A 53,869-nucleotide genomic window follows, 5' to 3' on the forward strand; every position below is an offset into this window, starting at 1 on the left:
CGCGAACGCGGCGCGCAGCCCCGCCAGCGCGCGCGCCTCGACCGGCGCATGGCGCTGCCCCACCCCGGCTTCGGACAGTCCCGCCTGCAGCAGCCGCTCGGCGGTGCCGCGCAGGGCGTCGGCCTGCGGCCAGACCACCTGGCGGCCGTCCCAGAAGCCGATGTTCCAGACCGAACCCTCGCTGATCCGGCCGCGCGCATCGACGAACAGCGCGTCGTCCGCGCCTTCCCGGCGCGCCTGGCGCCGGTGCTGGAACAGCGGGAAGGTGCCGACGTGCTTGATGTGCGGCAGCGGCCGCTGGAAGGCGTAGGTCTTCACCCACACCGGACTGGGATCGGCCTGGCGCGGCGGATTGACCGATACCAGCAGGTCCACGGGCAGGATGCGGTCGGGCTGCGCGTAGTCGAACTCGCGGGCGAACACGGTCACCCGCACGCTGGCGTCGTCCACGCCGGCGCCGTCGAGCGCCGCCAGGATCGCGCCGCGGATGCGCGCATCGTCAATCTTCGTGTCGAACAGCTCGCGCGTCGCGGACCTGAGCCGGTGCAGGTGCAGTTCCAGCCCCTGCACGGCGCGTCCGCGCACCTGCATCGAGCTGAAGTGGCCGTAGTTGACCAGCGCAAGCGCGCGCAGGTCGTCGGCGCTGGCCGGCCGGCCGTCGAGGAAGGCGAGCGTCATCGATCAGCGGAAGGGCATCCGCCCCATCCCGCCCATCATGCCCTGCAGGCCCCGCATCATGCCCTTCATGCCGCCGCGGGCCATCTTGCCCATCATCTTTTCCATCTGCTGGTACTGCTTCATCAGCTTGTTGACGTCCGACGGATGCGTGCCCGAACCGGCGGCGATCCGCGCGCGTCGCGAGCCGTTGAGCAGGGCCGGGTTGCGGCGCTCTTTCTTCGTCATCGAGTTGATGATGGCGATCATGCGCGGCACTTCCCGGCTCTGCTGCACCTGCTGCTTGAGATGCTCCGGGATCTGGCCCATGCCCGGCAGCTTCTCCATCAGGCTGCCGATGCCGCCCATGTTCTGCATCTGCTCGAGCTGGTCGCGCATGTCGTTGAGGTCGAACTTCTTGCCCTTGGCGACCTTCTCGGCCAGCTTCGCCGCCTTGTCCTTGTCGACCTGCTGCTCGACCTGCTCGACCAGCGACAGCACGTCGCCCATGTCGAGGATGCGGCTGGCGACGCGCTCGGGATGGAACACGTCCAGGCCGTCGGTCTTCTCGCTGGTGCCGATGAACTTGACCGGCTTGCCGGTGATGTAGCGCACGGAGAGCGCCGCACCGCCGCGGGCATCGCCGTCGGTCTTGGTCAGCACCACGCCGGTGAGCGGCAGCGCCTCGCCGAAGGCCTTCGCGGTATTGGCCGCGTCCTGGCCGGTCATCGCGTCGACCACGAACAGCGTCTCGACCGGATTGACCGCCGCGTGCAGCGCCTTGATCTCGGCCATCATCGCCTCGTCGATGGCGAGGCGGCCGGCGGTGTCGACCAGCAGCACGTCGACGAAGGACTTCTTCGCGTCGGCGATCGCCGCGCGCACGATGTCCTCGGGCTTCTGCCCGGCGTCGGACGGGAAGAACAGCACACCGGTCTGCTCGGCCAGCGTCTTGAGCTGCTCGATGGCGGCCGGGCGGTACACGTCCGCGCTGACCACCATCACCTTCTTCCTGCGCTTGTCCTTGAGCAGGCGCGCCAGCTTGCCGACCGTGGTGGTCTTGCCCGCGCCCTGCAGGCCGGCCATCAGCACGACCGCCGGGGCCGGCACGTTCAGGTTGAGCTCGCTGGCCTGGGCGCCCATGACCGCGGTGAGTTCGTCGCGCACCACCTTGATCAGGGCCTGGCCGGGGGTCAGCGACTTGAGCACCTCCTGGCCGACCGCGCGCACCTTGATGCGCTCGATCAGCGCCTGCACCACCGGCAGGGCGACGTCGGCTTCCAGCAGTGCGATGCGCACCTCGCGGGTGGCCTCGCGGATGTTCTCCTCGGTCAGCCGGCCGCGGCCGCGCAGGCGGTCGATGGTGCCGGACAGGCGCTGGGTGAGCGATTCGAACATGGCGGAAACGTCGCGGAAAAACGGGGCCGCCGATTATAGCGGGCGGGCGCGCACTGCCCGTTCCCGACCGCGTCCCGGCTGCCCCGCGCCACGGGTTCGTGCGACACTTTCCCGATGCCAATCATTCTCATTGCCGCCGCGTTCTACCTGCTGGCCGCCTGGCTGGTCGCACGCCGGCTGCAGGTGGACCGCGGGGCCGGTGCCGGCTTCTGGCAGCTGACCGCGGTGAGCGCGGTGGTGCTGCACGGCCTGTTCCATGTCCTGGCCTGGCGCGCCACGGCGGCGGTGGACCTGCATTTCTTCTCGGCGCTGTCGCTGGTCGGGCTGGGAATGGCGGCGCTGACCACGCTGTACGCAGCCACGGGCCGGATGGGGGCGCTGGGCGTGGTGGTATTCCCGGTCGCCGCGGCCTGCCTGGTCGGCTATGGCGTGTCGGGGGGTTCGGCGCCCCGCGACCTCGGCTGGCGACTGGAGCTGCACGCCTGGCTGGCGCTGCTGGCCTACGCCGCCCTGGCGATCGCGGCGGTGCTGGCGATCATGCTCCGGCTGCAGGAACGCGCCCTGCGGCAGCGCCAGTTCAGCGGCTGGCTGCGGGTGCTGCCGCCGCTGACCGAACTTGAGTCGCTGCTGTTCCGCACGATCTGGGTCGGCTTCGTGCTGCTCACGGCCACCCTGCTCACCGGCATCCTGTTCGTGCACGATTTCTTCGCCCAGCACCTGATCCACAAGTCGGTGCTGAGCATCCTGTCGTGGCTGGTGTTCGGCGCGCTGCTGCTGGGTCGGTGGCGCCACGGCTGGCGCGGTGCCAAGGCCGTGCGCCTGACCCTGGTGGCGATGGCGCTGCTGGTGCTCGCCTTCTTCGGCAGCAAGTTCGTGCTGGAACTGGTGCTGCAGCGCGCGTGAATCGCGCTCACGGCGAGGGCAGCGCGATGCGCGGCATCTCCAGCTGCGCCAGTTCCAGGATCCAGGCCGGCCGCCGCGGCTTCACCTCGTTGATGAGAAACCTGCGCGCGCCCTCCTCGCCATAGCCGCGACGGCTGTTTCCGAGCATCACCGCGCCGCCCGGCAGCGCCTCGTAGCGGTAGGCGTTCCATTCGACGATGGCCTGGGCGCCGGCGGTATGCCCGGAGACCAGGAAGTCGAGCACGTAGCTCGACCCGTCCTCCTGCACCATCCATTCGTAGTTGGCACGGGATCGGTGGCCTTGCGCGCCTCCAGCTCCGCCAGCTTGATCTGCAGCAGTTCGCGCGGACCGGCGTCGCCGAGCAGCACGTCGAGCATCAGCATCTGGTCGTAGCCGGCCAGCGTCTGGCCGTCGGGCAGGTATTCCTGCTTGTAGAAGTGCGGAAAAGGATGGCTGCCCCAGACCAGGTGGAAGGCCTGGCCATCGAGCAGCAGCGGGCCCGGCACCCCGAGTCGCTCGACCGGAGCTTCGGCGCAAACGGGTGCCGCGCCGAGCAACAGGACCAGGGTGAACAGCCAGGCGCGCGCCAGGCGGATTCCATTCGACATGCGTGCATCTCCGTATGCGGTCGCAGCCAGTCTGGGGGCGTCGCGGACGCGGCGCAAACCGCGCCCTGCGGGTCGCCGTCGGCCGGATCGGCGAGAATGACGGCCCCGACCGGCTTCCCTGCACGACATGCCCCTCCTCGACGATTCGAGCCACCTCGCCTGCCGCGGCCACCATGCATGGACCAGCGCGGCGATCCGCAGGATCGAGGCCGATTTCAACCGCTCGGCCGATACCCACCTGATTCCGCTGGCCCTGCCCGGCTTCCCCGGCATCGACGTCTACTTCAAGGACGAGTCCAGCCACCCCACCGGCAGCCTCAAGCACCGGCTGGCGCGCTCGCTGTTCCTGTACGCCCTGGCCAACGGCTGGCTGCACGCGGGCAGCACGGTGATCGAGGCGTCCAGCGGCTCGACCGCGGTGTCCGAGGCGTACTTCGCGCGGCTGCTGGGCCTGCCCTTCGTCGCGGTGATCCCGGCTTCGACCTCGCCGGAGAAGATCGCCGCGATCGAATTCCACGGTGGCCGCTGCCATCTCGTCGCCAGGGCGTCGGACATCGGCACCGAATCGGTCCGCCTGGCGCGCGAGAGCGGGGGGCATTTCATGGACCAGTTCACCTATGCCGAACGCGCCACGGACTGGCGCGCCAACAACAACATCGCCGAATCGATCTTCCGGCAGATGGAGCAGGAACCGCATCCGGTGCCGGCATGGGTGGTGTGCAGCGCGGGCACCGGCGGCACCAGCGCGACCATCGGGCGCTACGCCAGCTATCGCGGCTTCCCGACCCAGGTCCTGTGCGCCGATCCGGAGCACTCGGCCTTCCACGCCCATTACGCCCGCGTCGCCTGCGGCGGCACGGCCGAGGCGCCGCCCGCACCGGCCTCGCGCATCGAAGGCATCGGCCGGCCGACCGCGGAACCGAGCTTCATCGCCGGCTGCGTCGATGCCATGGTGAAGGTGCCCGATTCGCTGAGCCTGGCGGCGATGCGCTACGTCAACCGGCGCCTGGGCCGGCGCGTGGGCGGATCGACCGGCACCAACTTCGTCGGCGTGCTGCGGGTGGCGCAGGCGATGCGCGCGCGCGGCGAGGCCGGGTCGATCGTGACCATCCTCTGCGATGGCGGCGAGCGCTACGCCCACAGCTACTACAACCCGGACTGGTACGCCGCCGAAGGCATCGGGATCGAAGCCGCCGACGCAGTCATCGCCGCGGCTGCCGATGGCGAAGATGCCCTGCCCGACCTGCAGCCGCTGTCGCGCCACGCCCTCCGCGGCCGCTAGGCCGGCAGTCCCGGCAAGGCGCCACAGGCCAGGCCCAGCGCCGTTCCCGCCAGCACTTCGGCCGGAGTATGACGGCCCATCCTCAACCGCGACCAGCCCAGCAGCGGCAGCAGGAGCAGCACCACCAGCGCGCGCGGGCCGAGCAGCGCGGACAGCGCGACCGCGGCGAACGCCAGGCTCGCCATGTGCAGCGAAAGCTTGATCCAGCGGTTGGCGATCGCCGCCACGCACAGCATCGCCACCGCCGCCAGAACGCCGCGCGAGGACGCCGATGCGCCGCCCCCCATCCACCACCAGTAGCCGCCGGCGACAAGCAGCACGAGCAGGTAGAGCAGTGGCCGCTCCTGCCGGCGCGAAGCGTCCACGGTCTGCCAATGGCCGGCGCGGCGACGCTGCAGCACGAACACCCAGACAATCGCCACGGCCACGCCGATGCCGGCCGCGGTCCGCCCGAGGCTTGCTGGATCCAGCCGCCAGGCCGCGACCAGCGCGAGCGCCCCGAACACCGCGAACGGGTGCAGCACCACCGACACCCATCGCGCCACGCGCGGCGCGGTGTCCGCCCGGACCGTGCTCACGCCTGCTCGAGTGCGTCGGCCAGCCGGTCCACCGCGATCACCTGCATGCCCTTGTAGCTGCCGGCCTTGGGCGCATTCGCCCTGGGCACGATGGCGCGCAGGAAGCCGTGCGTCGCCGCCTCCTTCAGCCGCTCCTCGCCATTGGGCACCGGGCGGATCTCGCCCGACAGGCCGACCTCGCCGAAGGCGATGGTCTTGTCCGGCAGGGGCGCATCGCGCAGCGAGGACAGCACCGACAGCAGCACCGGCAGGTCGGCCGCGGTTTCCTGCACGCGGATGCCGCCGACCACGTTGACGAACACGTCCTGGTCGCCCGTGGCCACGCCGCCGTGGCGATGCAGCACCGCCAGCAGCATCGCCATGCGGTTGCCTTCCAGGCCCACGGCGACGCGCCGCGGGTTGGACAGCGGCGAGGAGTCCACCAGCGCCTGCACCTCCACCAGCAGCGGCCGCGTGCCCTCGCGGGTGACCATCACGCAGCTGCCCGGCTGCCGCGCACTGCCCGAGAGGAAGATCGCCGAGGGGTTGGGCACTTCCTTGAGCCCCCTGTCCCCCATCGCGAACACGCCCAGCTCGTTGACCGCGCCGAAGCGGTTCTTGAACGCGCGCAGCACGCGGAAGCGGCTGCCCGAGTCGCCCTCGAAGTACAGCACCGCATCGACCATGTGCTCGAGCACGCGCGGGCCGGCGATGCCGCCTTCCTTGGTCACGTGGCCCACCAGGAACACTGCGGTTCCGGTCTCCTTGGCATAGCGCACCAGCCGCGCGGCGCTCTCGCGCACCTGGCTCACCGAGCCGGGGGCGGCGGTGAGCGACTCGGTCCACAGCGTCTGCACCGAGTCCGCAACGATGATCCGCGGCCGCAGCTGCGCGGCCTGTTCGAGGATGCGTTCGATGCCGGTCTCGGCCAGCGCATTGAGGCCCTCCAGCGGCAGCCCCAGCCGCGAGGCGCGACCCGCGACCTGGGCCAGCGATTCCTCGCCGGTCACGTACAGGCCCGGCAGCGAGGCCGCCATCGAGGCCACCGCCTGCAGCAGCAGGGTGGACTTGCCGATGCCCGGATCACCGCCGACCAGCACCACCGCCCCGGCGACCAGGCCACCGCCGAGCACGCGGTCGAATTCGCCGATGCCGGTGGATACGCGCGCCTCGGCGCCCTGCTCGACGTCCTTGAGCGCGGTAACCCTGGGCGGATCGACCTTGCCGGCCCAGCCGCTGCGGCGCGCGGCCGGCGATTTCACGGAGGCCGCGGACTCGACCACGATCTCCGACAGCGTGTCCCAGGCGCCGCATGCGCCGCACTGCCCCTGCCACTTGCTGAAATCGGCGCCGCATTCATTGCATACGTAAGCTGTCCGCGCCTTGGCCATATCCGCGTTCGCACAATAGATCCGGCCGCCAGCGTACCGGAGCATGGTCCCGGGAGCTGAGACGCTCCCCCGTTTGCGGAAGCGTACGGGCAAGCATGGAATGATCTCGGATTTCCGCTCCACCGCCTGCCCCGAGGCCATCGACGCGGACCTGTGCATCATCGGGGCCGGACCCGCCGGCCTGACCCTCGTCCGCGAGCTGGCCGGGAGCCCCTGGCGGATCTGCCTGCTCGAGGGCGGGGGCTGCGCGAGCGAGCCGGAAAGCCAGGAGCTCAATGCCGGACTCTCGGTCGGCCCACACGAGCTCGATCCGCGCACCAGTCGCCTGCGCGCGCTCGGCGGCGCCACGCGCATCTGGGGCGGCGGCTGCATCCCGATGAGTTCCCTGGAGCTGGCCCGCCGCGAATGGGTGCCCGACAGCGGCTGGCCCATCGGCTGGAGCGAACTGGAACCCTACTACGCCCGCGCCAATGCGACCTGGGGCGTGGAACCGGGCGATTTCCATGACGGCAGCTACCATCCGCCGCGCAGCAGCGGCGAGCAGCCTTCGCCCTGCCTGGAAAGCCGCGTGTGCCGCATGCGTCCGGTTGACTTCGGCCAGGCCAGCCTGCCGTTCCTGCAGGCCGTGCCCAACCTGCACCTGGTGCTGCACGCCAACCTGTTGAAGCTCGAGGCCACGTCCGACGCCCGGCGCGTGCGCCGGGCGCTGATCGGCACCGTGGACGGACGCCGCGGACACGTGAACGCCCGCTGCTTCGTGCTGGCCGCGGGCGGCATCGAGAACGCCCGCATCCTGCTGCTGTCCGACGACGTGGCGGCGCCGGGCCTGGGCAATGCCCACGATATGGTGGGGCGCTGCTTCATGGACCATCCGCGCTGCAGCGTCGGCAGCCTGCACGGCAAGCGGGTCGACCGGCTGGCGGCCTGGTGCCGCGGTCCGATCGACCGCGCGCCGGCGCCGGCCACCCACCAGCTCAGCCTGGCCGGCGAGGCGCAGCGCGAACACCGGCTGCTGCATGCGCGCTTCTGGCCATTCGCGATCGAGCGATCCGCACCGGGCCTGCAGGCGCTGCGCCAGCTGCGCGCCTCGCTGCGCGGCGCCAGCAGCGATCCGGCCGTCGCCGTCGAGGAAGATCTGCTGGTCGCGCTGGCCAGGGACCTGCCAGGACGCACCGGGCAGCCCCCGGCGCCGCCGAGGACGCGGCTCGCGCTCGATACGGCGCTGCACGCCCATGACGTGGTCCGTGCCGGGCTTCGCAAGCTGGCCCGGCGTCCCACGGTCGCGACCGAGCGCGTGGAGATGGTGGGCTATTTCGAACAGACCCCGCATCGCGACAGTCGCGTCGGCCTGTCCGACCAGCGCGACGCGCTGGGCCTGCGCAAGGTGCAGGTGGACTGGCGGCTGGGCCAAGGAGACCTGGACAACATCCGCACCACCGCCGGCCTGGTGGGCAAGGACCTGGCGCGACAGTACGAATGCCGGTTCGAGCCCGCGCCCTGGCTGCGCGATCCAGGGCGCCCGCCGCCCGTGCTGGGGACTGCCCACCACATGGGCACCACCCGCATGTCCGATTCGCCGCGCACCGGAGTGGTCGACCGCAGCTGCAGGTTGCACGAGGTGGAGAACGTCTACGTCGCCGGGAGTTCGGTGTTCCCGACCGGGGGCTGGTCGTTCCCCACCCTCACCATCGCCGCCCTGGCCATCCGGCTGGCCGACGAGCTGCGGCTGCGGATGGCCGAGCTGTCGATGCTGGCGATGCTGTAGCTGCGCCTCGCGCGGGCGCCGCGCCCTTTGACCGCGGCGCCCCCAAGCGCCTAGAATCTGCGGCCCTCGCCGGAATAGCTCAGTTGGTAGAGCGGCGCATTCGTAATGCGTAGGTCGTAGGTTCGATTCCTATTTCCGGCACCAGCTGCATCGAAAAGCCCCGCTTCGCGGGGCTTTTTCGTTGGCGGGACCGGCCCTAGTCGATCAGCTGCAGGCGCAGCTCCTTGGGCAGGGCGAAGACCATGTCCTCGGGCTCGCCGTGCAGTTCGCGCACGCCGCTGGCGCCGAGTTCGCGCAGCCGCGCCAGCACGCCCTGCACCAGCACATCCGGCGCGGAGGCACCGGCGGTCACGCCGACATGGCGCCGGCCCAGCAGCCACTCGGGATCGATCTCGGCGGCGCCGTCGATCAGGTAGGACTCCACGCCGTCGCGCTCGGCCAGTTCGCGCAGCCGGTTGGAATTGGAGCTGTTGGGCGAACCCACCACCAGCACCAAGTCGCACTGCTGCGCGAGTTCGCGGACCGCGTCCTGGCGGTTCTGGGTGGCATAGCAGATGTCGTCGTTCTTCGGCCCCTGGATCAGGGGGAAGCGCGCGCGCAGCGCGGCGATGATGTCGCGGGTGTCGTCGACCGACAGCGTGGTCTGGGTGGTGTAGGCGATGTTGTCCGGCTGCGAGGGATCCAGCCAGGCCACGTCCTCCAGATCCTCGACCAGGTAGATGCGGCCGCTGCCGGCTTCGGCCTTCCACTGCCCCATGGTGCCCTCGACCTCCGGATGCCCTGCGTGGCCGATCAGCACCACGTCGCGCCCGGCGCGACACTGGCGCGCCACTTCCAGGTGCACCTTGGTCACCAGCGGGCAGGTCGCGTCGAACACCTTGAGGCCGCGCCGCGCCGCTTCCTCGCGCACCGCCTGCGAGACGCCGTGGGCGCTGAAGATCACCGTGTTGCAGTCCGGCACCTCGTCGAGTTCCTCGACGAAGATCGCCCCGCGCCGGCGCAGGTCCTCGACCACGAAGCGGTTGTGGACCACCTCGTGGCGCACGTAGATCGGCGCGCCCAGCGTCTCGATGGCGCGCTTGACGATCTCGATCGCGCGATCGACGCCGGCGCAGAAGCCGCGGGGGTTGGCGAGTACGACATCCATGGCGTGCAAGTGTAGCGCTCCGGCGGGCAACCGCGCCGGAACAGGGCGTGCCATGGAGGGCCTGTCGGGGCTAGCGCGACGCGCGGCCGTGGCGCGACCTTGCCGTCTCCGGGGCCATGATCGCCCGCAGCAGGGCCACCGCCAGCGCGCCGAGCATCAGCGCGGCGGCCCAGAACACGGGTCCCTGCTCGACGCCGATCGTGGCGACGAAGCCGGCCAGGCTGAGCAGCAGCGCACCCGCGGCGGCAGCGCGCAGACGGCGCGCGCGCGCGGTGGCGCAGGGCGGCATGGCCATGGCCAGCAGCCACCAGGCTGCGAGGATGAGGATCGAACCTAGCGCGACCATTCAGGCTCCTCCCCGGCTGGCCGCTGCCTGCGGAGCCGATACAACGGCGGGCGCCTCGCCCAGGCAGGCGCGGCTGCGATGGGCCTGGCGCGCCAGCGCGCCGAAGGCGAGGGCGAAGGCCAGCGCCACCAGGTCGACCGCAGCCAGCGCCCATTCGCCGCGCGCCAGCGCCGCAGGCAGGTCGCTGTAGGGGGTGGTGAGCAGGTTGGCGACGGGGATCGCGACCATGGCCACGGCCGTTGCGGCGAACAGGTCGCGCCAGCCGCGTCCCTGGCGGTCGCGCAGCACGCCCCAGAGCGCGGCCGCGATCCAGGCCGCGCAGAACACCGCCACCTCGGCCCCGGCCCGGTCCGGCAGCCCCGCCGGCAGCAGTCGGTTGGCCACCAGCATCGCCGCGCAGGCCAGCGGCATCCCCGCCACCACGCCCACGTTCAGCGCGCGCACCAGGCCATGGCCCGAGAACAGGCCGGCCGCGGCCGCGCGCTGCTCGCGCTTCCGGATCCAGACCTGCATGCCGGTGGCCAGCATCACGCAGCCGGCCAGGCCGAGCAGGAAGTACAGCCAGCGCAGCGGCGCACCACCGAACTGGGCCATGTGCAGGCCGCCGAGGAAGGCGTAGGTGTCGTAGCCGGCGGTGGCGGGGGTGGACTGGTGGACGAAGGCGCCGGTGGCGGCGTCGTAGTGCACCTGCTGCATGTCCCAGGCCACGCGCCGGGAATGGTCCGTGCCGAACGAGATCATGGCGCTGGCGTCGGCGGGATGATGGATCGAAGCCCATTCCACCGGGACATCCATGCGCTGGCGCGCGTCGGAAACCAGCGCGTCGACCGAGTGCAGCGCGGCCAGCGGCCGCCCGACCTCGGGACGCTCGTAGAAGCCGCCCGCCTCCTCGTAGAACTTCTCCACGTCGCCGCCGTACGCGGCCTGGGTGCCGCCGAAGATGTAGCTGGCCGCGAAGATGGCCACGCCGGTGTAGGCGATCATCAGGTGGAACGGCAGGCCCAGCACCCCGGCCAGGTTGTGGCCGTCGAGCCAGGCGCGCTGCCCGCCGCCGCGCCAGCGCAGCATGAAGAAGTCGCGGAAGATCTTCTTGTGCGTGATCACGCCGGCGACCAGCGCCACGCACATCATCATGCCGATGAAGCCGACCAGGTACATGCCGGGGAAGCCCGCATGCAGGTCGTAGTGCAGCTGGAAGAAGAACTGGCCTCCGGCGGTGGCAGGCACTTCATCGCCGGTGCGCGGATCGAGCAGCACCTGGCCTTGGCTGCCGTCGTCGTTGAACCAGAACGCCTCCACGCCGCGCTTGCGCTCGCCCGACACGTGCGCCCACCAGACGTGGGCATCGGGCGCGCGCTCGCGCACGCGGGCGAAGGCGGCGTCGAACTGCGTGGGCTGCGGGCCGGACACGGCATGCAGCGAAGGCCGCATCCAGTCGTCGAGCTCGCTGTCGAAGCAGGCGATCGTGCCGCCGACGAAGATCACGAACAGCAGCCAGCCGGCGAGCAGGCCGGACCAGGTGTGCAGCCATGCCATCGACTGGCGCAGGGAATTCTTCATCTCGCGCTCCTCGAAGGGGTCAGGGTCGCAGCGCCTGCGGCGCCAGCAGGGCCGCCAGGCCCAGCATCGCCAGCGCCAGCAGCAGCGGCAGCCCGACCGCGCGCTTCCAGTCGCGCGCGGCGAAGGCGTACACCGCCGCGGCGCACCACACCGGAAAGGCCAGCAGCGCGCCGGCCACCACCCGGTCGGGGCGCGCGAACGGCAGCACCGAGGCCGACAGCGCCGAGAACGCATGCGCCAGCAGGTAGCCGCCGGCCACCGCCGACAGCGTCCGCAGCGTCACCTCGACCCCATGGCGCCAGCCGCCGCGCGGCGTGGACGCGCGCGGCATCGCGCGGCTCATCGCCCGCCTCCCCGCCCGGTGGGCGTCGGCGGGTGGGCGTCAGCCCGGCTTGCACGCCGGGCCGGGCGCGCCGATGCGACGGAACAGGATGGTTGCGCCATGCGGTCTGGAGTCCGGGGAGGTGCCCGGGTGCGGGCCCCGGCTGTCGCACAGCGTAATGAGAGTCATTAGCAGATGCAAATGGGACTCGCGTCCCAGGTTCGGCCCCCTGGGCCCACCGCCCGGCAAGCGGTCAGCCTTTGGCCGGCTTGCCGCCCAGCATGCCGAACAGCACGATGCCGATCGCCCCGCCCACCACCGCGCAGTCGGCGATGTTGAACGCCGGCCAGTAGTAGCCCCTCCAGTACCACTGGATGAAATCCACCACGTGCCCGTGGACCTGGCGGTCGATGATGTTGCCGATCGCGCCGCCGATGACCAGGGCGTACGGCAGCGCGGTGCGCCAGTCGCCGCGCGGCGTGCGCGAGAGCCAGAACGCCAGCAGCCCGCTGATGCCCACGCCGAGCACGGTGAAGAACCATTTCTGCCAGCCGCCGGCGTTGGCCAGGAAGCTGAAGGCCGCCCCGGTGTTGTAGGTGCGGTACCAGTTCCAGAAGCCCTCGATCACCGGGATCGCGGTGTATTCCGGCAGGCTGGCCAGCACCCAGGCCTTGCTCCACTGGTCGAGCACGATGACCACCACCGACAGCAGCAGCCAGGCCAGCGCGTTGGGCTTTGGACGGGCCATCAGAACCACTTCCTGTCTTCGCCGGCGCCGTCGACGTTGCTCACGCAGCGGCCGCACAGCTGGGGATGGTCCGGCGCGGCGCCCACGTCGGCGCGGTGGTGCCAGCAGCGCACGCACTTTGGCTTGGCCGTGCGGGTGGCGACGAGGCGCGATTCCTCGCCGTCGAACGGCACCACCTTCACGTCGCCGCTGATCAGGAAGAAGCGCAGCTCGTCGACCAGGGGCGTGAGCCGGATCTGGTCGGCGGTGCCCGCGTGCAGTTCGATCTCCGCCTCCAGCGCCGCGCCGATCTCGCCGCTGGCGCGCATCGGTTCGAGCACCTTGGCCACGCGCTCGCGCAGCTCGAGCAGGCGGTCGAAATCATGCGCCGACAGCGCGGCATCGGCCGGCAGCGGCGCCAGGCCGCCGTACCAGGTGGTCAACAGCACGTTGCCCTCGCGCTGGCCGGGGAGGTAGCCCCACAGCTCGTCGGCGGTGAAGCTCAGCACGGGCGCGATCCAGCGCACGAAGGCCTCGCTGATGCGGTACATCGCGCTCTGCGCGCTGCGGCGGCCGCGCGAATCCTCCTGCATCGTGTACAGGCGGTCCTTGGTCACGTCGAGGTAGAGCGACCCGAGATCGACCGAACAGAAGTTGAGCAGCGCCTGCACGATGGCGGCGAAGTCGTAGCGCTCGTAGGCGGCCTTGACCTGCTCCTGCACCTCGAAGGCGCGATGCACGATCCAGCGGTCGAGCGCGACCATGTCCTCGAGCGGTCGCAGGTCGCGCGCCGGGTCGAAGCCATGGAGGTTGCCCAGCAGGAAGCGCGCGGTGTTGCGGATGCGGCGGTAGGCGTCGGCGTTGCGCTTGAGGATCTCCTGCGACAGCGACATCTCGTTGCTGTAGTCGGCGCTGGCGATCCACAGGCGCAGGATGTCCGCGCCCAGCGTCTTCATGATGTCCTGCGGCTCGATGCCGTTGCCCAGCGACTTGGACATCTTTCGGCCGTGCTCGTCCACGGTGAAACCGTGGGTGAGGCACTGGCGGTAGGGCGCGGCCCTGTCGATCGCGACGCCGGTGAGCAGGGACGACTGGAACCAGCCGCGGTGCTGGTCGGAGCCTTCCAGGTACAGGTCGGCGGGCTTGCCGAAGCCCCGCTCGAGCAGTACGCCCTCGTGGGTGACGCCCGAGTCGAACCAGACATCGAGGATGTCGGTGATCTTCTCGTACTGCGTGGCCTCGTCGCCCAGCAGTTCGGCGGCATCCAGCGAGTACCACACGTCCACGCCCTCGCGCTCGACGCGGTCAGCGACCGCGCGCATCAGTTCGCTGCTGCGCGGATGCGGCTCGCCGCTCTCGCGGTGCACGAACAGTGCGATCGGCACGCCCCAGGTGCGCTGGCGCGAGATCGTCCAGTCCGGACGGCCCTCGACCATGCCGGCGATGCGCGCCTCGCCCCAGGCCGGGAACCAGCCCACGCCCTTGATCGCCTCCAGCGCGTCGCGGCGCAGGCCGGCCTGCTCCATCGAGATGAACCACTGCGGCGTGGCGCGGAACGCGATCGGGGTCTTGTGCCGCCAGCAGTGCGGATAGCTGTGCTCGAGCTTGCGGAAGGCCAGCAGCGCCCCGCTCGCGCGCAGCACCTCGACGATCGCGTCGTTGGCCTTCCAGATGTGCTGGCCAGCAAGCTCGACCCCATGCGCGGCGGGCGTCGACGGCAGGTACACGCCGCGGCCGTCGACCGGGTTGAGCTCGGCCGCGCCGTACTTCTCCACCAGGCCGTACTGCTTGCTGACCGCGTAGTCCTCCTGGCCGTGGCCGGGCGCGGTATGCACCGCGCCGGTACCGTCTTCCGCCGAGACGTGGTCGCCCAGCAGCACCGGGATGTCGCGCTGGTCGTAGAAGGGATGCGCGAACAGCAGGCCTTCGAGCTTCTCGCCCGTCGCGCGACCGAGCACCGTCGTCTCTTCGACGCCGTAGCGCCTGAGGGCGCTCTCGGCCAGCGCGTCGGCCAACACCAGCCAGCGACGCTTTCCGTCATGTGCCGGGCCTTCGACCAGCGCGTACTCCAGCCCCGCGCCCATCGAGATCGCCAGCGAGGCCGGCAGCGTCCATGGCGTGGTGGTCCAGATCACCGCGGCGACCTCGACGTCCTCCGGCACCTCGACGCCGAACGCTCGCGACACCGCCTGCGGGCTGCGCGCGGCATAGGCCACGTCGACGGCCGGCGAGACCTTGTCGGCGTACTCGATCTCGGCCTCGGCCAGCGCCGAGCCGCAATCGAAGCACCAGTGCACCGGCTTCACGCCGCGGGTGAGGTGGCCGTTGTCGACGATCCTGGCCAGCGCGCGGATCTCGTTGGCCTCGAAGCGGAAATCGAGCGTCCTGTAGGGGTTGTCCCAGTCGCCGATCACGCCCAGGCGCTTGAAGTCGCGGCGCTGCAGTTCGATCTGCGACTCGGCGTACTCGCGGCACTTCTGCCGGAACTCGACCGCGTCGAGCTTCACCCCGACCTTGCCATGCTTCTTCTCGATCGCGATCTCGATCGGCAGGCCGTGGCAATCCCAGCCCGGCACGTAGGGCGCGTCGAAGCCGGCCAGGTACTTCGACTTGACGATGATGTCCTTGAGGATCTTGTTGACCGCGTGGCCGAGGTGGATCTGGCCGTTCGCGTAAGGCGGGCCGTCGTGCAGCACGAACAGCGGGCGGCCCCTGGCGTTCTCGCGCAGGCGCGCGTACAGGCCCTCGCGCTCCCAGCGCTCGAGCGTCGCCGGCTCGCGCTTGGGCAGGTCGCCGCGCATCGGGAACTCCGTCGCGGGCAACAGGATGGTGGACTTGTAGCGCTGGCTGTCGTTGTCGTCGGTCACGCGGTGGCCCGCCATGGGGAATGCTGCTGGAGGATGCGACGGGCGTCGTCGGCATCGCGATTCATCTGCGCGACGAGCGCCGGCAGGTCGGGGAACTTCTCTTCGTCGCGCAGGCGCGCGACGAACTCGACCTCGATGCGGCGCCCGTACAGGTCGCCATCGAAGTCGAACAGGTGCGCCTCGAGCAGCGGCTCGACGCCGCCCACGGTCGGGCGCGTGCCGAAGCTCGAGACCGAAGGCCATGGCTGGTCGGCAACGCCGTGCACGCGCGTGGCGTAGATGCCGCGCAGCGCCGGCACCTTGCCGCCGAAGCGCAGGTTGGCGGTGGGATAGCCCAGCGTGCGGCCGAGCCGCTGGCCGCGCACCACGCGGCCGGACACCGCATAGGGCCTGCCGAGCAGATGCGTGGCGCGGGCGAAATCGCCCTCCACCAGCGCCTGGCGGATGCGCGTGCTCGATACGCGCTCGCCGTCGAGCAGCAGCGGCGCGATCTCGTCGGCGGTGAAGCCGTGGTGCAGCCCTTCCCGGCGCAGCAGCTCCAGGTCGCCGCCGCGGCGGTGGCCGAAACGGAAGCCCGGGCCGACCCAGACTTCCCGGGCCGACAACCGCCCCGCCAGCACGCGCTCGACGAAAGCCTCGGCCGGCATTGCCGACAGCCCGGCATCGAACCGCAGCAGGCCGACGCGGTCCACGTCCAGGGCCAGCAGGCCCGCCAGCTTGGCGCGCGGCGGCGACAGCCGCGGCGGCGGCGCATACGGCGCGAAGAACTCGCGCGGCAGCGGCTCGAAGCTCAGCGCGACCGCGGCGGCGTCCAGCGCGCGCGCGCGTTCCACCGCGTGGCGCACCAGCGCGCGATGGCCGAGGTGGAGGCCGTCGAACGCGCCGATGCAGACCACACTGCCGTTGGGGCACAGCGGCCCGCCGTCGACGTCGCGAAACAGCCTGCTCATGGGAACCGCGGAGTATAGCGGGCGCGCCGGCCGCCCGGCCCGGCGACGCTCAATGGCGCAGGTGACGCGGGCGGATGCCCTGCAGCCACAGTGCCGCCGTGTACACCAGCCCGCCGCTGCCCACCACGACCGCCAGCTTCCAGGCCCGCTCGCTCCAGTGCCAGGCGGTCCAGCCATCCCAGGCCAGCAGCAGCGCGCCCACCACCGCGGCCATGGCCAGGCTGGCCACGCCCAGCTGGCGCGCGAACCGGGCCCACCCCGGCTGCGCGCGGAACACGCGCGCCCGGCGCAGGTACCACCACAGCTGCAGGGCATTGGTCCAGCCGGCCACTGCGGTGGCCAGCGCCAGGCAGGCATGCGCGCCCGGCAGGGCCTTCAGCGCGGCGCGCAGGTCGCCGCCCCCCGCGGCCCAGGCCTCGCGCCCGATGCCCGTCAGCCACAGCAGCGCCGCGATGAACAGCACGGTCGCCGCCACGTTGGCCGCCACCGCCACCAGCCCGGCCTTCACCGGCGTGCGCGTGTCCTGGCGCGAATAGAAGGCCGGCGCCAGCACCTTCACCAGCAGGAAGGCGGGCAGCGCGGTCGCCAGCGCCAGCACCGTCAGACGCGCCATCCGGGTGTCGTGGGCGGTGAAGCGGCCGTGCTGGAACAGCGTGGCCACCACCGCCTCCGCGCACAGCATCAGGCCGACGCAGGCCGGCACCGCGATCATCAGGCAGAGCCGGAAACCCCAGTCCAGCGCCTTCGAATAGCCGTCCGGGTCGGCGACCGCATGGCGGCTGGACAGGTGCGGCAGGATCACCGCGCCGATCGCAACGCCGAACATGCCCAGCGGGAACTCCAGCAGGCGGTCGCCCAGGTACAGCCAAGTCACGCTGCCGCCGACCAGCATCGACGCGACGATGGTGTTGAGCAGCAGGTTGAGCTGGGCCACCGAGGAGCCGAACAGGGTCGGCACCATCAGTTTCATGACCCGCCGCACGCCCTCGTGGGCCGCGCCCCAGCGCGGCCGCGGCAGCAGCCCCAGCCGCGCCAGCGACGGCAGGTGGAAGGCCAGCTGCAGCACGCCTGCCGCGAGCACGCCCCAGGCCAGCGCCATCACCGGCTGGTCCATGCGCGGCGCCAGGGCCAGCGCGGCGGTGATCATGGCGATGTTGAGCAGCACCGGCGAGAGCGCCGGAACGGCGAAGCGCTGGTAACTGTTGAGCACCCCGCCGGCCAGCGAGGCCAGCGAGATGAACAGCAGGTAGGGGAAGGTGATGCGCAGCATCCGGCTGGCCAGCTCGCCCTGCCCGCCGCCCGCCTCGAAGCCGGGAGCGAAGACCCGGATCACCCAGGGCGCGGCGAGCACCGCCAGCGCGGTCACCACCAGCAGCACCGCCAGCAGGGTGCCGGCGACCCGGTCCACCAGTTCCTTCACCGCCGCATGGTCGCGGCGCTCGCGGTACTCGCTCAACACCGGCACGAAGGCCATCGAAAACGAGCCCTCGGCCGAGAGGCGGCGCAGGAAGTTGGGGATGCGGAACGCGACCAGGAACGCGTCCATGGCCGGGTTGGCGCCGAATACGCCGGCATAGACCTGGTCACGGACGAGGCCGGAGATGCGCGAAATGAAGGTCATCGCGCTGAACACGGCGGTCGAGCGCAGCAGCCCGGCGCGGCGCGGGGCCGGCGCGGACCCGCCGGGCGGGAGGGCGGGATCGGGCTGGCTCACGCCCTGCTCCCCGGGCATCCACCCCTGTTGACCCAAGTCACTGAATCCCCCATAATTTCCGGCTCCGTCTTTCCGAAACCCGGCCACTGCCGGTTTTCGCCGTTCAATTCCATACCCGTTTCCAGGATCCCATCGTGGCCAACATCAAGTCCGCCAAGAAGCGCGCCAAGCAGACCGTCGTGCGCAACGCGCGCAACACGGCCCAGCGTTCGCAGCTGCGCACCGCCGTCAAGAAGGTCGTCAAGGCCCTCGACGCCAACGACGCCGCCGGCGCCGAAGCCGCTTTCGCCGTGGCCCAGCCGCTGCTCGACCGCTTCAGCTCGCGCGGCCTGATCCACAAGAACAAGGCCGCCCGCCACAAGAGCCGCCTGACCGCCCGCATCAAGGCGCTCAAGGCCGCCTGATTCCTGGCGCGCCGCGGTTCGCAGAAGCCCGGCTCCGGCCGGGCTTTTCGTTTGGGCGCATGCCTTGCCCATCGCCGAGGCTTCCCCAGCCCGGGCACGACCATGCGGCGCCGCACCGGGCACGCGATCGAACCGGCCCAGGCGCAGCCGCGCCGGCCCATTCCCGGAACAGTCGCCCGATGCGCGCACGCGGGCCTCAGCCGTCGCTGCCCGCCGCCGCCTCGCGCTCGTCGCGCGCATGCTCGTCGAGGTAGGCCTGCACCTTCAGCATCACCTCGCGCGTGCCCTCGCGGGCCAGTCCCGAGACGATGAACCAGGGTGCGGTCCAGCCCAGCTCCGAGACGATCCGGTCGGCCAGTTCGCGCGCATCCTCGGCCGGGATCAGGTCGGCCTTGTTGAGCAACAGCCACCGCGGCTTGTCCAGCAGGCCCGCGTCGAAACGCTCGAGCTCGCGCTCGATGGTGCGGATCTGCTCGACCGCGTCGCCGCCGTCCAGCGGCTCGATCTCCACCAGGTGCAGCAGCAGCCGCGTGCGCTGGATATGGCGCAGGAACAGCGCGCCCAGCCCCGCGCCTTCGGCCGCGCCCTCGATCAGGCCCGGGATGTCGGCGATCACGAAGCTGCGCGCCGGCTCCACGCTGACCACGCCCAGGTTGGGATACAGGGTGGTGAACGGATAGTCCGCCACCTTCGGCGTCGCCGCCGAGACCGCGCGGATCAGGGTGCTCTTGCCCGCGTTGGGGAAGCCCAGCAGGCCGACGTCGGCCAGCAGCTTGAGCTCCAGCCGCAGGCTGCGCTCCTCGCCCGGCGTACCCGGGGTGGACTGGCGCGGCGTGCGGTTGGTCGAACTCTTGAAATGCATGTTGCCCAGGCCGCCCTTGCCGCCCTGGGCCACCAGCAGGCGCTCGCCATGGCGGGTCAGGTCGCCGATCACCTCGTCGGTATCGACGTTGTGCACCACGGTGCCCGTGGGCACGGCGATCAGCACGTCCTCGCCGCCCTTGCCGTACATCTGCCGGCCCATGCCGTTCTCGCCGCGCTGCGCGCGGAAGACCTTCTGGTGGCGGAAATCGACCAGGGTGTTGAGGTTCTCGTCGGCCACCAGGTACACGCTGCCGCCATCTCCGCCGTCGCCACCGTCCGGTCCGCCGAGCGGGATGAACTTCTCGCGGCGGAAGCCCACGCAGCCGTTGCCGCCGTTGCCGGCGATGACGGTGATTTCAGCTTCGTCGACTAGTTTCATTGGGGCCGTGATTCGTGATGGGTGATTCGTGACGGGTAAAAGCGGTGCGGCGGCAAACGAGTTTAGCGGGCGAAGGGCGGAGAGCGGCATTCCGCTCTTTCGAATCGCCAACCACGAATCACACCGTTGCGGCGGGCCGCAAGGTCCCCGCAACGAAAAAGCCCCGCACGCGGCGGGGCCTTCGCTCGGCTTGGGGGCGAGGCTTACGCCTGCGCCACCACGCTCACGGTGCGCCGCTTCTTCGGACCCTTGGTCGAGAACTCGACCTGGCCATCGACCAGCGCGAACAGCGTGTGGTCGCGACCCAGGCCCACGCCCGGACCCGGATGGAACTGGGTGCCGCGCTGGCGGACGATGATGTTGCCGGCCTCGATGGCCTGGCCGCCGTAGATCTTGACGCCGAGGTACTTCGGGTTGGAGTCGCGGCCGTTGCGCGAGGAACCTACGCCCTTTTTATGTGCCATGACTGCTTCTCCTTACTTCTTGTCGCCACCGGCGATGCCGGTGATCTCGATTTCGGTGTAGTGCTGGCGATGGCCCTGCCGCTTCATGTGGTGCTTGCGGCGGCGGAACTTGATGATGCGCACCTTGTCGGCGCGGCCGTGGCCGACGACCTTGGCGGTGACGCTGGCGCCCTTGAGCGCGTCGCCGATCTTGATGCCGTCGCTGTCGCCGAGCATCAGGATGTTGTCGAACGTGATCTCGTTGCCGGCTTCGGCCTCGAGCTTTTCGACGCGGAGCGTTTCGCCCTGCGCCACGCGGTATTGCTTACCGCCGGTGACCAGTACTGCGTACATGATGGAGCCTCTGTGGTATTCGGTTCTGTAGTTATTCTGCGCACTGCCCGCCTTCGAGGGCGGACAGAAGCGGAATTATAGGGGTTTCAGCGACTTGCGTGCAAGTCGCCGCCAGCATCGCCGCGAATGGCCCGCCAGGGGCCCGCCCAAGGCGGCGCCGCGAAGTAGTCGGCGAGCTGGTCGACGAAGGCCCGCACCCGCGCCGGCACCAGGGTCCGGCCCGGCATGACCGCGTGGATACCCGTGGCCGCGACCGGGTGCCGCGGCAGGACGACCCGCAGCCGCCCGTCGGCCAGGTCGCGGGACCTGCCAGACCGAATGCAGGGCGATCCCCAGCCCGCCCACCGCTGCCTCGCGGAGCGCCTCACCGTAATTGCTCTCGAAGCGCCCGCCCACCCGGACCGCCAACGGCTCGCCATCCGTGCCGGTCAGTGGCCAGCGCTCATGGCGCCCGTCGCGACCGCCCAGGAGCAGGCAGTCGTGGTGGGTCAGCTCGGCAGGCGTCTGTGGCTCCCCGCGCCGGCGCAGGTAGTCGGGCGAGGCGCACAGCACGCGCTCGTTGTGGGCCAGCCGGCGCGAGACCAGCTGGGCGCCTCGCGGCAGCGCCTGCTGCGCGCGGTCGACGCCTCGCTCGCGCGCCTGCGCACCGACTACATCGACCTGCTGCAGCTGCACGCCTTCGACGCAGGCACGCCGCTGGAGGAAACGCTCGACGCGCTCGATGGCCTGGTGCGCGCCGGCAAGCTGCGCTACTACGGGGTCTCGAACTTTTCCGGCTGGCAGCTGATGAAGGCGCTGGCCATCGCGGACCGGCGCGGGCTCGCGCGCCCGGTCGCGCACCAGGCCTATTACTCGCTGGTCGGCCGCGATTACGAATGGGAGCTGATGCCGCTGGCGCTCGACCAGGGCGTGGGCACGGTGGTGTGGAGCCCGCTGGGCTGGGGACGGCTGACCGGCAGGATCCGGCGTGGCGAGCCCCTGCCCGAACGCAGCCGCCTGCACGACACCGCGGCCTTCGCGCCACCGGTCGACGACGAACGCCTGTACCGCGTGGTCGATGCGCTGGACGCGGTCGCCGCTCGGCTCGATGCCAGCGTGCCGGAGGTCGCGCTGGCCTGGCTGCTGCGGCGGCCGACGGTGTCGACGGTCCTGCTCGGCGCGCGCAACGAGGCGCAGCTGCGGCAGAACCTCGGCGCCGCCGCGCTGGACTTGTCGCAGGAGCACATCACCCTGCACGACACGGCCAGCCACGTCACGCCGCCCTACCCCTACTATCCGTACTGGAATGGCATGTTCACCGAACTCGCGCCGCCCGCGGTACCTGTTCGCAACGTCGTCTGAGCCGCCCACGTGGTATCCGCAATGACCTCTCAACTGCTGCGCTACACCGCGTTCTCCCGCGATCCCGCCGGCGGCAACCCGGCCGGCGTCTGGCTGGGCGCGCGCCTGCCCGACGCGGACGAGATGCAGCGCATCGCCGCGCGCGTCGGATATTCGGAAACCGCCTTCGTCGCCGCACCCGGCGCGGACGGTCGGCGCCCCATGCGCTATTTCAGTCCCGAGGCCGAAGTCCCGTTCTGCGGACATGCGACCATCGCGGCCGCCGTGGCATTGGGCGATCGCGAAGGCGACGGCGCCTACGTCTTCGCCACCGCCGCCGGCGACGTTCCGGTGCAGGTCTCCAGCCATGCCGGCGGCCGCTCGGCCAGCCTGGTGTCCGTGCCGCCGCGACACGCGCCCGTGCCGCCGACGCTGCTGCGCGAAGTGCTGGACACGCTGGGCTGGCGCGAGGAGGAACTCGATCCGGCGATCCCGCCCGCGCGCGCCTATGCTGGCGCCTGGCACCTCGTGCTGGCCGCCGCGGACGCGACTCGCCTGGCGACGCTCGACTACGATTTCGCGCGCCTCAAGGCGCTGATGCTGGCCGACGGCCTCACCACCCTGCAGCTGGTCCGGCGCGAAACGCCCACGCGCTGGCATGCGCGCAATCCTTTCCCGGTCGGCGGCGTGGTCGAAGATCCGGCCACCGGCGCCGCAGCGGCTGCGCTCGGTGGCTACCTGCGCGATGCCGGCATCGTCACCGCGCCCGCACGCCTCGAGATCCACCAGGGCGCGGCGATGGGCCGCCCCGGCCTGCTGCTGGTCGACATCCCGGCTGCCGGCGGCATCACGGTATCCGGCGACGCCGTCGCCATTTCCTCCACTACCACGGACATTTCCCCATGAGCACCATGCAAGCGGTCGGCCTGCGCCGCTACCTGCCCATCGACGATCCGGAGTCCCTGCTCGACCTCGAACTCCCGCGCCCCGAGCCCGGCGGGCGCGACCTGCTGGTCCGCGTCGAAGCGGTTTCGGTCAACCCGGTCGACACCAAGGTGCGCGCACCCAAGCCGCAGCAGGAAGATCCGCCGCGCGTGCTGGGTTACGACGCCGCGGGCGTGGTCGAAGCGGTGGGCCCGGGCGTCACCGGTTTTCGCGCGGGCGACGCGGTCTACTACGCCGGGGACATCACCCGCCCCGGCAGCAATGCGCAGTTCCAGCTGGTCGACGAGCGCATCGTCGCGCGCAAGCCCGCCACGCTCGACTTCGCCCAGACCGCCGCCCTGCCGCTGACCGCGCTGACGGCGTGGGAACTGCTGTTCGAGCGCATGGGCTACGCCGTCGAAGGTGGCGGCGATGGAAAGGCCCTGCTGGTCATCGGTGGCGCGGGCGGCGTCGGTTCGATCGCGATCCAGCTGGGCAAGCTTGCCGGCTTCCGTGTCGTCGCCACCGCCTCGCGCGAGGAGAGCACGCACTGGTGCCGCGGCCTGGGCGCCGACCACGTGGTCGACCACCGACAGCCACTGGCGCCGCAGCTGCAGGCGCTCGGGCTGGACGCGGTCGACGCCGCGCTCAACCTCGCCGACACCGACCGCTACTGGACCGAACTCGGCGAACTGCTGGCGCCGCTGGGCCGCGTGGGACTGATCGTCGAGCCGGCCGGCGCGCTGCGCATCGGCGATCCCTACAAGGCCAAGTGCATCGGCATCCACTGGGAATTCATGTTCGCGCGTCCGCGCTTCGGCACCGCCGACATGGACCGGCAGGGACAGATCCTCGCGCAGGTCGCGGCGATGGTGGACGACGGACGCCTGCGCGGCACGCTGCGCGAGACGCTCTCGCCGATCACTGCGGCCAACCTGCGCGAGGCGCACCGTCGCCTGGAGGCTGGACGCAGCATCGGCAAGCTCGTGCTGTCGGGTTGGTAGCGCGGTCCGGCTGCAACACTGCAGGGCGCGGCGCGCAACGCCGCGCCCCGTCGATTGCCACCACAATCCCCCCATGACCCTGCCTCCCCTGCTCGCCCTGCGCCTGTCCAAGCTGCTGTCCGGCGTGTTCCTCTACGGCATCGCGATGAGCCTGATGGTGCGCGCCGGACTGGGCGTCGCCCCCTGGGACGTGCTGAGCCTGGGCCTGGTGCGCCAGACCGGACTGCCCTTCGGCCTGCTGACCATCCTGATCGGCGTGGCGGTGCTGCTGCTGTGGTGGCCGCTGCGCCAGCGCGCCGGCCTGGGCACCGTGCTCAACGCGTTGCTGGTAGGACCGAGCGCGCAGCTCGGGCTATGGCTGCTGCCAGAGTTCCAGCTGCTCTGGCAGCAGTTGCTGGTGTTCGCCGCCGGCCTGCTGCTGCTGGCCCTGGCCACCGGGCTGTACATCGGTGCGCGCTTCGGTCCTGGTCCGCGCGATGGACTGATGACCGGGCTGCACGCCCGCACCGGTTGGCCGGTCTGGGCGGTCCGCACCGGCATCGAGGGTTCGGTGCTGCTGGCAGGCTGGTGGATGGGGGGCGCGGTGGGCGTGGGCACCCTCGCTTTCGCCCTGCTGATCGGGCCGCTGGTCGGCCTCACCCTGCCCTGGTGCGAGACGCGCCTGCCACCGCGACCCGCGCTGGCCTGAGCGGCCGGCGGCGACTTGCCGCCGCCCCGGATTCGCGGCATGGTGCGCGATCCATACGGCAGCGTATTCCACCATGATCGCCGACCGCCGCGACGCCCTCCCCTACCCGCACCTGTTCGCGCCGCTGGACCTGGGCTTCACCACCCTGCGCAACCGCGTGCTGATGGGATCGATGCACACCGGCCTGGAGGATCGCAAGCGCGATTTCCCCAAGCTGGCCGCGTACTTCGCCGAGCGCGCCGCCGGCGGCGTGGCGCTGATCGTCACCGGCGGGTTCTCGCCCAACTTCGAAGGCTGGCTCACGCCCTTCGCCAGTCGCCTGGCCTGGCCGTGGGAAGCGCGCAAGCACCGCCAGGTGACCGATGCCGTGCATGGCCACGGCGCGAAGATCTGCCTGCAGTTGCTGCACGCCGGGCGCTATGCCTACCACCCGCTGTCGGTCGCGCCGTCGAAGGTCAAATCGCCGATCACGCCGTTCACCCCGCGCGCGCTCACCGCACGGGGTGTCGAGCGCACGATCGACGCTTACGCCACCGCGGCCAGGCTCGCGCGCGAAGGCGGCTACGACGGCGTCGAGGTGATGGGCTCCGAGGGATACCTGATCAACCAGTTCCTCAGCGCGCGCACCAATCGCCGCGACGACCGCTGGGGCGGCGACGTGGCCGCACGCATGCGCTTCGCTACCGAGATCGTGCGTCGCGTGCGCGAGGCCTGCGGCGCGGACTTCATCATCATCTACCGGCTGTCGATGCTGGAGCTGGTGCCGGACGGCTCGGACTGGAGCGAGATCGTGCAACAGGCGCGCGCGATCGAAGCCGCCGGCGCGACCCTGATCAACACCGGCATCGGCTGGCACGAGGCGCGCGTGCCGACCATCGCCACCTCGGTGCCGCGCGCCGCATTCGCCGGGGTGACCGCGAAGCTGCGCCCGCACGTGTCGCTGCCGCTGGTGGCGACCAACCGCATCAACATGCCCGACGTCGCGGAAGCGGTGCTGGCGTCCGGCGGCGCCGACATGGTGTCGATGGCGCGGCCCCTGCTCGCCGATCCGGAATGGGTGAACAAGGCGCGCGCCGGCGCGCCGCAGGCGATCAACACCTGCATCGCCTGCAACCAGGCCTGCCTGGACCATGTGTTCCAGCGCAAGACCGCCAGCTGCCTGGTCAATCCGCGCGCCTGCCACGAGACCGAACTCAACTACCTGCCGGCCACCACGCGCAAGCGCGTCGCGGTGGTCGGCGCCGGTCCCGCCGGACTGGCCTGTGCCACGGTGGCCGCGCAGCGCGGACACGAGGTGGTGCTGTTCGACCGCGCCGACCGCATCGGCGGCCAGTTCAACCTCGCATGGAAGATTCCCGGCAAGGAAGAGTTCGGCGAGACGCTGCGCTGGTTCGACCATCGCATCCGCGAAACCGGCGTGTCGCTGCGCCTGTCCACCGAGGCCACGCCGGGGATGCTGGCCGGCTTCGACGAGATCGTGCTGGCGACAGGCGTGACGCCGCGCCGCGTCGACTTCGAGGGCCATGACCATCCGAAGGTAGTCGGCTACGTCGAGGTGCTGCGTGGCGAGGTGGTGCCCGGTCGCCGTGTGGCGATCGTCGGCGCCGGCGGCATCGGCTTCGACGTCGGCGAGTTCCTGGTCCAGGAGACCCCCTCGCCCAGCCTGGACCCGGCCCTCTGGATGCGCGAATGGGGCGTGGACCCGAGCTTCGAAAGCGCCGGTGGGCTGCGCCCGCCGCGGGTGGACCCGCCAGCGCGCGAGGTCTGGCTGCTGCAGCGCAGCCCTGGCCGCCCCGGCGCGCGCCTGGGCAAGACCACCGGCTGGATCCACCGCAGCACGCTCAAGCACAAGGGCGTGCGCATGGTCGGCGGCGTGGAGTACGTGGCCGTCGACGACGAGGGCTTCCACCTGCGCGTGGACGGGCAGCCACAGCTGCTGCCGGTGGACCACGTATTGGTCTGCGCCGGCCAGGAGCCCGAGCGCAGCCTTGCCGCACCGCTCCAGGCGGCCGGGCACCGTATCCACCTGATCGGCGGCGCCGATGTGGCCGCCGAACTCGACGCCAGGCGGGCAATCGCCCAGGCCTCCCGGTTGGCAGCGGGGCTCTGAGGTGCGCCGGGCCTCGGGCGCCGTGGCGGGATGTCCGTGGAGTCCGGGATTGCCCTTGGTGCCGACCCGCATCCAACCTCTTGATTCTTATAGACAGGAGCCGTAAGCCCGCCACAAAAAGCGCCAGTCGGGTCACATTTTTCCGACCCCTGTTCAGGAAGGATTCGGTTCCCGGCTCTTACCGTTCGCGCACTTTTCCCGCCGCCCACACTGGCGGGAGCCGGCCCGAGCCGCCCTCTGCGGCCTTCGGAGCCCGGGCAAAAGCGCCATAGAGTCGCTGCCCTCCCCAATACGCCATGTCCGCCCATCGCCGCCCACGGCGTCGTTCCTCCAGGGGAGCGCACGCACGGCTGCGACCGGACGCAACGCAGCAAGGAGTTCCGATGAAACTGGCCTGGATCCTGTGGTTGGCCTCGCTGATGTCGCCACAAGCCGCCGATTCGCTGTGCCTGAGCACGACGCTCTACCTTGAGGCGCGCAACCAGTCCCCCCTCGGCCAGCAGGCCGTCGCGGAGGTCGCCCTTCGCCGCGAGGAAAGCGGCCTGTGGGGCGATTCGATGTGCGAGGTGGTGACCGCGCGCAAGCAGTTCGCGCCGACCATCGTGTCGCCGCGCACCCGCATGCACAACACCGAGGCCTGGGCACAGGCGGTGAGCATTGCGATCGAGTCCGAACGCAACTGGGCGCTGCCGCCCGGCGAGCGGACCGAGGTGGTGCCGGGAGCCAGCCACTTCATGGCCCACGCCATCGCCGCGCCCAGCTGGCGCAACGCCTACCAGGTGGCCACCATCGGCGACCACACCTTCGTCAAGGTGCAGAAGCTCAAGCCGAAGGGCTGAGCCGCCCGGCGTCAGGCGGCGTCCGCGGCCTCTGCGGCGGTGCGGATCCGGGCGATGGCCGAAGCCGCGCCCTGCATGCTGGTCTTCTTCGCCAGCGCCGACTGCAGTTCCGGCAGCAGCGCCTCGAGTGCGGCGTCGTCCTGGGCGCGTTCGAGCTTGAGCTGGAAGAAATAGCCGCGTACGCCCAGCTGCTCGCGCACCAGGTCGGTCATCAGCGCGTAGAGGATGCCGAAGCGGTTGCTCCCGCCGTCGCGCGGCGCGATCGGTTCGTTGGCCGGCTCCCCGATCGACGGCGGCGAAGCCGCTGCCGCGCCCTCGCCGGAAATCAGTTCCAGCGAGAGCAGTTGCTGGAGTGCATCCTCCGGCGCGTTCAGCCGCTTGGCCAACTCCTGCAGTTCCGCCACCGTGCGCCGGCCGTCGACCAGCAGCAGCAGCGAACGCAGTCCCCCCGGCAGCTTGCGGCTGCGGCTTTCGATCTCGGCCCGGCCCTGTTCGGTTTTCGCCGGCATCAGCTGAAGCTGCATACGTCCTCCCCGATCATCCGCTTGCCCCTGTGGAGAGGGGTTTCGCAGGATCCATACCAGCGACGGGCGTCATCGGCGGATTCACCGGGGGCGAAGATCGCATTCGTGACGATGATCACGAAAATCAGCCTGAACAGCTCTTTCCATCGGCAGCGCGGTGTGCGCTGACAGTGCAAGCCAAGCGCGAAGATCTCCCTGGGCGGGACATGGGGCGGCGCCGCGGCCCTGCCAGCTTCTGACCCGATGCGTCAGCTTCTGGCAAGACGCGGGCGCGCGGTGGCCGACGCCGCGCCGCTCAGCTGCCGGCCTCGGGGCCCCGCTCCAGCGCGCGCCTGACCTCGTCCAGTGCGCCCGGGTCGTCGAGCGTGGACAGGTCGCCCGGATCGCGGGACTCCGCCAGCGCCTGCAGCGATCGCCGCAACAGCTTGCCCGAGCGCGTCTTCGGCAGCGCGTTGACCACGTACACGCGCGCGGGACGGGCGACGCCGCCCAGCTGCTCGACCACCACTTTCTGCATCTGCGCGGCGGTCTCGCTGGCTTCCTCGTCCGAATGCGCGCGCTTGAGCGTGGCGAACACGATCGGCACCTGCCCCTTCACCGCATCCTGTACTCCGATTACCGCGGCCTCGGCCACATCCGGGTGGCTCGACACCGACTCCTCGATCTCACGCGTGCCCAGGCGGTGCCCCGCGACGTTGATCACGTCGTCGGTGCGCCCGAGGATGAAGGTGTAGCCGTCCTCGTCGCGGATCGCCCAGTCCAGCGAGCTGTACAGCAGTTCCTTGAAGTGGCCGAAATAGCTGTCGACGAAGCGCTGGTCGTTGCGCCAGACCGTACTCATGCAGCCGGGCGGCAGCGGCGGCTGGATCACCAGCACGCCCTTCTGCCCCGCCGGCGCATCCTCGCCGGTCGCTTCGTCGATCACCCGCAGGCGGAAGCCCAGGTTGGGCAGGCCGGGCGAGCCGAAGCGCACCGGCTTCATCTCCACGCCGGGCATCAGGGTCAGCACCGGCCAGCCGGTCTCGGTCTGCCAGTAGTTGTCGATCACCGGCGTGCCGAGCACCTCGGAGATCCAGCGCGCGGTCGGCTCGTCCAGCGGCTCGCCGGCCAGGAACAGGTGCTGCAGCGAGGACAGGTCGCGGTCGGTGATGAAGGACGGGTCGTGCTTCTTCAGCACGCGCAGCGCCGTGGGCGAGGAGAACATGGTGCGCACGCCGTAGCGCTCGACGATGCGCCACCAGATGCCCGCGTCGGGCGAGGTGGGCAGCCCTTCGTAGATGATCGAGGTCGCGCCCGCGATCAGCGGCCCGTACACGTTGTAGGAATGCCCGACCACCCAGCCGATGTCGGAGGTGGAGAACATCACCTGCCCGGGCCGGATGTCGTACACCGCCCACATCGACAGCGCCAGCGCCACCGCGTAGCCGCCGACGTCGCGCTGCACGCCCTTGGGTTTGCCGGTGGTACCGGAGGTATAAAGAATGTAGCTCGGCTCGTTGGACTCGAGCCAGGCCACCGGCACGTCCGCGTCCTCGTGCGCGCGGCGCAGCGTCGCGTAGTCCACGTCGCGACCTTCGCGCAGCGCCAAAGGTCCGGCGAGGCCGCGGTCGACCACCAGCACCTTCTCGGGCGGATGCCCGGCGCGCGACAGCGCCTCGTTGACCAGCGGCAGGAACGGGATCACCTTCCCGCCGCGGATGCCGGCATCCGCGGTGACCAGCACGCGCGGCTGCGCGTCGTCGATGCGCAGCGCCAGGTTGTGCGCGGCGAAGCCGCCAAACACCACCGAGTGGATCGCGCCGATGCGCGCGCAGGCCAGCATCGCCACCACCGCGTCCACGGTATGCGGCATGTAGATCACCACGCGGTCGCCGCGCCCGACGCCGAGCGACTGCAGGCTCGCCGCAAACACGTTCACCTCGCGGTGCAGCTCGCGGTAGCTGAGTTCGCGGATGCTGTCGGTCTCGGTCGACCAGCCGACCAGCGCCAGCTGCTCGCCGCGCTCGTCCAGGTGGCGGTCGACCGCGTTGAAGCACAGGTTGGTCTCGCCGCCGACGAACCAGCGGCGGAACGGCGGATTGGAGTAGTCGAGGATGGCGTCCGGCGCGCGATGCCAGTGGATGGCCCGCGCCTGTTCCGCCCAGAATGCTTCCGGTGCCTCGACCGACTGCCGGTACAGATCTTCGTAGCGCATGGCCGTCTCCGCGATGTCCCGGCCAGAGGCTAGGCCCGCGTTCGCCGGAATGCGTTAAGACCTTCGTATGAGCACGCCCTTGTGCGCGGAAAAGCCGGGAAAACGGCTGGAAAATGAACTTTCCCGCCGATGTTGACCGAATCGATCAATGGAGTTGATCGAACCGATCAATCCGCGAACCGCGCGGGCCAGGGACTCCGCCGACACCCGCCCTCGGTCCCGGGGTGCAGGCAGTGTCCGCCCTTGGCGCCGTCCTGCCCGGGGCCGGAGGTGATGTTCCGCCCGGGCGACCCGGGGCGCTGAGGTCCCAGGTGCCCGGGTCGCGCTCGAGAGCAAGTGCGCTCCATGGCGGCCATGCTTTCTCCCCTTCGTATAATGCCGCGCCAGACCGGCAGCCAGGGACGCGCCTCGGACGATGCAACGCCTCCATTACAGGCCCGAGGTGGACGGGCTGCGCGCGATCGCGGTGATCGCGGTGCTGCTGTTCCATTTCGATCCGCGCCTCGCGCCCGGCGGCTTCACCGGGGTCGATATCTTCTTCGTCATCTCGGGCTTCCTGATCAGCTCGATCATCATCCGCTCGCAGGCTGGCGACGGCTTCTCCTTCCGCGACTTCTACGCCAGCCGCGTGCGGCGCATCGTTCCCGCCTATGCGGCGGTGGTGTTCGGGACGCTGGTGGCCGGGTGCCTGCTGATGCAGTCGGCCGACCTGGTGCGGCTGGGGACCGCGGCCACCTGGAGCCTGCTGGCGGCGCCCAACATCTTCTTCTGGCTGCACCTGGATACCGGCTACTTCGCCACCGACAGCCGCCAGCTGCCGCTGCTGCACTTGTGGTCGCTGGGCGTGGAAGAGCAGTTCTACCTGCTGTGGCCGATCCTCCTGCTGCTCGGCCTGAAGCTCCGCCGGCAACGGCTGCTGTCCGGGCTGGTGGCGCTGCTGTGCCTCGTCTCCTTCGCCTATGCGCACCACCAGGCGGCCATCGATCCGTCGCTCGCCTACTACATGCTGCCCGCCCGCGCGGGTGAACTCGGGATCGGGGCCATCCTCGCCCTGGTGCCAGCGGTCAGGAACCCGTCGCGCGACGGAGGAATCATCTACGAAGCCGTCGCGGTGGCCGGCCTGTGCCTGATGGCCTGGAGCCTCTACGCGCTGGATGGAAGTTCCCGCTTCCCGGGCTGGAACGCCCTGCCCGCCTGCCTGGGCGCAGCGCTGGTAATCTGGTCCGACAGCCGGCGGCGCTGTGCCGCCCTGGCGCCCCTGCGCTGGCGCCCGATGGTCGCGGTCGGGCTGATCTCCTACTCCCTGTATCTCTGGCACTGGCCCGTGCTGGCCTTCGCGCGCTACCTCGGCGTGCAGCCGGACACGCGCGCGGGCTGGGGACTGCTGGCGCTGATCCTGGTGCTGTCGATTTCGAGCTACTGGCTCGTCGAACGCAGGGCACGGTCGCTCCGGCTCCCGGGCGCGCGAGTGGCAGCCCTCCTGTTCTTCGTTCCGGTGACGATCCTGCTGGTCATGTCGATCGTCGTGACGACGCAGGCCGGCCGCATCTCGGCGCTCGCCGGAAACGGCGTCGACGCCGCCGAGCGCAGGCTGCTCGCCGACACCGCGCCCGCCTACGAATTCCCGTACAACTGCCAGCTCGAACAGTTCGATCCCGGGGTGCTGGAGCAGCCGCGGTGCGTGCACGGGACCGCTGCTTCCGGCAACCCGGATGTCCTGCTGTGGGGAGACTCCCACGCCGCGCACTATATCGGCGTCCTGGCCTCGGTCGCGGACCGGAACGGCTTGTCGGTGCGGAACGCATCGCTGTCGACCTGCCCGCCCGTACTGGGCAAGCGGGAGAGCTATGGCATGCCGGTCTATCGACGGGCATGCGCGCAGTTCCGCGGGCTCATCCGCGACAGGATCGCCGCCTATCCCGTGGTCGCGATCGGTGCGCAATGGAGCGTGCACGGACACAACCGCCATTTCTGGAAAGATTTCGGGAAAACTCTGGACAGCTTGGTTGCCGAAGGCAAACGTGTCGTCCTCTTGGCCGAAGTGCCCCTTTTCCCGAACTACGACCGGCACTGCGAGATCCGCAACCTTCGCTACGAGTTCGTCGACTGCGTCGCAGCCGTGACCCGCGTGGACGAGGGAACCGGCGGCGCGAACGCGCGGCTGGCTGCACTCGCCGCCGATCGGCCCGGTGTAGAAGTGCTGGACATGCACGATCTTGTCTGCCGCGACGGGTCCTGCACGCCATACATCGACGGACAGCCGGTCTATTTCGATTCCTCGCACTTGAGCATGGCCGGATCCTGGATCCTGGGCGAACGCCTGCCCGGCTCAGGTATCCCGATCCCCACCGCGCTCCGCGGCGTTCGAGAACGGAAACCGTCGGCCGACTGAGGGGTGCCCGGGCAGGCAAGCAGCGGCACGCCCTAGCCTGGACGCAACAGGAGTCGCTCCCCGCACGGGGCGGGGGCGGCGGCGCCCTGGCCTGCGGCAACCGCCCGGCCCCGGGCGCCACAGAACAAAGGCCGGGTTTCCCCGGCCTGTGCTGCATTCAAGGTGGGCGATCAACCCAGCAGGTGCGCCACGCCGCTGCGCTCTTCCTCGAGCTCGGCCAGGGTCTTGTCGATCGCCTTCTGGCTGAAGTCGTCGACCGGGAGGTCGCGGACCATCGTGTACTCGCCGTTCTCGGTCGTCACGGCGAAGCCGAAGATCACGCCCTCCGGGATGCCGTAGGAGCCGTCGGACGGGATGCCCATCGTCACCCACTTGCCGTTGCTGCCCAGCGCCCAGTCGCGGATGTGGTCGATCGCGGCGTTGGCCGCCGAGGCCGCCGAGGACAGGCCGCGCGCTTCGATGATCGCCGCACCGCGCTTGCCCACCTTCGGGATGAACTCGTTGGCGTTCCAGTCGGCGTCGCCGATCCGATCCTTCAGCGATTCGCCCTTGACCGTGGCGAAGCGGTAATCGGGATACATGGTCGGACTGTGGTTGCCCCACACCACCAGCTTCTCGATGTCGCCCACGGCCACATTGGCCTTGGCGGCGAGCTGGCTCAGCGCGCGGTTGTGGTCCAGGCGCAGCATGGCGGTGAAGTTCTTCGCCGGCAGGTCGGGTGCGGACTTCATCGCGATATAGGCGTTGGTATTGGCCGGGTTGCCGACCACCAGCACCTTGACGTTGCGCGAGGCGACCTTGTTCAGCGCGGCGCCCTGGGCGGTGAAGATCTTGGCGTTCTCCAGCAGCAGGTCCTTGCGCTCCATGCCCGGACCGCGCGGGCGCGCGCCGACCAGCAGCGCGTAGTCGGCGTCCTTGAACGCGACTTCGGGGTCATCGGTGCCGACCATGCCGGCCAGCAGCGGGAACGCGCAGTCCTCCAGCTCCATCATCACGCCCTTGAGCGCGGCCTGGGCCTTGTCCATCGGCAGCTCGAGCAGCTGCAGGATCACCGGCTGGTCCTTGCCCAGCATCTCGCCCGAGGCGATGCGGAACAGCAGGGCGTAACCGATCTGGCCGGCGGCGCCGGTCACTGCGACACGAACGGGAGCTTTCATCGGGAGTTCCTCTTGCGAAGTTGAATGCAGGCCAGCGCGTCGCGCACCGACCCGACGGGGAGAATGGGGTGGGCCGGCGCGCGCATCGCGTCGCTCAGGCCAGTTCCGCGAAGAACTCGCGGAAGCGCTGCAGGCCCGGCGCGAGCTGCGCCTCCGGGCAGGTGTAGCTGATGCGCAATGCGCGCGGTTCGCCGAAGGCCGACCCCGGCACGCAGGCCACGCCCTTGGCTTCCAGCAGCGCGTTGCACAGCTCGACGTCGCTGCCGATGCGCAGGCCCGTCGGCGCGTGCGTGCGGCCGAAGGCCACGCTGATGTCGGGGAACACGTAGAACGCGCCCTGCGGCCGCGGACAGACCACGCCGGGGATCTGCGCCAGCATCTCGAGCACCTGGTCGCGGCGACGCGCGAAGCCTTCGCATTGCGCCTGGGGCACGTCCTGCGGCCCGGACAGCGCCGCCACGGCGGCGGCGGTCACCACTTCGGGCACGTTGGTGATGTGGGTCGAGTTGAGCGCGGTCAGCGCCTTGGCCACGACCTCCGGTCCGGCCATGAAGCCGGTGCGCCAACCCGGCATGCCGTAGGTCTTGGACAGCGAGTCGACGAAGATGACCCGGTCGCGCAGGTCCGGCCGCAGGTGCAGGAAGTTGTGGTAGCCCACGCCGTCGAACACCATGCGGTGGTAGATGTCGTCGGTGATCACCCAGGTATCCGGATGGCGCGCGACCACCTCGGCCAGCGCGGCGATCTCTTCGCGCGTGTAGACCATCCCGGTCGGGTTGGAGGGATTGTTGAACAGGAACACCCTGGGCTTACGCGCCAGGGCCGCATCGAGCTGCGCGGGGACCAGCTTGTAGTCCTGCTCCGGCGGACACGGCAGCAGCTGGATGTCGGCACCCAGCAGCTCGCCGATGTCCAGGTAGCTGGTCCAGTACGGCGTGGCGAAGGCGAAGCCGTCGCCCGGGTCGAGCAGCGCCTCGCACAGGTTGAACAGCACGTGCTTGGCGCCGATGCCGGTGGCGCAGTTGGCGCGCGTGTAGCCGGTCAGGCCGGCCGCCTCGAGGTGGCCCAGGAAGGCGTCGAGCAGCGCGTCGGCACCGCGGTTGCTGCCGTACTGGCCGGAGTCGCGCTCGAGCGCCTCGCGCGCGGCCGCGTACACGTGCGGCCCCGGCAGGAAGTTGGGCACGCCGATCGAGAAGCTGATGATGTCGCGCCCCTGCGCCTTGAGCTGCCGCGCCCGTTCTGCGACGAGCATGATCGCGCTCTGCTTGGCGCGACCCATGCGGCGGGCGAGTTGCGGCATTGCGAGGGTTCCGGAAGGGGGATCGGGGCCGGCGGCGGCGGCGGCGGAAGCCGGGCTGCGGCCGCGGATTCTAGCACGCACGGCCGCGGCGGACCCGGCTGGAGCGTACGCAAGCCCCTGTTTCCATTGCATCGAACGGTCGAGCGCGAGGCCGCGACCACGGCGCTCCCCAGCGCCCGCCCCCCCGCCTTCGAAGTGGAAAGCGGCGCCACGCCGGCAGCCGCCCGACCCGTGCGGACGGGCGGCGCCGTTGCCGGGCTCAGGCGGCCAGGATGCGATCCCACTCGGCGACGCGGTCGGCCTTCGCCGCCAGTGCCGCGTCGGCGTCGCCCTCGATCTTCACCGACTTGATTCCGTCGCCCTGCTTCACCGAGTCCACCACGTCCAGGCCCTGGGTGACCTTGCCGAACACGGTGTGCTTGCCGTCCAGCCAGTCGGTCTTGATGTGGGTGATGAAGAACTGGCTGCCGTTGGTGTTCGGGCCGGCGTTGGCCATCGACAGGACGCCGCGCTCGTGCTTCACGCCGTTGCCGGTCTCGTCCTCGAAGCGGTAGCCCGGCCCGCCGGTGCCGGTGCCCTTGGGGCAGCCGCCCTGGATCATGAAGTCCGGGATCACCCGGTGGAAGTTGAGCCCGTCGTAGAAGCCGCGCCGGGCCAGGTTGACGAAGTTGGCGACGGTCAGCGGCGCCTTGTCGGCGAACAGCTCGACCCTGATCTCGCCCCGGTCGGTATCGAAAACGGCGAAAAGGCTCATGTATTCAGCTCCAGTGGCCCGGATGGGGCGGTTGACCCGATATAATAGCCCGCTTCCCCTCCACCCTCCCCGCGCCCTGCCCCCTCCCAGGCAGCGTGTGCGGATGACCCGACCTCCGAATCCATGTCCATCGAACGCCTGCGCAACATCGCCATCGTCGCCCACGTCGACCACGGCAAGACCACCCTCGTCGACCAGTTGCTCAAGCAGTCGGGCACCCTCAGCGAACGCACCGTCCTCGCCGAACGCGTGATGGACAGCAACGACCAGGAAAAGGAACGCGGCATCACCATCCTGGCCAAGAACACCGCCATCACCTGGCAGGGCAACCGCATCAACATCGTCGACACCCCCGGCCACGCCGATTTCGGCGGCGAAGTCGAGCGCGTGCTGTCGATGGTCGATTCGGTGCTGCTGCTGGTCGACGCGATGGACGGTCCGATGCCGCAGACGCGCTTCGTCACCCAGAAGGCGTTCGCGATGGGCTTCAAGCCGATCGTGGTGATCAACAAGGTCGACCGTCCGGGCGCGCGTCCGGAGTGGGTCGTCGAGCAGGTCTGGGACCTGTTCGACCGCCTCGGCGCCACGCCCGAGCAGATGGACTTCCCGATCATCTACGCCTCGGGCCTGAACGGCTACGCCGGCCTGACCGACGACGTGCGCGAGGGCGACATGACCCCGCTGTACGAGGCGATCATGCAGCACGTACCCGCGCCGCCGGTGGACCTGGACGGCCCGTTCCAGATGCGCATCAGCCAGCTGGACTACAACAACTTCGTCGGCGTGATCGGCATCGGCCGCGTGCAGCGCGGCACCGTGCGCAAGAACATGCCGGTGGCGGTGATCGACCGCAACGGCAACAGGCGCCAGGGCAAGGTGCTGCAGGTGCTGGGCTTCATGGGCCTGGAGCGCATCGAGCAGGAGACCGCGCAGGCCGGTGACATCGTCGCGATTTCCGGCATCGCCGAGCTGACCATCTCCGACACCGTCTGCGCGCTGGAGGCCCCCGAAGCGCTGCCGGCGCTGACGGTCGACGAGCCGACCATCTCGATGACCTTCCAGGTCAACAACTCGCCCTTCGCCGGCAACAAGGACCTGTCGGGCGGCAAGTTCCTCACCAGCCGCCAGATCAAGGACCGGCTCGAGCGCGAAGCGGTGCACAACGTCGCCCTGCGCGTCGAGCAGCTCGAGGACGCCGACAAGTTCCTGGTCTCCGGCCGCGGCGAGCTGCACCTGTCGGTACTGATCGAGAACATGCGCCGCGAGGGTTTCGAGCTCGCCGTGTCGCGTCCTGAAGTGATCATCAAGGAGATCGACGGCCAGCTGATGGAGCCGATCGAACAGCTGGTGGTCGACGTGGAAGAGACCCACCAGGGCGCGGTGATGGAGAAGCTGGGCATGCGCAAGGCGCAGCTCAAGAACATGGAGCCCGACGGCAAGGGCCGCGTGCGCCTGGACTACGAGATCCCGGCGCGCGGCCTGATCGGCTTCCAGAACGAGTTCAAGACGCTCACCTCGGGCAGCGGCCTGCTGTTCCACGTGTTCGACCACTACGGCCCCAAGGAGCAGGGCGCGATCGCCAAGCGCCAGAACGGCGTGATGATCGCCAATGCGCCGGGCACCACGCCGGCCTATTCGCTTGGGCCGCTGCAGGACCGCGGCAAGCTGTTCGCGGCCGAAGGCGACAACGTCTACGAAGGCCAGCTGGTCGGCATCCACTCCAAGGACAACGACCTGACGGTCAACGTGATCAAGGCCAAGCCGCTGACCAACATGCGCGCTTCGGGCAAGGACGACGCGATCCAGCTGTCGCCGGCGATCAAGTTTTCGCTCGAGCAGGCGCTGGACTTCATCGACGACGACGAGCTGGTCGAGATCACGCCGAAGGAAATCCGCCTGCGCAAGAAGCTGCTGACCGAAAGCGACCGCAAGCGGGCCAGCCGCGCGGCGTGAGCCGAACGCTGTTTACCGGCTGGAGGCCGGGCGTCACCGCACAGGCGACGCTGGCCGCGCTGCGCGACCGCATCGTCGCCGCGCGGCCCACCGACGCGCCGCGGCTGTCGCTGCGCCGTCCCGACCAGTGGCACGTCACCCTGTGCTTCGTCGCACGCGAGTTCGACGACGCCCTGGTGGCCGCGACAGGGGACGCGCTCGCGTCCGCAGCGGCGCTGGTACCGCCGCACGGGTTCAGCATCGAACGCCTGGCGGTCTGGCGCCACGCCGGCGCCCTGGTCGCCCTGCCGCGGCCCGGCTCGCTGCTGCAGGTCCTGTGCGACGCCCACCGGGATGCGCTGCGCGAGTCCGGTATCCGCCCGCAGGAGGCGACCACCCAGCCGCATGTGACGCTGGCCTATCTGGAGCGCGGCGCGCCGCCGCAGCCCTGGGTGGAGCAGGTCGACTGCAGCGGCGAAGCGCTGCGGGTCGAGGCGTTCGAACTGCTGTTCAACGCTGGCGGCCGCTACCAGGCGCTTGGCGAATGGGCACTGCACGGCACCTCGCCGCCCACGCAGCGCCAGCCTGGACTGTTCTGACCGCCATGCACGCCCCCGCCGACCTTGCCGCCCTGCCGGCACCGGGCAACACCGACCCTGCGCTGCGCGCGGTGGCGCTCTTCGAAGCGGCCAAAGGCGTCGTGTCGCTGGTCGGCGCCGGCGCGCTGGCCTTTGCCGGCGCGGCGCGGCTGCAGCTGTGGGCCGGGATGCTGCTCGCCCGCATCCAGGGCCACGCGCCCGGCACAGGCTGGCTGCAGCGGATGATCAGCGCCGACTCGGTCCGGCTGGTCGCGCTCGCCATCGCCGCCTACGGCCTGTTGCGCCTGGTCGAGGCCTGGGGCCTGTGGCGCGCACGCGCCTGGGCGTCGTGGCTGGGCTGCGTGTCCGCCGCGCTCTACCTGCCGTTCGAGGTGCACGCGCTGGTCCGCCATCCGGGCTGGATCGCGGCGACGGTGCTGGCGATCAACCTCGTGATCGTCGCGATCCTGGGTCGCGACCTGCTGCGCCGGCGCTGAGGCCGGCGTCGCGTCCGCCTCCGGTCAGGCGCTGACCGGCGGATTGAGCTGGGCGTGCTTGCGCACGATCAGCATTGCCGTTTCCAGCGCCTGCTCGTAGTTCAGGCGCGGATCGACCGTCGAGCGGTAGGCGCGCTCCAGGTCCCCTTCGGTGAGCGCGCGCGCACCGCCAGTGCACTCGGTGACATCTTCGCCGGTCAGCTCCAGGTGCACGCCACCCAGGCGCGTGCCGGCGGCGGCATGGATGTCGAACGACTGCTCGATCTCGCTGCGGATGTTGTCGAAGCGGCGCGTCTTGTAGCCGTTGCTGGTGGACTCGGTGTTGCCGTGCATCGCATCGCAGATCCACAGCACGCGGCGCCCTTCGCGCTTCACCGCCTCGAGCAGCGGCGGCAGCTTGCTGGCGACCTCGGCCGCGCCCATGCGATGGATCAGGCCGAGTCGGCCCGGTTCGTCGTCCGGGTTGAGCACGTCGATCAGGCGCAGCAGCTGGTCGACCGTCGCGCTGGGGCCGACCTTGACCGCGATCGGGTTGCGGATGCCGCGGAAGTATTCGGTGTGCGCGCCGTCCAGCGCGGCCGTGCGCATTCCGACCCACGGGAAATGCGTGCTGAGGTTGAACCAGCCCCACTGGCGCGGCACCTGGCGCGTCTGCGTTTCCTCGTAGGGCAGCAGCAGCGCCTCGTGCGAGGTGTAGAAATCGACGCGGTTGAGGCTGTGGATCTGCCGCCCGGCCAGCGTTTCCATGAAGCGCACGGCATCGCCGATGCCGGCCACCATCTTCTGGTATTCGCCCGCCAGCGGCGCTTGCGACACCCAGCCCAGGCCCCAGTACTCGGGATGGTGCAGGTCGGCGAAGCCGCCGTCGATCAGGGAACGCACGAAGTTCATCGTCATCGCCGAACGCGCGTGCGCCTTGACCATGCGCCGCGGGTCCGGCACGCGGGCCTCGGCGGTGAACGCCGGGCCGTTGACGATGTCGCCGCGGTAGCTCGGCAGTTCCACGCCGTCGCGCAGTTCGGTACCGGCCGAGCGCGGCTTGGCGTACTGGCCCGCGAAGCGGCCCACGCGCACCACCGGCAGCTTCATGCCGTGCACCAGGACCAGGCTCATCTGCAGCAGCACCTTGAGCCGGTTGGAGATGATCTCCGAGCTGCATTCGGCGAAGTTCTCGGCGCAGTCGCCGCCCTGCAGCAGGAAGCGCTTGCCTTCCTGCGCCTCGGCCAGCTGCTGCTTGAGCGCCAGGATCTCGCGCGAGGTCACCAGCGGCGGCAGCTGGCGCAGTTCGTCCTGCACCTCGCCCAGCGCCGCCTCGTCCGGATACGCCGGCATCTGCAGCGCCGGGCGCGAACGCCAGCTGCCTGGATGCCAATCTTCGGGGAGGTTCACGGCCTGGAGGTTGCGATCTGCGCTTTGCATGGGAGTGCCCGGTACGAACACGCATGGTGCGCCGCTTGCTGCGGCGCGTCAATTTCAGCTGCAACAGCCGACTAGGCGCGACGACGCAGGCCTGCGTGCAGCCCCCAGAAGCCCAGCAGGACGAACCAGATCAGGCTCCACCACGGCATCGACAGGCCGAGGAAGGTCCAGTCGACCGCGCCGCAGTCGCCCGTGCCGGTGAGCACCTGGCGGACCAGGCTGGGCGTGTCCATCGTCTCGCGCATGAAGGCGAACGGGGCGCCGCAGGCCGGGATCTCCGGCGGGAACAGCTGCAGCCACACGTGGCGTCCCGCAATGCCGATGCCCACCGCCGCAGCGGCAAGCGCGAGCAGCGCCCACAGCTGTTGGCCGCCCCGCGCACGCGGCGCGAACACGCCGGCCAGCAGCATCACCAGCCCCAGTGCCGCGAACGCGATGCGCTGGAAGATGCACAGCGGACAGGGCTGGAGGCCCCAGGCCAACTGGCTGTAGATCGCGAAACCGATGAGCGCGAAACAGACGGCCGCACCGGCCAGCATCTGCGAACGGAACGACCAGCGGAGAGGATTCATGGGCGCCTTGGGCTTGGACACAGGCCGCATTATCGCCGCTGCCGGGCACCGGGCGCACGCGACTGGACGTGTCGGCGGCACGGCTCGCCGGAGACCCCAGGCGTGCCCGCCCGCAGACGATATGGACCGGGCTGCCGCGCGCGACGAAAGCGGGGACATCGCGCCTGCGGCGTTCCGGCGCCCGAAAAGCAGAAACCCCGGCCGGGCCGGGGTTTCGCATCACATCCTGCGGAGGCTGCTTACTCGGCCGCCGCCTGCGGGCGATCCACCAGCTCCACGTACGCCATCGGCGCGTTGTCGCCGGCGCGGAAGCCGCACTTGAGGATGCGCAGGTAGCCACCCGGACGCGCGGCGTAGCGCGGACCCAGCGTGGTGAACAGGTTGCCGACCGCTTCCTTGTCGCGCAGGCGCGAGAAGGCCAGGCGGCGGTTGGCGACGCTGTCGACCTTGCCAAGGGTGATCAGCGGCTCGGCGACGCGGCGCAGTTCCTTGGCCTTGGGCAGGGTGGTCTTGATCAGTTCGTGCTTGAACAGCGAGGCGGCCATGTTGGTGAACATCGCCTGGCGGTGGGCGCTGGTGCGGTTGAACTTGCGACCGGCTTTCTGGTGACGCATGGTCTGGATTCCTTAGGAAAGAAGTGTGGAGCCTTGGACGTCTGTGTCGCCTTCCTGGCGCTGTATGCGGACTGCGGGTGGTCCTTGCCGGCGTCCCTTGCCGGTCGTGCCGCGGGCTTGTGCCCGTCGGGCGGGTGTTGCAATGACTACGGTGAAACCGGGGCTGCCATCCATGGCGCAACTGCGCGGAATTCGGAACGCCCGGCCCGGCCATCCGTGGCCGGGCGTTCGGCAGCGCGCGAGCCAGCGGCTCGCAAGCGCGCTACCTCACCCAAGCATCCCGTGGGCCGAGACGCCGGCCGGCGGCCAGTTCTCGAGCTTCATGCCGAGCGACAGGCCACGCTGGGCCAGCACTTCCTTGATCTCGGTGAGCGACTTCTTGCCCAGGTTCGGGGTCTTGAGCAGCTCGACCTCGGTCTTCTGGATCAGGTCGCCGATGTAGTAGATGCTCTCGGCCTTGAGGCAGTTGGCCGAACGCACGGTCAGCTCGAGGTCGTCGATCGGACGCAGCAGGATCGGGTCGACGCCCGGGGTCTGCGCCTTCTGGCCGCCGCGGTCGCGGTGGGTGAAGTCGCCGAACACGCTCAGCTGGTCGGTGAGGATGTCGGCGGCGGTGCGCACGGCTTCTTCGGCGTCGATCGTGCCGTTGGTCTCGATGTCCAGGACCAGCTTGTCCAGGTCGGTGCGCTGTTCGACGCGGGCGGCCTCGACTTCATAGGCCACGCGGCGGACCGGCGAGAACGACGCGTCCAGCATCAGGCGACCGATGGCGCGGGTCTCTTCGTCCGGACGACGACGGGCGGCGGCCGGCTGGTAGCCGAAACCGCGCTCGATCTTCAGGCGGATGTTGAGCTGGGTGTCCTTGGTGAGGTGCGCGATCACGTGGTCGGGATTGAGGATCTCGACGTTGTGGTCGGTCTTGATGTCGGCGGCGGTGACGACGCCGGGGCCCGACTTGCTCAGCGTGAGCGTCGAGCTCTCGCCCGTGCCCATGCGGATCGCGACGTCCTTGAGGTTGAGCAGCACCTCGAGCACGTCTTCCTGCAGGCCTTCGATCGTGCTGTACTCGTGCAGCACGCCGTCGATCTCGACTTCGGTGATCGCGAAGCCGGGGATCGACGAGAGGAGCACGCGGCGAAGCGCGTTGCCCAGGGTATGGCCATAGCCGCGCTCCAGCGGCTCGATCACGACCTTCGCGCGATTGCCGGCGAGGCGTTCGATCTGGGGACCACGGGGGCGCAGGACCTGGTTGGCGGTAACAGTCATATTCGTAGCGTCTCCTGCAGTGCCACCGCATCCGTCGACGCGTGGCCCTGGACGTTTGGAGCCCCTTGCTGGCAAGGGGTGGCCCGTGCGCAGGCACGGGCCGGGGGAGTTGTTGCTGGTGCCGCGGGACGACCCGCCGCCAGTCCTTACTTCGAGTACAGCTCGACGATCAGCGCTTCGTTGATGTCGGCGGGCAGGTCGCCGCGGTCCGGGACCGCCTTGAACACGCCGCTGAACTTCTTCTGGTCGACTTCGACCCACGAAGGCGACAGGTCCATGCTGGACGAGACGGTCAGCGCTTCCTGGACGCGCATCTGCTTCTGCGCCTTCTCCGACAGCGCGATCGCGTCGCCGGCCTTGACCTGGTAGGACGGCAGGTTGACCGGCTTGCCGTTGACCGTGACGCCGCGGTGCGAGACCAGCTGGCGGGCGGCCGGACGGGTCACCGCGAAGCCCATGCGGTAGACGACGTTGTCCAGGCGGGTCTCGAGGAGCTGCAGCAGGTTCTCACCCGTGTTGCCCTTCTTGTTCGAGGCCTTCTTGTAGTAGTTGCGGAACTGGCGCTCCAGCAGGCCATAGATACGCTTGACCTTCTGCTTCTCGCGAAGCTGCAGGGCGTAGTCGGACAGCTTGCTGCGACGCGCGCCGGTGCCGGCGCCGTGCTGGCCGGGCTTCTGCTCCAGCTTGCACTTGGAGTCGAGCGCACGGGTCGGGGACTTGAGCGAGAGGTCGGCGCCTTCGCGGCGCGCGAGCTTGCAGGTGGGACCGATATAACGAGCCATTTCTTATCGCTCCCTTAGACGCGACGCTTCTTCGGCGGACGGCACCCGTTGTGCGGGATCGGCGTCACGTCGATGATGTTGGTGATCTTGTAGCCCACGTTGTTCAACGAACGCACGGCCGACTCACGACCCGGGCCGGGGCCCTTGATGCGGACTTCCAGCGACTTCACGCCGTAGTCCAGCGCATCCTTGCCCGCCTTCTCGGCGGCCACCTGCGCGGCGAACGGGGTCGACTTGCGCGAACCGCGGAAACCCGCGCCGCCCGAGGTCGCCCACGACAGCGCGTTGCCCTGGCGGTCGGTGATCGTGATGATGGTGTTGTTGAACGAAGCGTGCACGTGCGCGATGCCGTCGGTGACGACGCGCTTGATCTTCTTCTTCTGCTTGGCAGCCGGCTTGGCCATGGTCTGGGCTCCTTACTTCTTGATGGCCTTGCGCGGACCCTTGCGGGTGCGTGCATTGGTCCGGGTGCGCTGGCCACGCAGGGGCAGGCCGCGGCGGTGGCGCAGGCCGCGGTAGCAGGCCAGGTCCATCAGGCGCTTGATCGCCATGCCGATTTCGCGGCGCAGGTCGCCCTCGACCACGTACTTGCCGACTTCGGCGCGCAGGCGCTCGACTTCCGGCTCCGACAGGTCGCGGATCTTGGTGTTCGAGGCCACGCCTGCGGCATCGCAGACCTGCTTCGAACGGGTACGGCCGATGCCGTAGATGCTTTGCAGCCCGACCCAGACGTGCTTCTGGGCAGGCAGGTTGACACCTGCAATACGCGCCATGCGCGGATCTCCAACTGGTTGGTCGGCCAGGAACGGTGGTCCCCGGCGGAGTGAACACGAAATTCTAACAGGGTCCCGGGTTGCTTGGAAGCCGGAGACGCCACGGCGCCCCGACCCGGCATGGGGAGTGTGCCCATGCTCCGGCGACGGACCCCGGCTGGCAGTACGGGGTCTCCCCCGCCCTGCCCCGCGCACTACTCTGGTGCGCGAAAGGCCTGGATCCACCCCCGCGCGGGACCGCCGCGGGAGTCGCCCATCGTGCCGGGGGAGGCTGTGCTCCGCGCCGGCTTGAATTCCTGCGGCCATCCGGGCCGCGTCCGTCCGGACGTCCCGTCCGGGTCCTGCTCGCGCGGGCCTGGGCCCGCGCCACATATTCTACCGTCTTACCGCGTCCTGGCGCCGCCCCGGAGGTTGGCCTTCTTGAGCAGGCTTTCGTACTGGTGCGACATCAGGTGGGCCTGGATCTGGGCGATGAAGTCCATCACCACCACCACCACGATCAGCAGCGAGGTGCCGCCGAAGTAGAACGAGACGTTAAGCTCGGCCCGCATGAACTCCGGCAACAGGCAGACCAGCACCAGGTAGCCGGCGCCGGCGGCAGTGAGCCGGGTCAGCACCCCGTCGATGTACTCGGCCGTGGCCTTGCCGGGGCGGATGCCCGGTACCAGCGCGCCCGACTTCTTGAGGTTGTCGGCGGTTTCCTGCGAGTTGAACACCAGCGCGGTGTAGAAGAACGCGAAACCGGCGATCAGGCCCGCGTACAGCAGGATGTACAGCGGCTCGCCGGGCGAGAGCGCCTGCGCCACCCGCTGCAGCCACTGCGCCGAACCCGCCTGGCCGAACCAGGTGGTGGCGGTGGCCGGGAACATGATGATCGACGAGGCGAAGATCGCCGGGATCACGCCCGCCATGTTGAGCTTGAGCGGCAGGAACGAGGTCTGGTTCATGTACGCGTTGCGGCCACCCTGGCGGCGCGCGTAGTTGACCGTGATCCGGCGCTGGCCGCGCTCGACGAACACCACGAAGTAGGTGAACACCGCCACGATCACCGCGATCATGATCACCGCGATCGGGCTGACGTCGCCGTTGCGGGCCGCCTCGATGGTACCGATCACCGCCGAGGGCAGTCCGGCGACGATACCGGCGAAGATGATCAGCGACACGCCGTTGCCGATGCCGCGCTCGGTCACCTGCTCGCCCAGCCACACCAGGAACATGGTGCCGGCGGTGAGGGCGACGATCGCGGTCAGCACGAAGCCTGGACCCGGCGCGTACACCACCGGGATGCCGGTGCCGGCGCCCTGGCTCTGCAGCGCGATCGCGATGCCGGCCGACTGGAAGATCGCCAGCGGGATCGCGCCGATGCGCGACCACTGGGTGATCCGGCGGCGGCCGGACTCGCCTTCCTTCTGGATCGCCTTCAGGCTCGGCACGATCTGCACCATGAGCTGCATGACGATCGAGGCCGAGATGTAGGGAATCACGTTGAGCGCGAACAGGCTGAAGCGCTCAAGGGCACCACCGGAGAACATGTTGAACATGTCCACGATGGTGCCTTCCTGGCGTTCCATCAGCTGCAGCATCGCGTCCGGGTTCACGCCCGGCACCGGGATGTAGCAGCCGATGCGGTAGACGATCAGCGCACCGAGCACGAACAGCAGGCGCTGGCGCAGTTCGGTGAACTTGCCCGCGCCGGCCAGACCCGACATCGCTCCCGCGCTTCGCGCCATGCCGTGCTTACTCCTCGATCTTGCCGCCGGCGGCCTCGATCACCGCGCGCGCACCGGCCGTCACCAGCAGGCCCTTGAGCACGAGCTTCTTCGAGATCTCGCCGTTCTTGACGACCTTGGCCTTCTTCGCGGTGCTCGGCACCAGCTTGGCGGCGCGCAGGGCGGCGAAGTCGACGTCGCCGTCCAGCTTCTCGAGCTGGTACAGGAACACTTCGGCGGTGTCGGCCTTCAGCTTCGAGCGGAAGCCGATCTTCGGCAGGCGCATGTGCATGGGCATCTGGCCGCCTTCGAAGCCGGCCTTGATCTTGCCCTTGCCGGCGCGCGCGAACGAACCCTTGTGGCCGCGGCCGGCGGTCTTGCCGAGGCCGGAACCGATGCCGCGACCGACGCGGGTGCGCTCCTTGCGGGCGCCGTCGGCAGGCTTGAGCGTATTGAGCTTCATGATTATTCCTCCACCTTCACCAGGTAGTGGACCTTGTTGATCAGGCCACGAACCTGCGGGCTGTCCTTCAGTTCGCGGACGTCGTTGAGCTTGTTCAGGCCAAGCGCGCGCACCGACAGGCGGTGCTTCGCCTGCGAGCCGCGCAGGCCCTTGACCAGGCGCACCTTGACGGTGCCGCCGGCGGCTTCGTTCTTAGCCATTGAGGATCTCCTCCACCTTCTTGCCGCGCTTGGCCGCGATGCGGGCCGGCGACTGCATCTCGGTCAGGCCCTTGACGGTGGCGCGCACCAGGTTGATCGGGTTGCGCGAACCGGTGGCCTTGGCCAGCACGTCCTTCACGCCCACCGCTTCGAGCACGGCGCGCATCGCGCCGCCGGCGATCACGCCGGTACCCTCGGAAGCCGGCTGCATGAACACGCGGGCGGCGCCGTGGCCGGACTTCACCGTGTGGAACAGCGTGCCGCCGTTGAGGTCGACCGTGTTCATGTTCTTGCGCGCGTATTCCATCGACTTCTGGATCGCGACCGGCACTTCGCGCGCCTTGCCGTAGCCGAAGCCGACCTTGCCGTTGCCGTCGCCCACCACCGTCAGCGCGGTGAAGGTGAACTGGCGACCGCCCTTGACGGTCTTGCTGACGCGGTTGACCGCGACCAGCTTCTCGATCATGCCGTCGTCGATTTCTTCCCGGTCGCGATTGCGGTCGCGCCCGCGGGATTCACGTTGTTCTGCCATTGCCATGTCTCTGTTGGAGGGAATTTGCGGCTTGGCCGCTTATGGTTGTGGTCTGGAGCGGTGGATCGCGTCCGTCGGACAGAAGCCGCGGCGCGCCCGGTGCACCCTGCACCGGCAGGTCGGCATGAAAAGCGACATGGCGCCGGCCATGCCGCTTTCAAGCATCAGAACTGCAGGCCACCCTCGCGGGCGGCGTCGGCCAGCGCCTTGACGCGGCCGTGGTAGCGATAGCCCGAGCGGTCGAAGGCAACCGTCTCGATGCCGGCGGCCTTGGCCTTCTCGGCGATGGCGCGGCCGACCTTGGCGGCGGCTTCGGCGTTCTTGCCATTCTTCAGGCCGTCGCGGACGTCGGCCTGGGTGGTGCTGGCCGCGGCCAGGACCTTGGAGCCGTCGGCGCTGAACACCTGGGCGTAGACGTGCTGGCCGGTGCGCAGCACCGACAGGCGCGGCACGCCGAGTTCGCGGATGTGCGCACGCGTGGACTTGGCGCGGCGCAGGCGGGCGATTTTCTTGTCCATGGATATGCTCTGTGGCGGGAAGCGGATCGGCTGGCGGGGCCGGCGCAGGGCCGGCGGTCCGCATTACGCCTTCTTGGCTTCCTTGCGGATGATGACTTCGTCGGAGTACTTCACGCCCTTGCCCTTGTAGGGCTCCGGCGGACGGAATCCGCGGATCTTGGCGGCAACCTCGCCCACCAGCTGCTTGTCCGCGCCGGCGACCACGATCTCGGTCTGGGTCGGCGTGGTGATGGTGATGCCTTCGGGGGCCTTGAACACGACCGGGTGCGAGAAGCCCAGCGACAGGTTCAGGTCCTTGCCCTGGGCCGCGGCACGGTAACCGACGCCGACCAGCTCGAGCTTGCGCTCGAAGCCCTGCGAGACGCCTTGGACCATGTTCGCGACGATGGCGCGCAGGGTGCCGGTGAGGGCGATCTGCGAGGGGTCGTTGGCCGAGAGCAGCGCGTTGCCGTCCTCGATGTTGACCTGGATGTCGGCCGGCTTGACCACCGACAGGGTGCCCTTCGGGCCCTTGACGCTGATCGAGCCCGGCTGGGAGCTGACTTCGACGCCCTTCGGGAGGGCGATCGGCTTCTTGGCGATGCGGGACATCTGCGTTACTCCCTTAGGCCACGAAGCACAGGACCTCGCCGCCGACGCCCTGCTGGCGCGCCTGCGCATCGGTCATGATGCCCTTCGAGGTGGAGATGATGGCGACGCCCAGGCCACCGAGGACCTTGGGCAGCGCGTCCTTGCCGCGGTACTGGCGCAGGCCCGAGCGCGACACGCGCTTGAGCTGCTCGATCACCGGACGGCCTTCGAAATACTTGAGAACGATCTCGAGTTCGGCCTTGGCGCCGTTCTCGGTCACGCGCAGGTCGCCGATATAGCCTTCGGCCTTCAGCACGTTGGCGATGGCGACCTTGGTCTTGGAGGACGGCATCTTCACCGTCGGCTTGCCGACCGCGGCCGCATTCCTGATGCGGACCAGCATGTCGGCGATGGGATCAGTCATGCTCATGGGAGTTCCTTATGAGTGCACCGATATCCGCTTTCGCGAAAATCTGCTTGGGTTGTCCACGGCCGGTGGGCCGGGCCGTCGCTCGCCCGCTGGCGCGGGCAAGCCGGCGATTATATACGACTGGCGCGCCCGTGTGGGGCGCGGCCGTCGCATCCATCCGCGGCGCGACCGCCGCGGTGGCGCCTGCCCGCCGTGGCGGGCAAGGTCGGGCTTACCAGCTGGCCTTGCGCAGGCCCGGCACGTCGCCGCGCATCGTGGCCTGGCGCAGCATGTTGCGGCCGAGGCCGAACTTGCTGTAGACGCCACGGGGACGGCCGCTCATCGCGCAGCGGGTCGTCTGGCGCGAAGCCGACGAATCGCGCGGCAGCTTCTGCAGCCTGGTCGCGGCCTCGATCTTCTCCTCGTAGCTCGCCGTCTGGCTGGAGACGATCTTCTTCAGCTCGGCGCGCTTGGCGGCGTGCTTCTTCACCAGCTTGGCACGCTTGGCCTCGCGGTTGACCATGGAGGTCTTCGCCATATCTGTTTCCTCAGTTGCGGAACGGGAAGCGGAAGGCCTCGAGCAGGGCCTTGGCTTCGGCGTTGGTCTTGGCCGTGGTGGTGATGGCGATGTCCATGCCGCGCACCGCGTCCACCTGGTCGAAATCGATCTCCGGGAAGATGATCTGTTCCTTGACGCCCATGTTGTAGTTGCCGCGGCCGTCGAACGACCGCGCCGACACGCCGCGGAAGTCGCGCACGCGCGGCAGCGAGACGTTGACCAGGCGGTCGAGGAACTCGTACATCTTCGCGCGGCGCAGGGTGACCTTGCAGCCGATCGGCCAGCCGTCGCGGATCTTGAACGAGGCCACCGAGATGCGCGACTTGGTCACCAGCGGCTTCTGGCCGCTGATCTTCGCCATGTCGGCGGTCGCGTTCTCGAGGATCTTCTTGTTGGCCGCGGCCTCGCCCACGCCCATGTTGAGCGTGATCTTGGTCAGGCGCGGGACCTGCATGATGTTGTCGTAGCCGAATTGCTGCATCAGCTTCGGAACAACTTCATCCTTGTAGAACTTTTCCAGACGGGTCGTCATTGTCTTCTTTCCTGGGGATCAGGCGGGTCTTGTCAGACCGCCTCGCCACTCGAGCGGAACACGCGCAGCCGCCGTCCATCCTCGAGCACCTTGGTACCGACGCGCTCGCCCTTGCCGGTGGCAGGGTTGAACAGCATCACGTTCGACACGTGGATCGGCGACTCGCGCTCGATCACGCCGCCGGGCTGGCCGGCCTGGGGGTTGGGCTTGGTGTGGCGCTTGACGATGTTGATGTTCGACACGACGACCTTGTCGCCGAGCACGCGCACCACGTCGCCGGTCTTGCCCTTGTCGCGGCCCGCGATGACGACCACCTGGTCGCCCTTCTTGATTCGATTAGCCATGGTCTTTGTCCTCTCCGCTCACAGCACTTCGGGAGCGAGCGAGACGATCTTCATGAACTTCTCGGTACGCAGCTCGCGGGTCACAGGCCCGAAGATGCGGGTGCCGATCGGCTCCTGCTTGTTGTTGAGCAACACCGCGGCGTTGCCGTCGAAGCGGATCAGCGAACCGTCGGGACGGCGCACGCCCTTGCGGGTGCGCACCACGACGGCGTCGTAGACCTCGCCCTTCTTGACCTTGCCGCGCGGGATCGCGTCCTTGACCGAAACCTTGATGATGTCGCCGATCGCGGCGTAACGGCGCTTGGAGCCGCCGAGCACCTTGATGCACATCACTTCCTTGGCGCCGGAGTTGTCGGCCACGTCGAGGTGGCTCTGCATCTGGATCATGGGAAGCGTCCTCCGTTATTCGGCCGCGCGGGCGACGATCTCGACCACGCGCCAGTTCTTGGTCTTCGAGATCGGGGCCACTTCCACGAGGCGGACGATGTCGCCTTCCTTCGCGGTGTTGTCGGCGTCGTGGGCGTGCAGCTTGGTCGAGCGACGGATGTACTTGCCGTACAGCGCGTGCTTGACGTTGCGCTCGACCAGGACGGTGACCGTCTTGTCCATCTTGTCGCTGACCACGCGGCCCTGGACCGTGTTCTGCTTCTTTTCGCTGTTGTTCATGGTCGTATGCCTTACTTCTTCGCCGACAGCAGCGTGTTGACGCGCGCGATCTCACGACGCACGCGACGCGCCTCGTGGGTCTTGGTCAGCTGGCCGGTCGCCTTCTGCATGCGCAGGGCGAACCGCTCCTTCTGCAGCTCCACCAGGTGGCTCTGCAGCTCGTCCGCGGACTTGCCGCGCAGTTCCTTCGTCGTCGCCATCAGCGCACCGTCCGGGTCACGAAAGTGGTGGTCACCGAGAGCTTGGCCGCGGCCAGGCGGAACGCCTCGCGCGCCACGTCCTCGCTCACGCCCTCGATCTCGTAGATCATGCGGCCGGGCTGGATCTGCGCGACCCAGTACTCCACCGAGCCCTTGCCCGAGCCCATTCGCACTTCGATCGGCTTCTTGGTGATCGGCTTGTCGGGGAACACGCGGATCCACATCTTGCCGCCGCGCTTGACGTGGCGGCTGATCGAGCGGCGGCCGGCCTCGATCTGGCGCGCGGTCAGCTGGCCGGTCGCGGTGGCCTTGAGGCCGTACTCGCCGAAGCTGACGGCGTTGCCGCTCCACGCCAGGCCGTCGTTGCGGCCCTTGTGCATCTTGCGGTATTTGGTTCGCTTGGGTTGCAACATGACTTAGTCCCTCGCCTCGCGGTCGCCACGGTCGCGGCGCGGTCCGCGCGGACGCTCACGGTCGCCGCGGTCGCCACGCTCGCCACGCGGCGAGTCGTCCTGCTTCTCCTGGCCCACCTGGCTGAAATCGAAGATTTCGCCCTTGTAGATCCAGGTCTTGATGCCGATGATCCCGTAGGTCGTCTTGGCCTCGGCGAAGCCGTAGTCGACGTCGGCGCGCAGCGTGTGCAGCGGCACGCGACCCTCGCGGTACCACTCCGAACGCGCGATCTCGGCGCCGTTGAGGCGGCCGGCGACGTTGACCTTGATGCCCAGCGCGCCCAGGCGCATCGCGTTGCCGACCGCGCGCTTCATCGCGCGGCGGAACATGATGCGGCGCTCCAGCTGCTGCGCGATCGACTCGGCGACCAGCTGCGCGTCGAGTTCGGGCTTGCGCACCTCGGTCACGTTGATGTGGGCGGGAACGCCCATCATCTCGCTGACGTCCTTGCGCAGCTTCTCGATGTCCTCGCCGCGCTTGCCGATCACCACGCCCGGGCGGGCGGTGTGGATCGTCACGCGCGCCGTCTTGGCAGGACGCTCGATCAGGATCTTGCTGATGCCGGCCGCGGCGAGCCGCTTGCGCAGCATGTCGCGGACCTTGAGGTCGGCGGCCAGGTAGCCGGCGTATTCCTTCTTGCCGGCGTACCACTTGGAGTTCCAGTCCTTGGCGATGCCGAGGCGGATGCCGGTGGGATGAACTTTGTGACCCATATTACTTGCCCTCTCCCACGACGACGGTGATGTGGCTGGTGCGCTTGAGGATGCGCGTGCCGCGGCCCTTGGCGCGCGCCATGAAGCGCTTCAGCAGCGGACCTTCGTCGACGGTGATCGTGGCGATCTTCAGCTCGTCGATGTCGGCGCCTGCGTTGTTCTCCGCGTTGGCGATCGCCGACTCGACCAGCTTTTTGATCAGGTGCGCCGCCTTCTTGTCCGAGAACTTGAGCAGGCTGACCGCACGCTCGGCCGGCAGGCCGCGGACCTGGTCGGCGACCAGGCGCGCCTTCTGCGGCGAGATGCGGGCCGTGCGCAGCACGGCGGTCCGCTTGTTGATCTCGGAGCGCGCGCGCTTGGCTTCTTCGTGCTTGGCTCGTGTTGCCTTGTCCATCGTGCGCTCCTTACCTGCCCGACTTCTTGTCGCCGCCGTGACCCTTGAAGGTCCGGGTGAGCGCGAATTCGCCGAGCTTGTGGCCGACCATGTTCTCGTTGACCAGCACCGGGACATGGTTCTTGCCGTTGTGGACGGCGATCGTGAAGCCCACCATTTCCGGCAGGATCATCGAACGGCGCGACCAGGTCTTGATCGGCTTCTTGGTGTTGCCCGCCGCTTCCACCTTCTTGATCAGATGGTGGTCCACGAACGGACCCTTCTTCAGTGAACGTGCCATGGCCGATTAACTCCTGCGATCGCGCACGATGAATTGCTGGGTGCGCTTGTTCTTGCGCGTCTTGTAGCCCTTGGTCGGCACGCCCCACGGAGTGACCGGGTGCGGGTTGCCCTGGCCGGCCTTGGCCTCGCCACCGCCGTGCGGATGGTCGACCGGGTTCATCGCCGCGCCGCGGACGGTCGGCTTGACGCCGCGCCAGCGCTTGGCACCGGCCTTGCCCAGCTTCTCGAGGTTGTGCTCGACGTTGCCGACCTCGCCGATCGTGGCGCGGCACTCGGCCGGCACGCGGCGCATCTCGCCCGAACGCAGGCGGATCAGCGCGTACACGCCTTCGCGGGCCACCAGCTGCACGCCGGCGCCGGCGGCGCGGGCGATCTGCGCGCCCTTGCCCGGCTTCATCTCGATGCAGTGCACCGTGGAGCCGACCGGGATGTTGCGCAGCGGCAGGGTGTTGCCGGCCTTGATCGGGGCGTCGTTGCCCGCGATCACCTGGTCGCCGGCCTTCAGGCCCTTCGGCGCGATGATGTAGCGGCGCTCGCCGTCGACATAGCACAGCAGCGCGATGTGCGCGGTGCGGTTGGGGTCGTACTCGATCCGCTCGACGCGCGCCGGGATGCCTTCCTTGTCGCGCTTGAAGTCGATGATGCGGTAATGCTGCTTGTGGCCACCGCCCATGTGACGGGTGGTGATGCGGCCGTGGTGGTTACGGCCACCGGTCTTGCCCTGCTTCTCGACGAGCGCCGCGTGCGGGGCTCCCTTGTGCAGGTCGGGCGTCACCACGCGGACCGCGCTGCGGCGGCCGGGGGACGTGGGCTTGAACTTCATCAATGGCATGGGAGCTTCCTCAGGCCGTCGCGTTGATCACGTCGATCGACTGGCCTTCGGCCAGCGTCACGTACGCCTTGCGCCAGCTGCCACGGCTGCCCTGGCGCTGACGGAAGGACTTGCTCTTGCCCTTCACGTTCACCACGTTGACAGCCTGCACCTTGACGTCGAAGAGCTTCTCGACCGCGGCCTTGATGTCGGCCTTGGTCGCATCCTTCGCCACTTCG

61 protein-coding genes, 1 tRNA gene and 1 pseudogene (2 of these 63 only partly in view) are annotated in these 53,869 nt (G+C 69.5%); 15 read left to right on the forward strand and 48 right to left on the reverse strand.

The window, feature by feature from the left end; all coding sequences use genetic code 11:
* Nucleotides 1–678, reverse strand: the 5' portion of a protein-coding gene (locus ACFQ2D_RS14970; protein WP_280943460.1) for an aminotransferase class IV family protein. It extends 126 nt beyond the left edge of the window; only the first 678 of its 804 coding nucleotides appear in the window; its start codon is at nt 676–678; its stop codon lies off the left edge, out of view.
* A 3-nt stretch (nt 679–681) separates the two neighbouring features.
* Complete coding sequence (ffh, locus tag ACFQ2D_RS14975) at nt 682–2,052, reverse strand: signal recognition particle protein (protein WP_280943459.1); 1,371 nt, start codon at nt 2,050–2,052, stop codon at nt 682–684.
* A 114-nt stretch (nt 2,053–2,166) separates the two neighbouring features.
* On the opposite strand from ffh, the gene ACFQ2D_RS14980 reads away from it, so the two are divergent.
* Nucleotides 2,167–2,955 (forward strand): cytochrome C assembly family protein, encoded by a 789-nt coding sequence (locus ACFQ2D_RS14980; RefSeq protein WP_280943458.1) that lies wholly within the window; start codon nt 2,167–2,169, stop codon nt 2,953–2,955.
* Nucleotides 2,956–2,962: 7 nt separating this feature from the next.
* On the opposite strand, the gene ACFQ2D_RS14985 is transcribed toward ACFQ2D_RS14980, so the two are convergent.
* The gene (locus ACFQ2D_RS14985; RefSeq protein WP_280943457.1) at nt 2,963–3,223 is read right to left on the reverse strand and encodes a hypothetical protein; all 261 of its coding nucleotides are present in this window, start codon (nt 3,221–3,223) and stop codon (nt 2,963–2,965) included.
* Nucleotides 3,224–3,691: 468 nt separating this feature from the next.
* On the opposite strand from ACFQ2D_RS14985, the gene ACFQ2D_RS14990 reads away from it, so the two are divergent.
* A complete protein-coding gene (locus tag ACFQ2D_RS14990; protein ID WP_280943456.1) occupies nt 3,692–4,846 on the forward strand; it encodes a PLP-dependent cysteine synthase family protein in 1,155 nt (384 codons plus the stop codon).
* On the opposite strand, the gene ACFQ2D_RS14995 is transcribed toward ACFQ2D_RS14990, so the two are convergent.
* Both ACFQ2D_RS14995 and radA read right to left on the reverse strand, forming a co-directional pair.
* Nucleotides 4,843–5,424, reverse strand: a complete 582-nt coding sequence (locus ACFQ2D_RS14995) for a hypothetical protein (RefSeq protein WP_280943455.1) — start codon at nt 5,422–5,424, stop codon at nt 4,843–4,845. The two genes, ACFQ2D_RS14990 and ACFQ2D_RS14995, sit on opposite strands and share 4 nt — an antisense overlap.
* Entirely contained in the window at nt 5,421–6,794 is a 1,374-nt protein-coding gene (radA, locus tag ACFQ2D_RS15000; protein WP_280943454.1) for a DNA repair protein RadA, read from the reverse strand. The genes ACFQ2D_RS14995 and radA overlap by 4 nt, the downstream gene beginning before the upstream one ends.
* 100 nt (nt 6,795–6,894) lie before the next feature.
* Between radA and ACFQ2D_RS15005 the strand changes: the two genes are divergently transcribed.
* Nucleotides 6,895–8,559: a GMC oxidoreductase gene (locus ACFQ2D_RS15005; protein ID WP_280943453.1), complete on the forward strand. Its 1,665-nt coding sequence runs from the start codon at nt 6,895–6,897 to the stop codon at nt 8,557–8,559.
* A 68-nt stretch (nt 8,560–8,627) separates the two neighbouring features.
* Nucleotides 8,628–8,703 (forward strand) — tRNA-Thr (locus ACFQ2D_RS15010).
* A gap of 52 nt (nt 8,704–8,755) precedes the next feature.
* Here ACFQ2D_RS15010 and ispH read toward each other — a convergent pair.
* From ispH to murJ, 8 genes are all read right to left on the reverse strand, one after another.
* On the reverse strand, nt 8,756–9,706 hold the full coding sequence (ispH, locus tag ACFQ2D_RS15015) for a 4-hydroxy-3-methylbut-2-enyl diphosphate reductase (RefSeq protein WP_280943452.1): 951 nt from the start codon (nt 9,704–9,706) through the stop codon (nt 8,756–8,758).
* Between the two features lie 70 nt (nt 9,707–9,776).
* A complete protein-coding gene (locus ACFQ2D_RS15020) occupies nt 9,777–10,052 on the reverse strand; it encodes a DUF3325 family protein (protein ID WP_280943451.1) in 276 nt (91 codons plus the stop codon).
* Nucleotides 10,053–11,612, reverse strand: a complete 1,560-nt coding sequence (locus tag ACFQ2D_RS15025; RefSeq protein ID WP_280943450.1) for a PepSY-associated TM helix domain-containing protein — start codon at nt 11,610–11,612, stop codon at nt 10,053–10,055.
* 19 nt (nt 11,613–11,631) lie between these two features.
* Nucleotides 11,632–11,955 carry a DUF3649 domain-containing protein gene (locus tag ACFQ2D_RS15030; protein ID WP_280943449.1) on the reverse strand — a complete coding sequence of 108 codons (324 nt, stop codon included), beginning with the start codon at nt 11,953–11,955 and terminating at the stop codon, nt 11,632–11,634.
* A 232-nt stretch (nt 11,956–12,187) separates the two neighbouring features.
* Nucleotides 12,188–12,685 (reverse strand): signal peptidase II, encoded by a 498-nt coding sequence (gene lspA, locus ACFQ2D_RS15035; RefSeq protein ID WP_280943510.1) that lies wholly within the window; start codon nt 12,683–12,685, stop codon nt 12,188–12,190.
* Nucleotides 12,682–15,543 carry an isoleucine--tRNA ligase gene (gene ileS / locus ACFQ2D_RS15040; protein WP_280943448.1) on the reverse strand — a complete coding sequence of 954 codons (2,862 nt, stop codon included), beginning with the start codon at nt 15,541–15,543 and terminating at the stop codon, nt 12,682–12,684. Before ileS ends, lspA begins: the two co-directional genes overlap by 4 nt.
* On the reverse strand, nt 15,525–16,478 hold the full coding sequence (locus tag ACFQ2D_RS15045; RefSeq protein WP_280943447.1) for a bifunctional riboflavin kinase/FAD synthetase: 954 nt from the start codon (nt 16,476–16,478) through the stop codon (nt 15,525–15,527). Before ACFQ2D_RS15045 ends, ileS begins: the two co-directional genes overlap by 19 nt.
* Before the next feature lie 49 nt (nt 16,479–16,527).
* Entirely contained in the window at nt 16,528–18,129 is a 1,602-nt protein-coding gene (gene murJ / locus ACFQ2D_RS15050; RefSeq protein WP_280943509.1) for a murein biosynthesis integral membrane protein MurJ, read from the reverse strand.
* Between the two features lie 197 nt (nt 18,130–18,326).
* On the opposite strand from murJ, the gene rpsT reads away from it, so the two are divergent.
* Nucleotides 18,327–18,596 (forward strand): 30S ribosomal protein S20, encoded by a 270-nt coding sequence (rpsT, locus tag ACFQ2D_RS15055; protein WP_280943446.1) that lies wholly within the window; start codon nt 18,327–18,329, stop codon nt 18,594–18,596.
* Nucleotides 18,597–18,792: 196 nt separating this feature from the next.
* Here rpsT and cgtA read toward each other — a convergent pair whose 3' ends face one another.
* The 4 genes from cgtA to ACFQ2D_RS15075 form a co-directional block, all read right to left on the reverse strand.
* On the reverse strand, nt 18,793–19,839 hold the full coding sequence (gene cgtA / locus ACFQ2D_RS15060) for an Obg family GTPase CgtA (protein ID WP_280943445.1): 1,047 nt from the start codon (nt 19,837–19,839) through the stop codon (nt 18,793–18,795).
* Nucleotides 19,840–20,042: 203 nt separating this feature from the next.
* Nucleotides 20,043–20,303, reverse strand: coding sequence for a 50S ribosomal protein L27 (rpmA, locus tag ACFQ2D_RS15065; protein WP_280943444.1), 261 nt, complete (start codon nt 20,301–20,303; stop codon nt 20,043–20,045).
* 12 nt (nt 20,304–20,315) lie between these two features.
* A complete protein-coding gene (gene rplU / locus ACFQ2D_RS15070) occupies nt 20,316–20,636 on the reverse strand; it encodes a 50S ribosomal protein L21 (protein WP_280943443.1) in 321 nt (106 codons plus the stop codon).
* Nucleotides 20,637–20,711: 75 nt separating this feature from the next.
* Complete coding sequence (locus ACFQ2D_RS15075) at nt 20,712–21,311, reverse strand: LysR substrate-binding domain-containing protein (protein ID WP_342457140.1); 600 nt, start codon at nt 21,309–21,311, stop codon at nt 20,712–20,714.
* Between ACFQ2D_RS15075 and ACFQ2D_RS15080 the strand changes: the two are divergent.
* The 6 genes and pseudogenes from ACFQ2D_RS15080 to ACFQ2D_RS15105 all read left to right on the forward strand — a co-directional run.
* Nucleotides 21,225–21,977 (forward strand): annotated as a pseudogene (locus tag ACFQ2D_RS15080) (aldo/keto reductase); the annotation flags it as partial. The gene ACFQ2D_RS15075 and the pseudogene ACFQ2D_RS15080 sit on opposite strands and share 87 nt — an antisense overlap.
* Before the next feature lie 21 nt (nt 21,978–21,998).
* Nucleotides 21,999–22,862, forward strand: coding sequence for a PhzF family phenazine biosynthesis protein (locus ACFQ2D_RS15085; RefSeq protein ID WP_280943442.1), 864 nt, complete (start codon nt 21,999–22,001; stop codon nt 22,860–22,862).
* 5 nt (nt 22,863–22,867) lie between these two features.
* Nucleotides 22,868–23,884 (forward strand): zinc-binding alcohol dehydrogenase family protein, encoded by a 1,017-nt coding sequence (locus ACFQ2D_RS15090; protein ID WP_280943508.1) that lies wholly within the window; start codon nt 22,868–22,870, stop codon nt 23,882–23,884.
* A gap of 79 nt (nt 23,885–23,963) precedes the next feature.
* Nucleotides 23,964–24,572: a membrane protein YczE gene (gene yczE / locus ACFQ2D_RS15095; protein WP_280943507.1), complete on the forward strand. Its 609-nt coding sequence runs from the start codon at nt 23,964–23,966 to the stop codon at nt 24,570–24,572.
* Between the two features lie 73 nt (nt 24,573–24,645).
* Nucleotides 24,646–26,682, forward strand: coding sequence for an NADPH-dependent 2,4-dienoyl-CoA reductase (locus tag ACFQ2D_RS15100; RefSeq protein ID WP_280943441.1), 2,037 nt, complete (start codon nt 24,646–24,648; stop codon nt 26,680–26,682).
* A 383-nt stretch (nt 26,683–27,065) separates the two neighbouring features.
* Nucleotides 27,066–27,521 (forward strand): cell wall hydrolase, encoded by a 456-nt coding sequence (locus tag ACFQ2D_RS15105; RefSeq protein WP_280943440.1) that lies wholly within the window; start codon nt 27,066–27,068, stop codon nt 27,519–27,521.
* A gap of 11 nt (nt 27,522–27,532) precedes the next feature.
* Here the strand turns inward: ACFQ2D_RS15105 and ACFQ2D_RS15110 are convergent, their stop codons facing one another.
* Nucleotides 27,533–28,045 (reverse strand): hypothetical protein, encoded by a 513-nt coding sequence (locus ACFQ2D_RS15110; protein WP_280943439.1) that lies wholly within the window; start codon nt 28,043–28,045, stop codon nt 27,533–27,535.
* A 295-nt stretch (nt 28,046–28,340) separates the two neighbouring features.
* On the reverse strand, nt 28,341–30,239 hold the full coding sequence (gene prpE / locus ACFQ2D_RS15115; protein ID WP_280943438.1) for a propionate--CoA ligase: 1,899 nt from the start codon (nt 30,237–30,239) through the stop codon (nt 28,341–28,343).
* A 415-nt stretch (nt 30,240–30,654) separates the two neighbouring features.
* Here prpE and ACFQ2D_RS15120 point away from each other — a divergent pair, with 415 nt between their 5' ends.
* Complete coding sequence (locus ACFQ2D_RS15120; protein WP_280943437.1) at nt 30,655–32,631, forward strand: acyltransferase family protein; 1,977 nt, start codon at nt 30,655–30,657, stop codon at nt 32,629–32,631.
* 170 nt (nt 32,632–32,801) lie between these two features.
* On the opposite strand, the gene ACFQ2D_RS15125 is transcribed toward ACFQ2D_RS15120, so the two are convergent.
* From ACFQ2D_RS15125 to ACFQ2D_RS15135, 3 genes are all read right to left on the reverse strand, one after another.
* Complete coding sequence (locus ACFQ2D_RS15125) at nt 32,802–33,788, reverse strand: malate dehydrogenase (protein WP_280943436.1); 987 nt, start codon at nt 33,786–33,788, stop codon at nt 32,802–32,804.
* Between the two features lie 94 nt (nt 33,789–33,882).
* On the reverse strand, nt 33,883–35,088 hold the full coding sequence (locus ACFQ2D_RS15130; RefSeq protein ID WP_280943435.1) for an aminotransferase class I/II-fold pyridoxal phosphate-dependent enzyme: 1,206 nt from the start codon (nt 35,086–35,088) through the stop codon (nt 33,883–33,885).
* A gap of 259 nt (nt 35,089–35,347) precedes the next feature.
* Entirely contained in the window at nt 35,348–35,842 is a 495-nt protein-coding gene (locus ACFQ2D_RS15135) for a peptidylprolyl isomerase (RefSeq protein ID WP_280943434.1), read from the reverse strand.
* A 123-nt stretch (nt 35,843–35,965) separates the two neighbouring features.
* On the opposite strand from ACFQ2D_RS15135, the gene typA reads away from it, so the two are divergent.
* Genes typA through ACFQ2D_RS15150 form a run of 3 tightly spaced genes read left to right on the forward strand, consistent with a single transcriptional unit; the run spans nt 35,966 to nt 38,849 of the window.
* Nucleotides 35,966–37,795 (forward strand): translational GTPase TypA, encoded by a 1,830-nt coding sequence (gene typA / locus ACFQ2D_RS15140; protein ID WP_280943433.1) that lies wholly within the window; start codon nt 35,966–35,968, stop codon nt 37,793–37,795.
* Nucleotides 37,792–38,373, forward strand: coding sequence for a 2'-5' RNA ligase family protein (locus ACFQ2D_RS15145; RefSeq protein ID WP_280943432.1), 582 nt, complete (start codon nt 37,792–37,794; stop codon nt 38,371–38,373). Before typA ends, ACFQ2D_RS15145 begins: the two co-directional genes overlap by 4 nt.
* A gap of 5 nt (nt 38,374–38,378) precedes the next feature.
* Nucleotides 38,379–38,849 carry a DUF2127 domain-containing protein gene (locus tag ACFQ2D_RS15150; RefSeq protein ID WP_280943431.1) on the forward strand — a complete coding sequence of 157 codons (471 nt, stop codon included), beginning with the start codon at nt 38,379–38,381 and terminating at the stop codon, nt 38,847–38,849.
* A gap of 24 nt (nt 38,850–38,873) precedes the next feature.
* Here ACFQ2D_RS15150 and ACFQ2D_RS15155 read toward each other — a convergent pair whose 3' ends face one another.
* The 26 genes from ACFQ2D_RS15155 to rplW all read right to left on the reverse strand — a co-directional run.
* A complete protein-coding gene (locus ACFQ2D_RS15155) occupies nt 38,874–40,268 on the reverse strand; it encodes a class II 3-deoxy-7-phosphoheptulonate synthase (protein WP_280943430.1) in 1,395 nt (464 codons plus the stop codon).
* A gap of 71 nt (nt 40,269–40,339) precedes the next feature.
* Nucleotides 40,340–40,840, reverse strand: coding sequence for a disulfide bond formation protein B (locus ACFQ2D_RS15160; protein WP_280943429.1), 501 nt, complete (start codon nt 40,838–40,840; stop codon nt 40,340–40,342).
* A gap of 239 nt (nt 40,841–41,079) precedes the next feature.
* Nucleotides 41,080–41,454 carry a 50S ribosomal protein L17 gene (gene rplQ / locus ACFQ2D_RS15165; RefSeq protein WP_280943428.1) on the reverse strand — a complete coding sequence of 125 codons (375 nt, stop codon included), beginning with the start codon at nt 41,452–41,454 and terminating at the stop codon, nt 41,080–41,082.
* A 267-nt stretch (nt 41,455–41,721) separates the two neighbouring features.
* Nucleotides 41,722–42,720 (reverse strand): DNA-directed RNA polymerase subunit alpha, encoded by a 999-nt coding sequence (locus ACFQ2D_RS15170; RefSeq protein WP_280943427.1) that lies wholly within the window; start codon nt 42,718–42,720, stop codon nt 41,722–41,724.
* Between the two features lie 146 nt (nt 42,721–42,866).
* A complete protein-coding gene (rpsD, locus tag ACFQ2D_RS15175; protein WP_280943426.1) occupies nt 42,867–43,502 on the reverse strand; it encodes a 30S ribosomal protein S4 in 636 nt (211 codons plus the stop codon).
* 14 nt (nt 43,503–43,516) lie between these two features.
* On the reverse strand, nt 43,517–43,906 hold the full coding sequence (gene rpsK / locus ACFQ2D_RS15180; protein WP_280943425.1) for a 30S ribosomal protein S11: 390 nt from the start codon (nt 43,904–43,906) through the stop codon (nt 43,517–43,519).
* Nucleotides 43,907–43,918: 12 nt separating this feature from the next.
* Nucleotides 43,919–44,275 carry a 30S ribosomal protein S13 gene (rpsM, locus tag ACFQ2D_RS15185; protein WP_280943424.1) on the reverse strand — a complete coding sequence of 119 codons (357 nt, stop codon included), beginning with the start codon at nt 44,273–44,275 and terminating at the stop codon, nt 43,919–43,921.
* Between the two features lie 383 nt (nt 44,276–44,658).
* A complete protein-coding gene (gene secY / locus ACFQ2D_RS15190) occupies nt 44,659–45,984 on the reverse strand; it encodes a preprotein translocase subunit SecY (RefSeq protein ID WP_386795719.1) in 1,326 nt (441 codons plus the stop codon).
* Nucleotides 45,985–46,012: 28 nt separating this feature from the next.
* The gene (gene rplO / locus ACFQ2D_RS15195) at nt 46,013–46,447 is read right to left on the reverse strand and encodes a 50S ribosomal protein L15 (RefSeq protein WP_386795703.1); all 435 of its coding nucleotides are present in this window, start codon (nt 46,445–46,447) and stop codon (nt 46,013–46,015) included.
* A 2-nt stretch (nt 46,448–46,449) separates the two neighbouring features.
* Nucleotides 46,450–46,647: a 50S ribosomal protein L30 gene (gene rpmD / locus ACFQ2D_RS15200; RefSeq protein ID WP_280943422.1), complete on the reverse strand. Its 198-nt coding sequence runs from the start codon at nt 46,645–46,647 to the stop codon at nt 46,450–46,452.
* Nucleotides 46,640–47,179, reverse strand: a complete 540-nt coding sequence (gene rpsE, locus ACFQ2D_RS15205; RefSeq protein WP_280943421.1) for a 30S ribosomal protein S5 — start codon at nt 47,177–47,179, stop codon at nt 46,640–46,642. The genes rpmD and rpsE overlap by 8 nt, the downstream gene beginning before the upstream one ends.
* 164 nt (nt 47,180–47,343) lie before the next feature.
* Nucleotides 47,344–47,703: a 50S ribosomal protein L18 gene (gene rplR, locus ACFQ2D_RS15210; protein WP_280943505.1), complete on the reverse strand. Its 360-nt coding sequence runs from the start codon at nt 47,701–47,703 to the stop codon at nt 47,344–47,346.
* A gap of 57 nt (nt 47,704–47,760) precedes the next feature.
* Complete coding sequence (gene rplF / locus ACFQ2D_RS15215; protein WP_280943420.1) at nt 47,761–48,288, reverse strand: 50S ribosomal protein L6; 528 nt, start codon at nt 48,286–48,288, stop codon at nt 47,761–47,763.
* A gap of 13 nt (nt 48,289–48,301) precedes the next feature.
* Nucleotides 48,302–48,697 (reverse strand): 30S ribosomal protein S8, encoded by a 396-nt coding sequence (rpsH, locus tag ACFQ2D_RS15220; RefSeq protein ID WP_280943418.1) that lies wholly within the window; start codon nt 48,695–48,697, stop codon nt 48,302–48,304.
* 211 nt (nt 48,698–48,908) lie between these two features.
* Nucleotides 48,909–49,214, reverse strand: coding sequence for a 30S ribosomal protein S14 (gene rpsN, locus ACFQ2D_RS15225; RefSeq protein ID WP_280943417.1), 306 nt, complete (start codon nt 49,212–49,214; stop codon nt 48,909–48,911).
* Nucleotides 49,215–49,224: 10 nt separating this feature from the next.
* The gene (gene rplE / locus ACFQ2D_RS15230) at nt 49,225–49,767 is read right to left on the reverse strand and encodes a 50S ribosomal protein L5 (RefSeq protein WP_280943416.1); all 543 of its coding nucleotides are present in this window, start codon (nt 49,765–49,767) and stop codon (nt 49,225–49,227) included.
* Nucleotides 49,768–49,799: 32 nt separating this feature from the next.
* A complete protein-coding gene (gene rplX / locus ACFQ2D_RS15235) occupies nt 49,800–50,111 on the reverse strand; it encodes a 50S ribosomal protein L24 (RefSeq protein ID WP_280943415.1) in 312 nt (103 codons plus the stop codon).
* Nucleotides 50,112–50,129: 18 nt separating this feature from the next.
* Nucleotides 50,130–50,498, reverse strand: a complete 369-nt coding sequence (gene rplN / locus ACFQ2D_RS15240; RefSeq protein WP_280943414.1) for a 50S ribosomal protein L14 — start codon at nt 50,496–50,498, stop codon at nt 50,130–50,132.
* Nucleotides 50,499–50,513: 15 nt separating this feature from the next.
* Nucleotides 50,514–50,777: a 30S ribosomal protein S17 gene (gene rpsQ / locus ACFQ2D_RS15245; protein WP_280943413.1), complete on the reverse strand. Its 264-nt coding sequence runs from the start codon at nt 50,775–50,777 to the stop codon at nt 50,514–50,516.
* A gap of 11 nt (nt 50,778–50,788) precedes the next feature.
* On the reverse strand, nt 50,789–50,977 hold the full coding sequence (gene rpmC / locus ACFQ2D_RS15250; protein ID WP_280943412.1) for a 50S ribosomal protein L29: 189 nt from the start codon (nt 50,975–50,977) through the stop codon (nt 50,789–50,791).
* Nucleotides 50,977–51,390, reverse strand: a complete 414-nt coding sequence (gene rplP, locus ACFQ2D_RS15255; RefSeq protein ID WP_280943411.1) for a 50S ribosomal protein L16 — start codon at nt 51,388–51,390, stop codon at nt 50,977–50,979. The genes rpmC and rplP overlap by 1 nt, the downstream gene beginning before the upstream one ends.
* Before the next feature lie 3 nt (nt 51,391–51,393).
* Nucleotides 51,394–52,143, reverse strand: a complete 750-nt coding sequence (rpsC, locus tag ACFQ2D_RS15260) for a 30S ribosomal protein S3 (protein WP_280943410.1) — start codon at nt 52,141–52,143, stop codon at nt 51,394–51,396.
* A gap of 1 nt (nt 52,144) precedes the next feature.
* Nucleotides 52,145–52,537: a 50S ribosomal protein L22 gene (rplV, locus tag ACFQ2D_RS15265; RefSeq protein WP_280943409.1), complete on the reverse strand. Its 393-nt coding sequence runs from the start codon at nt 52,535–52,537 to the stop codon at nt 52,145–52,147.
* A gap of 10 nt (nt 52,538–52,547) precedes the next feature.
* Nucleotides 52,548–52,817, reverse strand: coding sequence for a 30S ribosomal protein S19 (gene rpsS / locus ACFQ2D_RS15270; protein WP_280943408.1), 270 nt, complete (start codon nt 52,815–52,817; stop codon nt 52,548–52,550).
* Between the two features lie 6 nt (nt 52,818–52,823).
* Nucleotides 52,824–53,651, reverse strand: coding sequence for a 50S ribosomal protein L2 (gene rplB, locus ACFQ2D_RS15275; protein WP_280943407.1), 828 nt, complete (start codon nt 53,649–53,651; stop codon nt 52,824–52,826).
* Nucleotides 53,652–53,661: 10 nt separating this feature from the next.
* Nucleotides 53,662–53,869: the 3' portion of a 50S ribosomal protein L23 gene (gene rplW, locus ACFQ2D_RS15280; protein WP_280943406.1), read on the reverse strand. It continues 92 nt past the right edge of the window; only the last 208 of its 300 coding nucleotides appear in the window; the start codon falls outside the window, past its right edge; the stop codon is at nt 53,662–53,664.

Source organism: Luteimonas composti (genome assembly GCF_042678665.1).
Lineage (GTDB): Bacteria > Pseudomonadota > Gammaproteobacteria > Xanthomonadales > Xanthomonadaceae > Luteimonas > Luteimonas composti.

Coding starts and splice junctions, on each gene's coding strand:
- ACFQ2D_RS15005 (WP_280943453.1), top strand. CDS start 6,895: ATGATCTCGGATTTCCGCTCCACCGCCTGCCCCGAGGCCATCGACGCG.
- rpsS (WP_280943408.1), bottom strand. CDS start 52,817: ATGGCACGTTCACTGAAGAAGGGTCCGTTCGTGGACCACCATCTGATC.
- ACFQ2D_RS15160 (WP_280943429.1), bottom strand. CDS start 40,840: ATGAATCCTCTCCGCTGGTCGTTCCGTTCGCAGATGCTGGCCGGTGCG.
- rpsK (WP_280943425.1), bottom strand. CDS start 43,906: ATGGCCAAGCCGGCTGCCAAGCAGAAGAAGAAGATCAAGCGCGTCGTC.
- rpsQ (WP_280943413.1), bottom strand. CDS start 50,777: ATGAACAACAGCGAAAAGAAGCAGAACACGGTCCAGGGCCGCGTGGTC.
- ACFQ2D_RS15110 (WP_280943439.1), bottom strand. CDS start 28,045: ATGCAGCTTCAGCTGATGCCGGCGAAAACCGAACAGGGCCGGGCCGAG.
- ACFQ2D_RS15125 (WP_280943436.1), bottom strand. CDS start 33,788: ATGAAAGCTCCCGTTCGTGTCGCAGTGACCGGCGCCGCCGGCCAGATC.
- rpsE (WP_280943421.1), bottom strand. CDS start 47,179: ATGGCAGAACAACGTGAATCCCGCGGGCGCGACCGCAATCGCGACCGG.
- prpE (WP_280943438.1), bottom strand. CDS start 30,239: ATGCGCTACGAAGATCTGTACCGGCAGTCGGTCGAGGCACCGGAAGCA.
- ileS (WP_280943448.1), bottom strand. CDS start 15,543: ATGGCGGGCCACCGCGTGACCGACGACAACGACAGCCAGCGCTACAAG.
- ACFQ2D_RS15090 (WP_280943508.1), top strand. CDS start 22,868: ATGCAAGCGGTCGGCCTGCGCCGCTACCTGCCCATCGACGATCCGGAG.
- rpmD (WP_280943422.1), bottom strand. CDS start 46,647: ATGGCTAAGAACGAAGCCGCCGGCGGCACCGTCAAGGTGCGCCTGGTC.
- ACFQ2D_RS15170 (WP_280943427.1), bottom strand. CDS start 42,720: ATGACTGTTACCGCCAACCAGGTCCTGCGCCCCCGTGGTCCCCAGATC.
- rplU (WP_280943443.1), bottom strand. CDS start 20,636: ATGTACGCAGTACTGGTCACCGGCGGTAAGCAATACCGCGTGGCGCAG.
- ACFQ2D_RS14980 (WP_280943458.1), top strand. CDS start 2,167: ATGCCAATCATTCTCATTGCCGCCGCGTTCTACCTGCTGGCCGCCTGG.
- ispH (WP_280943452.1), bottom strand. CDS start 9,706: ATGGATGTCGTACTCGCCAACCCCCGCGGCTTCTGCGCCGGCGTCGAT.
- ACFQ2D_RS15025 (WP_280943450.1), bottom strand. CDS start 11,612: ATGAAGAATTCCCTGCGCCAGTCGATGGCATGGCTGCACACCTGGTCC.
- ACFQ2D_RS15100 (WP_280943441.1), top strand. CDS start 24,646: ATGATCGCCGACCGCCGCGACGCCCTCCCCTACCCGCACCTGTTCGCG.
- rplP (WP_280943411.1), bottom strand. CDS start 51,390: ATGTTGCAACCCAAGCGAACCAAATACCGCAAGATGCACAAGGGCCGC.
- ACFQ2D_RS15085 (WP_280943442.1), top strand. CDS start 21,999: ATGACCTCTCAACTGCTGCGCTACACCGCGTTCTCCCGCGATCCCGCC.
- rplX (WP_280943415.1), bottom strand. CDS start 50,111: ATGGCTAATCGAATCAAGAAGGGCGACCAGGTGGTCGTCATCGCGGGC.
- rplB (WP_280943407.1), bottom strand. CDS start 53,651: ATGCCATTGATGAAGTTCAAGCCCACGTCCCCCGGCCGCCGCAGCGCG.
- rplQ (WP_280943428.1), bottom strand. CDS start 41,454: ATGCGTCACCAGAAAGCCGGTCGCAAGTTCAACCGCACCAGCGCCCAC.
- ACFQ2D_RS15045 (WP_280943447.1), bottom strand. CDS start 16,478: ATGAGCAGGCTGTTTCGCGACGTCGACGGCGGGCCGCTGTGCCCCAAC.
- rpmA (WP_280943444.1), bottom strand. CDS start 20,303: ATGGCACATAAAAAGGGCGTAGGTTCCTCGCGCAACGGCCGCGACTCC.
- rplN (WP_280943414.1), bottom strand. CDS start 50,498: ATGATCCAGATGCAGAGCCACCTCGACGTGGCCGACAACTCCGGCGCC.
- ACFQ2D_RS15105 (WP_280943440.1), top strand. CDS start 27,066: ATGAAACTGGCCTGGATCCTGTGGTTGGCCTCGCTGATGTCGCCACAA.
- ACFQ2D_RS15120 (WP_280943437.1), top strand. CDS start 30,655: ATGCAACGCCTCCATTACAGGCCCGAGGTGGACGGGCTGCGCGCGATC.
- ACFQ2D_RS15130 (WP_280943435.1), bottom strand. CDS start 35,088: ATGCCGCAACTCGCCCGCCGCATGGGTCGCGCCAAGCAGAGCGCGATC.
- ACFQ2D_RS15155 (WP_280943430.1), bottom strand. CDS start 40,268: ATGCAAAGCGCAGATCGCAACCTCCAGGCCGTGAACCTCCCCGAAGAT.
- ACFQ2D_RS15020 (WP_280943451.1), bottom strand. CDS start 10,052: ATGGTCGCGCTAGGTTCGATCCTCATCCTCGCAGCCTGGTGGCTGCTG.
- ACFQ2D_RS14990 (WP_280943456.1), top strand. CDS start 3,692: ATGCCCCTCCTCGACGATTCGAGCCACCTCGCCTGCCGCGGCCACCAT.
- radA (WP_280943454.1), bottom strand. CDS start 6,794: ATGGCCAAGGCGCGGACAGCTTACGTATGCAATGAATGCGGCGCCGAT.
- rplE (WP_280943416.1), bottom strand. CDS start 49,767: ATGACGACCCGTCTGGAAAAGTTCTACAAGGATGAAGTTGTTCCGAAG.
- ffh (WP_280943459.1), bottom strand. CDS start 2,052: ATGTTCGAATCGCTCACCCAGCGCCTGTCCGGCACCATCGACCGCCTG.
- ACFQ2D_RS15135 (WP_280943434.1), bottom strand. CDS start 35,842: ATGAGCCTTTTCGCCGTTTTCGATACCGACCGGGGCGAGATCAGGGTC.
- cgtA (WP_280943445.1), bottom strand. CDS start 19,839: ATGAAACTAGTCGACGAAGCTGAAATCACCGTCATCGCCGGCAACGGC.
- secY (WP_386795719.1), bottom strand. CDS start 45,984: ATGTCGGGTCTGGCCGGCGCGGGCAAGTTCACCGAACTGCGCCAGCGC.
- rpsN (WP_280943417.1), bottom strand. CDS start 49,214: ATGGCGAAGACCTCCATGGTCAACCGCGAGGCCAAGCGTGCCAAGCTG.
- ACFQ2D_RS15150 (WP_280943431.1), top strand. CDS start 38,379: ATGCACGCCCCCGCCGACCTTGCCGCCCTGCCGGCACCGGGCAACACC.
- rpsM (WP_280943424.1), bottom strand. CDS start 44,275: ATGGCGCGTATTGCAGGTGTCAACCTGCCTGCCCAGAAGCACGTCTGG.
- rpsD (WP_280943426.1), bottom strand. CDS start 43,502: ATGGCTCGTTATATCGGTCCCACCTGCAAGCTCGCGCGCCGCGAAGGC.
- rpmC (WP_280943412.1), bottom strand. CDS start 50,977: ATGGCGACGACGAAGGAACTGCGCGGCAAGTCCGCGGACGAGCTGCAG.
- ACFQ2D_RS15030 (WP_280943449.1), bottom strand. CDS start 11,955: ATGAGCCGCGCGATGCCGCGCGCGTCCACGCCGCGCGGCGGCTGGCGC.
- rpsH (WP_280943418.1), bottom strand. CDS start 48,697: ATGAGCATGACTGATCCCATCGCCGACATGCTGGTCCGCATCAGGAAT.
- rplO (WP_386795703.1), bottom strand. CDS start 46,447: ATGAAGCTCAATACGCTCAAGCCTGCCGACGGCGCCCGCAAGGAGCGC.
- typA (WP_280943433.1), top strand. CDS start 35,966: ATGTCCATCGAACGCCTGCGCAACATCGCCATCGTCGCCCACGTCGAC.
- rplV (WP_280943409.1), bottom strand. CDS start 52,537: ATGGACAAGGCAACACGAGCCAAGCACGAAGAAGCCAAGCGCGCGCGC.
- rpsC (WP_280943410.1), bottom strand. CDS start 52,143: ATGGGTCACAAAGTTCATCCCACCGGCATCCGCCTCGGCATCGCCAAG.
- rplF (WP_280943420.1), bottom strand. CDS start 48,288: ATGTCCCGCATCGCCAAGAAGCCGATCGCCCTCCCGAAGGGCGTCGAA.